This is a genomic window from Roseivirga spongicola (assembly GCF_001592965.1).
GTDB lineage: Bacteria > Bacteroidota > Bacteroidia > Cytophagales > Cyclobacteriaceae > Roseivirga > Roseivirga spongicola.
This window is the reverse complement of sequence record NZ_LRPC01000002.1, coordinates 1-43812: the sequence shown is the minus strand read 5'-3', so window position 1 is coordinate 43812 and position 43812 is coordinate 1. Positions and strand designations below refer to the sequence as shown.

Sequence of the window (43812 nt, the reverse complement as noted above, 5' to 3'; positions counted from 1 at the left end):
ACATTCATTCAAAGAACTTTTCTACTGATTATAATGGTGAGCTTATTTGATCTTGATTAAAGTTTTGATAGCTAACTCATGGTTATCAAAATCATCATCACACTCTTCAGTAAACGTTGTTTAAAACCGGATTTTAACCCCTTTTAAACTCTCAGAAACCTGCCGTTGCTGGCTCTGTTTTTCTTCTTTTTGAAACCCTTTGTTCCAAAAGCGGATGCAAAGGTAAGAAGAATATTTTTAATATCGCAAATAAAATTTCAAAGTTTTTTTTCGAAGCTTTTCTTCTTTGCTTTTTCCCTCTTCTCTTCAGAAGCGGAGGGCAAAGGTAGCAAGCTTATTTGCTTTCAGCCAAATAAAAATGAAGTTTTTTTTCATCCTTTTTTAACCTCCCAAAACTTCAATCTTTTCGCTCTTTTTGAGCACCGCTTGCGTTCAAACGGGATGCAAAAGTAGAAAACTTTCCGCCAACCGCAATGCAACACCTCAATAAAAATTAAAGTATTTTATAAGTGACTGATACTTAAGGAGTCGCTCTTCTAAGTTTTTTATAGAGTGGTACTGTACTACATGGTTCACCATACATAATGGACTTTGCATATGGCTTTAAAAGCATAGTTAATTCTACATAAGCTGAGTCTGGAACTGGCAAATCCCCACAACCTTTTATAACTATAGGCTTATCAGCAAACTCTTGGGGGTCTATTTTTCTTAAGGCATCTTGATAAATAGCATATTCTAAAGTTTCAAGAGACCCCATTATAACTTTATTCGCAATCCCTTCAAGTTTTGTAGCCACTAACATATATGCCCATGTTGGCACAATGGCATCTTCAGAACAAGTGAGCGCAATGTTCTTTCCCTCGTACTTAGACCAATCGTGTTCCTTCACGAATTCTCTTAAATCCTTTTCGCGCAAAATCATTCCTTGAAAAAGGTTTTGCGCCAAATCATAAACTTCCCTTTCGCCTTTGTGATAATAATCTTCTAAATCGATTGTGACCAAAGGGCTTGAGGCCACTCTATTTATTATTTCTTCTGCCATTACAATAATGATTTAGGCTTTGTTGCCTGAAACTCTTTCAAATAAACTGGTTCAAAGTATGCCAAGTCTTCCACCTGATTATTCTCTAACTTTTGAAAAGCCAAAACACCAACTGCCCATGCAGATGGTGATAGATCTTCGATAAATTCTGAATTTGACAAAGAGACCACCTCTTTGAACTTACCTGAACCGTTACCAAAAAATAACACAAAAGCATCTCCTAGAGTTTCTTGAAAGCTCTCTTGATTCAAGATTTTCGGATGTGGAGCCTGCAGCTCATCTAAACTCGAATTATACACCGCGGTGTAGACCTCCATCCTTCTAGCATCAATCATAGGACACAATAAAGCACTAGGTTTGGAGGTTGCTTGCACCTCATATGCCATCGCCTTCAATGTACTAATACCAATTAAGGGAACACCTAATGCGTAACAAAGTCCTTTAGCGGTAGACACTCCAATTCTCAAACCTGTATAAGACCCGGGCCCTTCTGAGATAGCTATTGCTTCTATATCGGACATAGCCCTACCCGACTCTTCAAGCACTTCTCGGATAAGAATGGTTAAGTGACTCGCATGAGACTTATCTTCTAACAGCTTCCTTGTGGCTATAACTTTTTTTCCGTCTGTAATGGACACAGAACAAACAGTGGTAGAAGTTTCTATACTTAGAATCAAAGGCATTTTAAATTAATTGAATCAGTTTATCGATAATGACAACCATTACGAATGCCACAAAGATATAACTGATTGTTTTTCCCGACAGTCTTCTGGCGACAGAAACACCAAATGGCGAGGCAATAACGACTCCGAGCGATAGAATAAGAGCTAGTGGCCAAACAATATATCCCGAGTAGTATTTGGCAGAATCAAAACTAGTGACTGCAAAAACATTCATTAACGTAAGACTGAAAGACGTAATGAATATAACTCCAAGAGAGATAGACTTGGCTTTCTGCATAGTCATTTTGAAACCTGTATTGAGCACTGGGATGATAATGGTACCACCTCCTAAGCCAGACAATGCCGCAACAGCTCCGGCTGCACTACCTATAAATGAAAAACCTAGCACACCAGCTTTCTTATCTTCACCCTCGACTCTCTCAATTTTTGCTTGCCGCAATGTTCTCCAAACGATAAGCACCATTAAGCATATAACCACTATGTTGAATTCTGTTTTTTGGTATGCAGGGGTATTGACGAAAAAATACAGAATAGCCAAACTCACCAAAGTACCGAAGAAGCCAATGCTCAAGACTTCCTTGGTATAGAACTCACCTCTTTTCCATAAGGCAACATTACCAGACAAGGCTGCGAACATGGTTCCGAAAATAGAATTAGCTATTGTGAGCTGAACTATATCTGAAGAGGGAAAGCCCATTGAATTTAAGAGATAAGGAAGCACTAAGACATACATTACCCCACCACCTATACCAATCAGACCTGCTAAAAAGCCTCCGATAAGCCCCATTAAAAACAGTAACAAATACGACTCCATTGACTACTGACCAGAAAGAGTCTGATTGTAGGTACTGGAACTTGAGAGCACCTCTATTGCCTTTTGAACATCTTTATCGAAGCTAAATGAGGCCTCAATTTTTCCCGGCTCTAAAAACTGCCTTGTTACAAACTCTTCCTTCAGCAAAAACATGATTTCTGCTTTACTTTTTTCTAAGTCTAATAGCACATCTTTAGTCAAGGCCTTTTCTAGGCCACCCAACTGAGCAGCAATTCTATTTAACTCACCTACATCTTCTGCAGCAATCCTCAATTGATCTATTTCATCTTGTAAGGGATGACTATAACTAAACTCCTTATCCACAACCCATGCCTTGAAGTCAGTGAACACCGATTCTGGCAACCTATAAGTTACTGGATTATCAATCTCACCCAGTTGGCTATTATACTCATTTGCAAATCGGAAAATTAGGTCTTCGCTTAGCAACCCGATAGCTACCGGAGAGAACTTCTGCCTTTCTACAGAAAAATCTGGGTCTACCCCTCCTCCATCATAAACCAACCTACCATTATTTGTTTTGAAACCTGTTTTAAGAGAGTCTGCAATTTTTCCGACCGAGCCATCATCATTTCTAGTGCTATAGTCTATTGCCTGAATACAGCGACCACTCGGTGTATAGTATTTAGCAATAGTCACTTTCATCTGCGAATTATAGGAGAGCGGTAGTGTTCTTTGCACGAGTCCTTTTCCAAAAGACTTTCTGCCAATTAGTACCCCACGGTCGTAATCTTGCATCACTCCAGCAACAATTTCAGAAGCAGACGCGCTAGAACTATTAATTAATACTGCCAATGGGATTTCTGTATCAGTAGCGGCATTTAAAGTTTTATAGGTAGCATTCATTTCTTCTAGCTTACCTTTTGTAGTAACCACCAACTCACCTTTGTCAATAAAAATGTTCGAGATATTAACCGCTTCATTCAACAATCCTCCGCCATTGTCTCTTAAATCTAAAATCACCTTTTTAGCCCCTTCCTTTTTCAGTTCTCGTAAAGCAGCCTTCACTTCTTTCCCTGCGGCATCTCTAAACCCTGTAAGTTTTATATATCCAACCTCCTCGTTCACCATTCCGCTATAAGGAACATTAGGCAGTTCAATTTTCTCGAAATCAACTTTGAAATCTATTTGTCCTTGTCCTGGTCGCTCCACCTTAATATTTACTGATGAAGATGCCTGACCTCGAAGGTAAGTACCCGCCTTATCATAATCATTGCTTACATCTACACCATCTATTGAGAGAATTACATCGCCTCTTTTCATCCCTGCCTTTTCCGCGGGATAGCCTTTATTCGGCAAAATGACAGTAACCTCACCTCCATTTCTCTCTCCAATAATGGCCCCAATCCCTCCAAACTGACCAGTATTCTCCGTTCGAACATCCTCAATCTGATCTTCAGAATAATAAACGGTATAAGGATCTAATGAAGTAAGCATTGCATCTATACCTGTGCGCATTAGCGTGTTCGGGTTAAGATCATCTACATAGTTGGCATTTACCTCCTTATACATGGTGGCGAAAATGTCCAGGTTCTTAAGGATTTCGAAGTATTTGTCGTTTTGACGAAGAGATGCCGCACTTAGCACCATCACTCCAAGCACTAGACAAACGATGATCTTTTTCATAATCAAAGATTTGTTTCAGGATTAGAACGGAAGATAACAGATCATGTTTTTGAATAAAATCATTTTGATGTAGATGGGTTTAAAAACAAAAAAACCTCCGAAGGTCTCTCCGAAGGTTTTTAAACTACAATTAGTTTTAGTTTAAGATATGGCCAGTTTTTCTTTTGCTTTATCTACTCCATTTTTAGTAGAATTTGCAGCCTTTTCAAGTGAGTCGTTATAAGTCTCTTTGGCAGACTTTGCTTTTACTTCAGCTTCTTCCTTAAGGTTATCTACCATGTCATTGGCTCCTTCTGCAATTTTCTTTCTAGTATTTTTTCCGCTGTCAGGCGCTAGCAAAATACCTGTGACAGCTCCTGCTGCAACTCCTGCTACTACACCTGTGATGATTTTTGCTGTATTATTCATAGTCTTTCTGAGATTTAAGTTTAGAAATATTTTACTCAGAGAAGTTGCAAAGACTATTCCACAGGAAAGAACTGCTATTAAATTGATTAAAGGTGCATTTATTTAGAAACCGGCTCTCAGAATGAAAAAAAGGCTTTCAATATGAAAACCTTAAGCTAATTCTTTGTTCAACCTATCTAGAGATTTCAAAAAGCGCTTTTGAATAAATTTAAAGTCGGGCATATCATTAGAAGTGTAAACAAATGCCAACGCAAGATGATCAGATTGAACTTGAGACTTATTCAGTCGGTAAGCCTCTTTCATTAGTCGCTTTATTCTATTGCGCGTTACTGCAGACTTGAATTTCTTTTTAGAAACAGAGAATAGCACCTGAGGCGGCTTAGAGGCATCTTCCTTGACAAGGAAAGTCACTCTAAACGGATACAAATAAAAATAGGAGCCTTCGTTAAAAAGCTCCTCAATTAATTTCTTGCTATGTAGTCTCTCCTCTTTAGGGAAAGTGAATTTCAAATCAGTTATAGCGCTTTCTGTCACGAGGTCAAGTTAACAAACCTCCGATCAAGAATTAGGCTTTGTGTCTTCTTTCGTCAGACACAGTCAACTTGTGACGGCCTTTAGCTCTTCTACTAGCCAAAACTCTTCTTCCTCCTGGAGTCTCCATCTTAGCTCTGAATCCGTGCTTGTTTCTTCTTTTTCTCTGCGAAGGTTGGAATGTTCTTTTCATTTTCTACTGCGTCTAATTGCAAAAGGACTGCAAAGATAGATAGTCTTTTTTTATTTGCCAACCTCTGCTTAAAATTGTTGAAGAAAAGATTCGCTATGCCAAAATATAAATTCAGTTACAAGAACCCTTTGAGCCATTTCTTACATGTAGAAACGGTTTTCAATAACCTTAATGGGTCAGTTACGCTACATCTGCCTTTATGGAGGCCAGGTCGTTATGAGATTCAAAACTTCCCGAAACGCATCAGAGGTTTTAAAGTAACTGACAACAAAGGTAAACAGCTTCCTTTTAAGAAAACAGCAAAAGGCACTTGGACTGTAGATTTACAAGAGAGCTATTCTCTTAATGTTCAGTATGAATATTTTGCTGGACTTATGGATGGAGGAAACACCTGGTTAGACGATGAGCAACTTTATATTAACCCTGTTAACTGCTGCATGTACGAACCCTCACTAATGAATGAGGAAATTGAGCTCGAACTTGACTTACCTTCGGACTACACTCTAGCCTCTGGACTAAAACCAAACGGCAAGCATCAACTCTTGGCTAAGTCTTACTACCAATTGGTAGACAGCCCTATTTTCGCGAGCAATAAGCTAAGAACGGTTAACTACTCGATAGAAGGGTATGAATTCTATATTCACATTCAGGGCGATGTACCACAGTCTGACCAACAGGTAATTGACGATTTTGCCCCTTTTACCAAAAAGCAGATCGAAGTAATGGGAGGCTTTCCTTGCAAGCATTACCATTTTCTAATTCAGAGCCTACCTTACAAAGCCTACCATGGAGTAGAACACTGGAACTCAACGGTTATCTGTTTAGGCCCATCGGAAGATTTGAGTAAACGAGAGCTTTACAAAGAATTACTCGGTGTAAGCTCACATGAGTTATTCCATACTTGGAATGTAATTCGAATGAGGCCAAAGGAAATGACTCCTTACAATTTTCAGGGGGAAAACTATCATGAGACTGGCTTTATTACTGAGGGGCTGACCACCTATTATGGCGACCTTTTCCTTATCAGGTCGGGCGTTTTTAGTCTTGAAGAATATTTAGGCGAAGTGAACAAATTGCTAAAACGCCACTATGAAAACGAAGGCAGAAAGAACTATTCTGTTGCTGAATCTTCTTTCGATTTATGGCTAGATGGCTACGAGGCAGGTATTCCTGCCAGGAAAGTTTCTATATATAATGAGGGCGCTCTGGCTGCCATGATTCTAGACCTAAGCATTCGCAACAAGTTTAACAATGAAAAATCGCTCGATGATGTGGTAAAGACCTTATGGATATTAAGAGGTGAAAATCTCTCGGGCTACACTTATCAGGATTATCAGCAGGTAGCTGAAGAGGTTTATGAAGGTTCTTTAGGTTCATACTTTGAGGAAATAATTTCTGGCACCACTCCTTACGAGAACTATCTCAAAGAGCTATTTGAGGAATTCGGTTTAGACTTTAAGTTGACTTCGACCCAAAAGCCTGAAGAAAGGCATTATGGCTTTAGGCTCATTGACGGAAAGATCGCCATTATTGCCCCAGACTCACCTGCTGAAGCAGTATTAAGTTTGGGAGATCAAATACTTAAGGTGAATGGCGAAGACTTGAAGAATGAGTTTCCCGGTTCTGAAAGTATAGAGCTGAAGATTATGAGAATGGGCAGAAAGAAATCTATTCGACTTGAGTCGGGTGAGAGTGAATACTTTCAGGTTTATCAGGTTCAGATGGGTCACGGACCAAATGAGCTTCTAAAAAGATGGCTAGAGCTTGAGTAAAAAAAGAAGGCTGCTCTTCTCACGAAAAGCAGCCTTCTTTTTTAATACGTTATTCAATTAATTAAATATAGAATCGTCTATACCCTCATTAATTTTAACCTCGTTGATTACAAATTCCATAGGAACTGGTAGTGCAGCAGTTTTAACGGAGAGCTTCTTAGGCAATTTGATACCATTGTACTCAGTATAATCAGAATAAGAATAGGTACCATTCTGACCTAAATCTGACTGAACCTTTAGGCCAGTTTCAACATCATAGTACTCCATAGCTGTAAACGAACCAATGGTTACATCTACTCTATGCGCATCTTTTCCGTCTATCTTTTTCAAGCCCTTATACTCGGCTGAGAATCCTTCTTTCAAGTAGAATCTTTCACCAAACATTACAGCAAAGTACTTCAATGCATCTACCTGCGGGCCTTGTACCGGAATGGTTTGTCCACCTGCTATAACCTTTGCAGAACCAGCATTATATACTTGCTTCTGCTCTCCCATCATAGGGATAGTGGTTGCGTCTACAAACTTATCTGGAGATTTTTGATAAACCGTTCTAGATATCTCTAAAGATTGCCCTCCCATATTTAAAGTGGCATTAGCAGAATACTCTAAAGTCTCAACCCCATCTAAGGCAGCTTTACCTCCTATGGCCTCAATATAGTCAGCTATGATACTCTCCACAGAAACGTCTCCGGAGATCACCACTTTAGTTGGGTCATCCACCACATTTCCAAATGCATCGTAGTAAGTGATTTCCCCGAAAGGCTCTAGCTTAGAAGCTACCTCTTCGGCCTTACCTACTACTACAATATTAGCCTTATCAGGTCTGATATATTTCTTGGCCACCTCAAGTAAATCTTCTCTGGTTACGGCATCCACTCTTTGAAGATAAGTAGCATAGTAATCATCTGGCAGATTATTCAACTCAGTATTCAGAGCAAAGCTGGCCACAGTACCTCTTCCTTCTAAAGACCTAGCAAAAGAACCTTTAGCCGAATTCTTAGCAAGGACAAACTCTTCTTCTGTTACTAATTCTGAAGTGATTTTGTTGAGTTCGTACATAAACTGAGTAAGCGCGCTATCGGTCACTTCATTTCTTACACTTGCACCAGCATTGAAAATAGCACTGTAGCGGCTAGAACCAATACTTGAGTTAGCACCGTAAGTGTAACCTTTATCTTCTCTCAAGTTCATGTTGAGACGAGTAGAAAGGCCTCCTCCTCCAAGAATAGTATTCAGTAAAGACAGCTTAACTACATCTGGTGTGCCTGGCTTATTATCTATTGGGTAACTAATGCTAATTACAGACTGCACAGAAGAAGGTCTGTCTACAAAAGAGATGTTAGTCTTAGTAACCATTTCAGGAGCTTCAAACTCTTCTTTTTGAACCTCGCCAGACTTCCATGAACCAAAGTAATCTTTGGTTAAGCTCTGAGCCTCTTTCTTAGTAATGTCTCCTACAATAACTAAGTAGGCAATATTTGGCTTGAAATACTTAGCATAATGCTGCTTAAGATCTTCAAGTGTAATATTCTTAAGACTCTCTTCAGTAACAATTTCTCCATAAGGATGATCTTTTCCGTAATTGACAATACCCCTTACGTTAGCTGCAATTGCATCTGGATTATCTAAAGACTGCTTAATACCTGTTAAAGACTGCTCAATTGCTCTGTCGAACTCATCTTCTGGAAAAGCAGGGTTATACAGCACATCCGTCATTAGTTTCAGAATGTCTTCTTTATACTTCGAAAGAGAAAACGCACTGATTGAAGAAGACCCCACATTAAGAGAAGCCCCCATAAAGTCTACTTCTTCATTGAAAACATCTTTAGGTTTCGATACAGTACCTGCTCCCATTACCTGACCGAAAATCCCCGTATATCCGGCAATGTCGCCTTCAGTGATAGGCCCTGTGTTAAAGCTCAAAGTAAAGCCCAATGTTGGCAACTTATGGTCTTCTACAAGAATTACTGTAAGCCCATTTTTCAGCTTAAATTTTTCGTAGTCACCAATTTCAATCTCTCTTGCAGGAGCTGGTTCTGGCAACTTAGTTCTATCTATTTGTGCAGTAGCTGCAAAAGAAAGGCAGCTTAGTGCGATGATGAATAACTTTTTCATTATCTATTTCCTCCTTCCTTCTTTAGTTTAGTTTCACCTGGTTGTTCTTGTTCAGACTTAGGCCTGTAGGTTAGCTCCACCTTGTTTTCAGGTACCAAATATTTCTTGGCTACTCTCATTAAATCTTCGCGAGTTACCTTTCTATATCTTTCTATTTCTGTATTAATTAAGCCAGCATTACCAAAGTACACATGGTAATTAGCCAGGCTTTCTGCAATTCCTTGTACTGATCCATAACCAGAAATAAAATTGCTTTCTATCTGATTCTTCAGTTTTTGAAACTCTCTTTCTGGCACCATTTCAGTTTTTACCTGCTCTACCATTTTATCTACTTCGGCAGCTAAATCTTCGGTAGAATACCCCTGATTAGGTAGCGCAAAGTTGATGAATAGCCCTCCATCTTCTAGCGCCAAAGGAATAGCCTGAACAGCTAAAGCCATTCTTTTTTCGTCTACCAAACTTTTTTGGAATCTCGAGCTCTGGCCACCAGACAATAATTGGGTTAAGAACTGCAGTGCATAATAATCTTCAGTTCCCTGAGGCGGCATTCTGTAGCCCTGAATTACGGCCGGTACCTGAATGTTGTCGAAAACAGTAGCCTCTACCGTACCATCTAACTTAGGCGCTTCAATTTCTGGACGAGGGATATCTTTTGTTCCTCTTTTAATTTCGCCAAAATAAGCCTCTACCAACTTCTTAGTTTCTTTAATGTCAATATCTCCAGCAATTGAAAGAGTAGCGTTATTTGGAACATAGAAAGTCTCATAGAAGTCTACAAAATCTTGATCTGTTGCAGCATCTATATCTTCAAAACTACCTATTGGCGCCCACTCGTAGTTAGTGCCCTTGTATGCGTTCGCCAACATTTTCTCTAGAATAGAACCATAAGGTTGGTTATCTACCCTCAACCTTTTTTCTTCTTTAACCACCTCTTTCTGAGTAGCAATTCCAACAGAGTCGATTACTGCATGAAGCATTCTTTCAGACTCCATATAAAGGCCTAACTCTAGTTGGTTCGAAGGCAGAGTTTGATAGTAGTAAGTTCTATCGTTAGACGTGTTTGCATTCAAGCTTCCACCAGCAGCCTGAATAATTTTGAAATACTCACCTCTTTTAATGTTAGGAGAGCCCTCAAACATAAGGTGCTCAAAGAAGTGGGCAAAACCAGTTCTGCCCGGAGGTTCGTTTTTAGAACCTACATGATACAGCACTGCGACCGTTGCAATTGGCGTGCTATTATCCTGGTATAGGATAACATGCAGGCCATTGTCTAAGTCATACTCTTCAAATTCTATGTTTTGCGCCCATGCTGAAGTAAGCATGAAACAAAACATGAGAAGAAAGCTAATTTTCCTAGTCATATTCCTATTTAAGTTTTTATGCAATGTAATTAAGCATGCAATAAAAAGCTTAAAAAAACAGGAAATGTTTAGTGGGCTAAACCACAGGTAAACGGATTATAGCTTAGATGCTATTTTAGGTCGTGAAGCAGTCTTTGAACTTCATGTGTTTTTAGCCTTGGTCCAAACTGAGAAACCACCTTAGAACTAGCTAAACTCGCCAGTTTGCCAGCAGCAGCCATAGACATTCCATTAGTGATTCCGTAAAGGAAAGCACCGGCAAACATATCTCCAGCTCCGTTGGTATCAACTGCTTTTACTGAGTAAGGCTCGATATCTATAAAGGTATCTCCGTCAAAAATAATGGCTCCATTTTTTCCTTGGGTTATTGCAAATTGCTTAGCCTCTTTTTTCAATGCCTGTCTGGCATCTTCCAAATTGTCTGTACCCGTAAAAGTCATGGCTTCATCTTCATTACAGAAAAGCAAGTCTACGGAAGCACCAATTACGTCTTCAAACTGAGGTTTGAAGGCCTGCACAATAGAAGGGTCAGAGAGTGTAATAGATGTCTTCACTCCATTTTCTTCAGCAATTTTCTTGGCGAGCTTCATAGCCTCCACTCCGTTGGTAGAAGGTGTAAGGTAACCTTCAAGATAGATGTACTTGGAGTCTTTGATAGCCCTTTCATCTACCTCTTTTACTGAAATATTGGTAGTGGCTCCCAAGAAGGTATTCATGGTTCTATCAGCATCTGGCGTAATCATTACGAGGCACTTACCAGTTACTCCGCCATCTCTATCTTTACCATCGAGGTTAGTATCTACACCAGCCTCATTCATATCCTTAAGATAGAAATCGCCATACTCATCGTTAGAAACTTTGCATGAGTAGAAAGACGAACCACCAAATTGGCTAACGGCAATAATTGAGTTAGCTGCCGAACCACCAGACTTTCTTACCAAATCATTTTGGTTAATGGCGTTAATCAACCTGAATTGAGTGTCTTCATCTACCAAGGTCATCAATCCTTTTTTCACTTTATGATCGTATAAAAACTGATCGTTTACTTGGAACTCAAGGTCTACCAAGGCATTGCCTAGGCCATAGATGTCGTACTTTTTACTCATAATTATTGGATAATAGGAGCTCTTTTAAACTCCTTGGTTTCATCGAATAGTTTTCTGTAGGTAATGTGTGTTTTGTATTTCTGGCCACCGATTTGTTCAACCACTCTTATCATTTTTGGGTTGAAATCACCGATCCAGTTCATTTCAATATCGTTATAGCGGAAGCCATCTTTCCATGCCATTTTCTTCACAAAAGAAATGACCAATCCGCCTTCTACTCCTTTTTTCTGATGCTCTGGTACTACTCCAAATACAATTCCTAAGCCTGTTTTACACTTGCCAGTTTTGAGCAAATACAAGAATTTAAGCTTGCTCCATAGATTCCATTGTCCATTAAGGTGCTTATACAACTCATTCAACTCAGGAATTGAAATAAAGAAAGCCACTGGCTCACCTTTGTAAAAAGCGAACCACAACAATTTGACATCGGCAATAGGCTTTAGGGTTTTGAAAGTTGCCTTTGCCTGCTGTTCCGTCATAGGTTTTACCCCACTATGACCACCCCAGGCCTTATTATAAACTTCTAAAAAGTATTTATGCCCATGAGCATATTCTTTTTTAGAAAGATGCCTGAATTCATAATCTGGATTATCGAGCACGGTTTGCGCTCTTTCATAGAACCTTGGGGTAAAGTCTACCGAACTTCCCATTGGCCTTCGGTAAGTATACTGCTGAAAGTATTCCTTAAAGCCGTAAGCCTCAAATAACTCCTTGTAATAAGGAAAATTGTAAGGCATTTGATAATTAGGTTTGTGGAAACCATCTACCAGCAGACCCCACCAGTTATTTCTATCGCCAAAGTTTATAGGCCCGTCCATGGCCTCCATTCCCCTTTCTTGCAACCAAGCTTTAGCTGCATCGAAAAGCACAAAGGCGGCCTTTTTATCATCAATACATTCAAAGAAGCCAACACCTCCTGTTGGTTGTTCTTGTGCTTCAGATACTTTCTTTATGTAGAATGCCGCTACTCTACCAATTACTAGCCCCGCATCGTCTTGGAGAATCCAACGAATGGCCTCTCCTTGTCTAAAATTCTTGTTTTTTTGAGGGTCGAAAACTGATTTGATGTCCTTGTCTAAAGGCCTGACCCAATTTTTATCTTCTTTATAAAGCCTTACTGGCAGTAATAGGAATTGTTTCTCTGCGGACTTATTGTTGACTTCTACCAGCTTCATATTTCAGGGCACCAAAAATAATGAGTAATCCCTTACTAAAAAATCAGTCTAGGGATGTTTTACAAGGTAGAGTATTATTACCTCAGTCCTTTGGCTCTATCAGGATAATCTGTGATAATTCCGTCTACCCCCCAATTCACTAGTTTTTCCATTCTATCTCTATCATTCACTGTCCATGGAATGACTTTCATCCCTTCTTGGTGGCAGAGTTCAATGTCTTTTCGAGATAGCAGCGCGTGATATGGGCTGTAAATCTCAGGAACAAAGCCTAATTCTTTCAGGTTCCCCTTCACTCCTTTCATGTTCTCAACTAGTGCTACCAAATCTACATCTGGATATTTTTGGTGATAATACTTCAGCACTCTAAAGTCGAAGCATTGAATTGTGTACCTATCATTAGTAAGCACCTGATCTAAAACAGTTTGCACAATATCTGCAAACTCTTCTACCTGCGGGTGGCTTATTCCGTCACCTTTGGGCGTACTTTTCAGCTCTATATTATAAGCTACCTTCGGAAGTCCCTTTTCAGCTAGATAATTCTCAACCTGTTTTATCATATCTACCAAAAGTGGCTTACTCGCGGCCATTTTCTGTTGCTCTGGAAAGCGTGAATTTCCTCTAATCCCGCAATCGAACCGAGACACTTCAGCATAAGTCATCTGATAGATATTGAATTGCTCCATTTCACTGTTGGTCACTGGCTGACCGTTTGGCTTAGAGCAAATACTAATAGACATATAGGGCTCGTGAGAAATGACCACTTGCTTGTCTTTAGTAATTACCACATCTAATTCTAGTGTAGTAACGCCTTCTTCTAAGGCACGAATAAATGCCGGAATGGTATTTTCCGGCACTAAACCTCTTGCGCCTCTATGGCCTTGAACATCTAATTCTTGAGATTTCAATGAGAGGGAAACCATCATGAAACCACAGAAGAGCAATATATTTTTCATAGTTTATCTTTTATCCCACTTAATGGTTACCTCATCTATGAGTGAACCTTCTGGGCTGAACATCTGACAATTTACACTAGTATTTTCTCCTTGCCAATCTATTTGCATTAGGCCAAAGCTCTTTTGAGTAATAAGATCGCTAATTCTGAAGGCGTTTAATTCGGTACTAGATTCAAAGCTGTGAGTCATTCCGCTAGAAGTAAAATCGAAAACTTTTCCGTAGCCAGGTACATACATACTAGCTACTTCAGAAATATGTCTGTCTCCACTTAAGAAAAGAACGTTTTTTGGCTGAGTTTTTACAACAAGGTCTAACATGCGTTGACGCTCCTTAGGGAAGTTGCCCCACTTTTCATAAGGATGTTCTTGTACTATAAACTGAATTCCACTACCAATAATGTGCATATCGGCATTACTGTCTGTTAGTTCTTTTTCTAACCAAGCCCACTGCTTTTCGCCTAAGATTTTACCATCCCAGTTTAGCTCATAGCGGCCATTCTCTCTATGGAGTTCTTCTCTAAAGTATCTAATGTCTAGAAGTATAATTTTCACTCTCTTCCCATCTACCCCGTATTCATAAGACTGAAAAGCACCTTCTCTTTTTCTGGCAGGATGGTTGGCAGGCACATCTAAAAAGTTGAACATTAACTCCTTGCTCTCCTTCTTTTTAGGGTATTCTTTTCCTCCATCATTTACACCATAATCATGGTCATCCCAAATACCAATTACAGGTATTTCTGAGGTGAATTTCTTATAAGCTGGGTTATTCTTCTGCAGCTCGTACTTCGTTTTTAGAACGTTTAAGTCTTCTGAGTCTCCGTAAATATTATCGCCTAGCCAAACCCATAACTCTGGGTTCTTATTGGCAATGTTTGGCCAAATAATTTGAGGGGCTTCTTGTCTATTACATGAGCCTATAGCTATGGTACTAAGTACTTGATTTGATGATGAATCTTGTGCCTTTGCCGCTCCGGCTAAAGCGCACAATACAGCTGTTATGGTGAGTATTTTTTTCATTCCTGCAAATTTCTAACAATTCCAGTATAGCATGTGAATGGAGAGTTAATTAACTATTAACATTTAACACCTTAAAACAAGAATTTAGAGGGGTTTTTCCTCATAATCATTTTAAATATCTTGTTTTTTAGCACCTCACTACTTTTCAGCTACTCTCAGTCACTAAAACTTGCACACAATCCGCACACGATTTCTACTTGGTAAGGGCGTGAATCACCCCTCTAAGTCTTTCAATTTCTAGCTTCGCTTCGGCCAGCTCTTTCTTCTCTTTACTTCCGCTGTTTAGACTCCTTCCTAGGATGACCTCATCGGTAGTTACTCCCATTAGTTCTGCAAACTTCGCCACTTCTTGAAGTGTCATGTTTTGCTCGCCTCTAAAAATGTAGCCAACACTTTGAGCGCTCTTACCCCAGAGAGAAGTGAGGTTCATTTGAGTGAACTTCTCAAAGTACTTGTTATTCTCCTTCTTGCAGAAGTAAGCGACCCTACTCGCCACCTTATCTTTAGAGGCCAAGGTTTCAGCAGCCTCTAAGTCTCCTGTTATTTTTCCTAACAAAGATAGGAATGCCCTCTCTTTCATATCATTATTCTTTTTGTTGACAATGCGAATATCGTTATAATTTTTTTACTAAACAACTATACATAATCTCTTTTTATTATTTACACAAGTATATTGATACTCGGATTCTATTTTTTATAAAGTATTTCTTGTTTTTCTATCCCCGAATAGATTCCTTTGTACTGTATCAAATACGCAATTGATGGCTAAAGAAATTAAAAGAGAGCCTTTTGACGGAAGGGCTGGAGAAATGAGAGATAGCCCTTGGATGGCCAGTGAAGACCTCGAAGGAATCAACTCAATAGACTTGGTTATTGCCAATGTTTACAAAAACAGGGATGTAGAATTTGAGGGAGGAAGAAGCAAAGATGTAGTGTACTCACTTGAGTTCTCAAAAGCCAAGAGACAACTAGTCCTTAATGGCTCTAACAGAAAAACACTTGTTGGACTGTACGGTGCTGATGTAAAGAACTGGATAGGCAAAACTATCACGGTCTACGTTGAAGAGGGCATTAAGGTCGGGAGAGACATCAAGAAAGGGCTTAGAGTAAGAGCCTCTAAAGAAACCAATCAAGCCAAGACTCAAGAGAAGTCTAAGGCGGCACTAGATAGTCTGAAGAAATCTTGAAAAGAAAAAAGACAGGCGAGTTAGAGCTATTCAAAGAGATTTGGAATGAGCGTCCGCATGAATCTGAGGTGTCAGGAGAACTTATCTACGAGTTTAGCGTCAGTTGCTTCGCTCATGTGCTTTCAAAAGGTGCATACCCTTCATATAGGCTAGACAAGAGAAACATTGTCTTAATGACTCCTGAAGAACATCACTTATTCGATTTCAAAACAGACAAAGCAAAACAAGACAAGCGATTCTCTTGGGTATTCAACCGAAAAGAAGAGCTAGTCAGGGAGTATTACGACTCTCAGCTATAAAAAACGCAAACGAGGGGCTAGAGAATAGACAGTGTGACCTACCCCTTGCTTATCCATTCACTTGCAGACCCTTCCCTAACGGCCTTATTCAAGGTGAGAATTAAAGGGTTGCAAGCATTCGGTTCTCTAGCGGAAACAATTTTTGCCGAGAATGATAAGCAGGGGTTTCTGAAAAAGTAAAACAATGAGAGAGATTAAGTTCAGGGTATGGGACAATGTTGATTACATGTCAAGTCCTTTTTCAATCAAGGACGTTCAGCTTAAAGTAATTCAATTTGATAGTGACCTGCCGATAATGCAATTCACTGGCTTGAAAGATAAGAACGACCAAGAGATTTATGAGGGCGATATTTTAGATACAGGTGAAACAAGACATAGGCCGTCATGGCGAAAAGGTCATAATTATCATGTGGTATGTTTTTCTAGCGGATGTTTTACTGCAAAAGGATGGAATGGAGAAATAGAAGTATCGCCTAGCCTATCAGTTCTTAACCACAAATCAACAGTCATCGGCAACATCTACGAAAACCCTGAACTCCTTAACCAAACAGCCTAATGCTATCAAGAAAACTCCAAAAGTTCCCATACAAGAACTACAAAAACTTCATCAAGCTAAGACACAAGCTCCAGGGCTTTGGAAATCCTGAAGTAGCAAGGCTTGGCGGCTCAGATATTGGCGTACTCATGGGCTTCGACCAATACAGAAGCAAGTTAGAGCTGTTTCACCAGATGATTAGAGAAACACCGCCTGTTCACTTCGACAACATATTCACTTGGAAGGGCAAAGTGTTAGAAAGAATCAGTGTAAAAGAATGGTGGCGCTACATAGATCCGCTAAACCAGTCGCAAGAAGTCTTTGAAGAGAATATCAACAAGGGCAATAAACTGCGCTCATACAGACCTGCAAACTTCACTTACATCAACCCTGAGTACCCACAGTTTGCTATAAACATGGACTTTATGTGCCGAAGGTATAAGACCGTTCCCGAAGGCTGCGTAGAAGTTAAAAACACCTCTTCTCAGGCAACCGATAAATGGGAGTCGGGCGTATCTCCTGCCCACATTTATCAACTGATTACTCAGATACACACTTCTGGACACCAATACGGTGAGATTTTTCAGCTGAAAGACTCTACCTACCCAGAAATCATTCCTTTCTATAAAGAAGACACTAACACTATTTTTCAAAGTGTTGTACAGGCAGCAGACGACTTCCTGAACAATGTAATCTTCGTAAAGAAAGAACTCGCTAAAGGGCTTCAGGGCGAAGAAAAAGAAGCGCTAATAACCGAATACGAGCCAATGGCCGAAAGTGGAGAGGCTACCGAGAAATTCCTCAAAGAGAAATACCGAAACCTACCAGAGAATTTACCAATGGAAGGCGACATGGAAACCTTCGGTCTAGCTAAACAATACCTGGAGTTCGGCCAAACCAAAAAAGAAGCTACCGCAGAGCAAAGCGGAATCAAGAATAGGCTAATCCAAATCATGGGCAACAATAAAGTTAAGTGCATAGACTTTGGGGCGGCTGGCAAGGTTTCTAACTATTCAAAATTCACTGTATCACCTAAAATACTAAAGAGCTAAGATGAAATTCGAGAAGATGGTGAGGCTAATTGTTAAGACCGTTTTGGAGGGGCATTCAAACTTCGATCCAGACGAATTTATAACAAGAAAAGAGTTGGCTAAAAGGTGGAATGTACACACCAATACCATTGCCAGTTATCACGACCGAAAGAAATACAGCCCTAGCATTTCTTACTACCAATTTGGCAAGAGTATAAGCTACAAGTGGAGCGAGTGCCTAGAGTTTGCCAATCAAAACTTCAAAACAAGAGACTAAATGAAGATATGGGCATACATAGACCTTATCCATAGGCTTGAAACAATAGACGAGGATAGGCTTGAAATACGCAGGCTTTACTTCAGAAAAAGAAGAAGGCTAACCGAGCAACAGGCTCAGTCAATGCTAACCAAGCTCTACCCTGTCCTTGGTCGTTGCGCAGCTATTGTAGACTATCTAAGGAACGATTTTCCTAATAACGATAGAGACGAGCAACAATTGGAAATATGGGCTATTGCAGAAAGGCAGCTAAGGCTAATCAGATGGTTGGAAGACAGGCTAGAAGAAGAATGCACCGACCATGACTTTGTGCCCGAAATAGTCTTCACTCCAAAAGGAAGAGAAAAAACCATTCTAGCCTGTACCAAGTGCGGTAAAGAGGTGAGAATACTAACTCAAGCATTGATAGAGAAGTATAACATAAAACCCGAAAATTAATGGAAGTAACAGGAAGAGTAGAGAGGATCTACGACACACAGAATGTAACATCATCATTCAAGAAGAGAGAGTTTGTACTTGAATATGCCGACAACCCTCAGTACCCAGAGTTCATCAAAATGGAGTTTGTTCAAGACAAGTGCGGACTGCTAGACGATGTAAAGGAAGGTCAAGAAGTAACAGTCGGAATTAACCTGAGAGGAAGAAAGTACGAGAAAGATGGAGAAACCAGATTCTTCAACACCATCAATGCCTGGAAAATCGACAAAGGCGAGAGCACTCAAAGAGACACAGACATCCAAAACTTTGAAGAGAGAAAAGCCCCGGTAAGCACAGGAGAAGATTCTGACGACTTGCCTTTTTGATAACTAACTGATAATCAATTATTTATGAACAAAGTAAAAGTAATAGAAGACAAAGAGGTTAATTTTCTTGCTGTTGACGCAGGTGTTAGGTATTGGGAAGATGCTACTGTCAATGGAGTTGAAGATGTTGATGGGACTTTAATACCACTCCGAAGGGGAGACAGATGGCGCCCCATTATTGATCTCAGTACTGGCATTATTAAGGACTGGGAAATTGGCAAAAAAGCTTCTGTTCACTATAAAGTTTGTGACGATGGAAGCTACTATCTCCTAGATAAAGATGAGAAAGTAGTGACCTCAATAAAGAACAACTACGTTCCTTCACTCCTTTGCCCTCATGAAAACGGCTATGGAGATTATATCATTATGGATATTAATGAGAACGGCTCTATAGAAGGTTTTTCTGTCGATTTGGAGGGGTTTAACGAAACGCCCGAACTAGAATAACCCATGCTATACACCAACCCTAAATTCATTAACGCTTCGGTAGAAATGAAGCTGTTTATCCATTACCTAATGGAGCATTGCAGCAAGGTTGGTTTATGGACTAAGGAACACGAAGAATACCCAGTGAAGACTGGAATCAACCCTAAACAACTAAAGGGATTACAGGAGCAGCTAGGAGAAGAAATAATCCTAGACTTCGGAAGCCACCTGCTCCTGCCCTTTTTTATGGAGTATAACCAACACCGAAAAAACGTGAGCCTTAGCAAAACAGCCTTGAAAGAACTCAATACCGTTTGTCCTCAGTGGTGGAAAGAACAACTAGCCTCTGGCCGATACATACTGTCCGACCAAGACCTAGAGAAACGGAAAGAAGCCTTCAGAAAGAAGATAATCGGGGTCATGAAGGAGTACGAAGAAGAAAAAGCCCAAGGCAAACGAGAATGGGTCCCTACTGCCGAAGATGCTAATTTGTTCTTTAAACACTGGTCTACTGTGGCTGATAATGGACATCTAATGAAATGTGAACTCAAGCAATTCAAGCCCTGGAATACCAAAGGGAGGTTCGGAGCATGGATGCGAAGAAAAAACGAATGGAGTAAGAAGTGAAAGTAACCTTTGAAACCGAAGACGAAAAAGAGGCCAAGCGACTAGCCAAAGCAAACGACATGGCTTTTATGCTGTGGGATCTGGTACACAACGGATGGAGGGACTTCAAGCACACTGACTACGACTATAAAAAGTCCTGGAAGAAAATACACGAACTGCTTGACCAGTACAAGATAGATGTAGATGAACTAGCGCAATGACCTTCAAAGTAATTATAGCAGGAGGAAGAACCTTCAATGATTACGAGATGCTTAAGGCCGTTTGTAAAGCCGCACTCCAACACAAGAAAGACATCGAAGTAGTTAGCGGAACCGCTAATGGAGCTGATAAACTTGGAGAGAGATATGCGAAAGAAAACGGACTTAAGCTTACTCAATTCCCTGCCGATTGGAATAGGTACGGCAAAAGCGCTGGCTACAAAAGAAACCGAGAGATGGCGCTTTATGCAGATGCACTCATAGCCTTCTGGGACGGAAAAAGCAAAGGCACAAAACACATGATAGACCTAGCCAAAAAGTCGGCACTTCAAATTCGGGTAAAGCACTACTAGCAAACAAAACAAATTAATGTCAGTAATAGACGAGTTTAAGGCCGTTGGCATAGATATTCCTGCCAATATCAACTCTGGGCAGCACAAAATCATGTGCCCTAGAGCTAAAGATGTTTGTGGAAGAAAGAACTGGAAGGAGAAATGCCTAAGCGTATCTATTGACGAAAAGCTATACAATTGTCAGCATTGTCCAGACTTTAAAGGCAAAGTTGGCGACACTAAGCTTTCTACCTCCTACACCGAGCGCAAGCAGTATGAGCTACCCAAACGGCCTAACATCACCAAGCTATCTCAGAAGGGCTTAGACTACTTCACAGGGAGAAAAATTACCCAAGAGGTTGTTAACGCAAACAAGATAGCAGAAGAGAACGGGTGGCTTGTTTACCCCTATCACAAAGACGGGGTACTTACCAACTACCAAAAACGTAAGATCGACTCAAAAGACTTCAGACAAGCACCTGGAGCCATGCCTATTGTCTTCAACTACGACAGATGCTGGCAGAATGTAACCGAAGGCAATAAGGAGATAATCATTACTGAAGGCGTTGAAGATGGCCTCAGCTTTGAGGTAGCGGGCTTTCCTTTCCATACAAGCGTAAACCAAGGAGCGCCAAACGTTCAAGACAAAGATGCTTCTAATAAGATAGCCTGTATAGACAACTGCTATGACCTATTTGAGAAGGCCGAAATAATTTACATAGCAGTAGACAACGACCCCAACGGTAAGAGGTTAGAGCAAGAGCTTGTCAGAAGATTTGGAGAAGAGAAGTGTAAGACCGTTGACTTTGGCGAATACAAAGATGCTAATGAGGTGCTCAAATGGGAAGGCAAAGAAAAGCTTATAGAACTCAAAGAGAACGCCAAGTTTGTTCGAATAGCTGAGGTATACACAGCCAAAGACGCCAAAGATGAACTAGTTAGACAGCTGAAAGAAGGGCGAGTAAAAGGGTCTACCACATACTTCACAGACATCGACCAAGCTTGGACATGGAGGAAAAAGGAACTCAATCTATGGTCGGGATACGCAAACGAGGGCAAGTCTCTCATCTTAAATCAACTCGCTCTATTAAAGGCCGTTCATGACGGATGGAAATTTGCTGTACTATCTCCTGAAAACTTCCCAGTTGAAGAGTATTTCGATGATTTTGTTCAGATGTACGTAGGGAAGCCAACAGACAATTCTCTGCCAAATTGCATTACAGAAAACGAATTGAAGGAAGCTTTAGACTTTCTAGAGAACCATTTTTTCGTTGTTTACCCAGATAAAGACTTCACCATAGAGCACATTCACGCTAAGTTCAAAGCATTAGTGAGAAGGCATGGCATAGATGGGGTTATAGTAGATCCGTTCAATTGGCTTGCAAACAGGCAGAAAGGCAACGAAAACAGAGACCAATACATAACCAGTATGCTGTCTGACATGAAGCGGTTTTGCAATGAACAAGATGTCTCTTACAATCTAGTAGCCCACCAGCTTAAGCCAGAGAAAGATGGGTCTGGAAACTATAAAGCCCCAGACGCTTACAAAGTAAAGGGAGCCAGTGACTTTATGGATAAAGTGGATAATATGATACTTATTCAGCGCCCATTTGTGGCAACAGATTATCGAAACCCATTGGTGGAGTTTACTACAGCAAAGATTAAAAAGCCAAAGCTAGTCGGGAAAAGAGGTATTGTGGTTCCGTTAGAGTACGACTATAAAACAATGAGATACCATCAAGAGTCGGATAAATTTTGCCCTCTAGCAGGTAGAAGTTTAGGCGCAATAGAAAGGATAAGCCCCGAACAATCCTACTCCCGAAACGACATCTTCAAGAGCCAATCAAGCGCTTTTGACGAGCCTGCAATTAAAGAGTCAGACTGGAAAACCGACAACGAAGAACCTCTCTTTTGAAAAAACAAGACGACTATGTAATAAGCTTATGGCTATGGAACAAATCAGGGAAGATAGAGGAAAGACATACAGTGTTTGTAGGTCATAAGGTAGAAGCAGATGATATGGTGGCTTATTGTAAGGCCGTGGCCAATGAATTATGGGTCGAATACCCTTCTAAACTTTTCAACAAAGAGGTGACAATCAAGAAAAACAGAAAAGTACTAATCACAAAAGACAATTTTAGAGAATGAAACGACCTAACGAAAAAGACTTCTTTGAGTATCGAGGTAAGCAAAGAATCATAGACTATGGGAGTGCCGACAACTATATAGACGCACTTGAAGAGTACATAGATTTTCTAGAAGGAAAACACCAATGTAAGTACATCAGAAAGATAGGAGAAAGCTGTACTGCGAACAACAACTGTAAATACCCTGATTGTCCTTAGTAAAACTTACCGCAAAGCACCAAAAAACGGTACTGTTCTCGAACAAGTCCTCCAAGCCCTATTTTCACCCCCATTAGGGCTATTTTTGTTTTATAAATCGAGCATTAATGGCTAATCAGTTCACAAATACAGGGTTTGCAACAATCCTTCCAAGACAAACCCAAGGCGTTTATAACACCCTCTTATGGGGTAAGAGACAGGCACAAGAAAACAAAGAGTTTCAGGTCAAGCAAAGAGCAGCCGTAGACGACTTTAACTACAAAGTGTTCAAAGACTATTCTAACCTAGATTTCAAAGGAATGGACGGCAATCATAAGGCCGTTTTGAAAGACATGGCTAGTGGTTATATGTCAACTGCATTAGAAGCCTACAAACAAGCAAGACAACAAGGCGTAAAGCTTGACCCAACGGCCTTAGAGAAGATTAAATCCGACACCTATGCTGCCAGAGACATCATGCTTTCTCACCAACAAGGAATGCAAGAACTAAACCAACTTTACAAGCAAAATCCCGATTTGTACAGTGAAGACATGCTCAAAGATGCCTTTTCTCAAATGTACAAAACAGATGAAGAAGGAAAGATAGATGTCAACTCCCCTAACTTAGATTATAGCGCTCAAGATTTAAAGAAACTTGCTTCCGACCCCAAATACGTGAACTATGGATATGGAGTAAACAAGTTTGTGGAAGACATGGGCAAGACCATCTCCTCGAAGTTCTCAACATTCAAAGACCCAAATTCAGGCGAGTTTTTCGATAGAGAGGAAGACTTTGAGTCATACAAGCGATTAGTTGAGATGGGCGAAAACGGTAGGCCAAAAATAAGCGAGAAAACAGGCTTGCCAATATTCAAAGACTCTCAGGCCGTACTAGCTGAAATGGCTATTTCTCCCGACCCTGAAATTCAAGCATCTTACAAGGCGTTGCTACACAATGCAGAACAGCAAGGAATTAGCGCAGTAGATTTGCTAGACAAGGAACTGGCTCCAATGAGAACTTCAGACCTCAAGAAACAAGACAACACAAGGATAGCCAGAACAACAGGTAGCAAAAAGAAAGAAGAAGCACCTAATACATTCAACCTAGTTCAAGGTGGTTCAGGTGAGTTTGAATCTAATGGCAGAAGGTTTACATCGGACTCCATGCCAATGCCAGGCACGCTTAAAAACGTTCCTATTGAAGATAAAGTTTCAGGTAAAACAGAAACGAAGAAAGGAACTCTAGAAGGCTTAGAGTACGACCCAGATACACTTGAGAAATCATTCGTATTTACCATCCCAGGGTTGTCTCAAGGCGAATATAAAAAGGTCTACATTCCGCTCTCTGACGAGAAGACTATGGCAACTGTTTTAAACATGCTTGATGATGATTCTCCAGAAGAAAGAGAAATTCTGAATGCAATAGACACCTTTAAAGAAAAGGGCGAGTTGAAAAGCTTAGGCTATAAGGAAGACCTCCCTATGGAAGCCTTAAAAATGGTAGACCAAATCAGATATGCAGGGAATTACGAGAAACAAGAAAAAGGCAGCAATGAGCAAACTCTTGAGGTAATTAAAAGCATCGGTGAAGAATATGGATTTGATGTTTCTGACATTGTGCCTGAGCGCTCCGTTTGGGCAAAGAGCATAAAGATTGGCGATAAGTCATATTCAACAGAAAATGATGCTCAAGAAATAGCCAACATTCTTCTTGAAAGAATTAAACAGGCCAACCCTATTCAGGGCGAAATACCAACCACAGCAGACAACCTATGATAAACAACACTGATCCTAAAAAGAAGCTTTGGAATTTCCTTAGCCAAAAAGGACTGTATTCAAAAGACTACAACGCATTTCAAGAGCAGTTCAGCACGCCAGAGAGTCAGGGTAAGCTACATAGGTTTATGACCGAAAAGCAGGTTTACTCTAAATCAGCCGAAGACTTTTCGTCACAATTCTTCCCTCCTACAGAAAAACCACTTTCAACAGAAGAGCAAAGACAGTCTATCATAGACAAGTACGACCAACAGGCCGAAGAGCAAATTGGCAGCGACCCTGTTATTTCTCAAAAAAGAGACTCTTTACAGTCGATTTACCAACAGAGATTCAGCCAAGTAGAAGAAGGTATTGCCAAGGAGGTAGATAGCTACTTGCAAGACAAGCAAGACTCTTTACAACAGCTATTAAATGCCGAACAAATAACTGAAGAACAGGCGAATAAGCAGTTAGATGAAGCCCGTTTGCAAAAGAGTGATGAGTATAAGCAAGCACTAGAAGAGCAGGCCAAATCATTCGATAGCGAATACGCAAAAGAACTCAACTCCTTACCCGAAGTAACCGAACGGATCCAGAAAATTGAGGCAGAAAGGTACAAGAACCTACAAGAAACCCTTGGTGCATTCGACCAGATTGAGCACGAGAAAGGACTGAAGATTCAAGAAGAGGCCAAAAAGATAGGTAGGAAAGTAGCTACTGAAACTCAAGGGTACGGATATGTGCTGGCCAACGACCTTGTTAATGCCGCGCTCACAAAAGCTAAGTATGGCGTTCCTCAGTCAATCAAGCAAATAGACCTACTATCTACCTCTAACAAAATGGAGGAAGAGCGTAAGTTTCTGGCCTCTTTGGAGGGCAAGGCCGATGATGAAGTAGTTACAAGAACACTATCAGCTCCAAAGGGATTCAGCCCAGGGAGTTTAGAGCAAGGAACGGTTGCAGAACTTAGGGCTAAGTCAGAAGCAAAACTAGCCAAGGAAACGCAAAAAATTGGCGAGTTAATTAAGCCAATAAAAGAACTCGAGGCCAAGATTGCAGGCGAGGGAATTAAAACCGACCTACTTGATGTAAAGTCTTGGGACGAATTTTTCCAAACGGCCTCAAACATTGCTGGAGAGCAAGCAGTAATTATGCCTCTAGCCTTACTTGGAGGCTCTTACGCAATGGAAACAGCAGAGGCTTACTACTCACAAGTATCTTCTCTAGCCAAGGCCAAGGGCATAACCATTCAAGAGGTGATAGAGCAAGGCTTAGACAATCCCGATGCAGCAGCAACAGCAGGGGTGATTTCTGGCTCCTTAGATGTACTCGGTACAGGTAAAGTAGTGAATGCTATGCGTAAGGCCGTTACAGGAACCGTTAAAAAGAGGCTTGCCGAGTTTGGGGGCACAACCGCTACAGAGTTCTTAACAGAGTTTGCTCAATCCCTAACCCTTCAAACACAAAACAACCTTGTGTCTGGAGAGAAAATCAATCTGAGAGATGCCGTTTCAGAAGGTTTAGCAGGGGCTTTAATGGGCGGCTTATTAGGTTCTAGTGTATTCCTGAGTAACCCAGAAAAAACACAAATAGTCAAGAATGTAGAAAAAGAACTCGAAGCAACCACTGGAGACTTAGGGGTTCAAAACGGCCTTGATAACAGTACCGACAGTACAATTACAGAAGACAATTTAAACCATGAGAGAGGACAAGAACCCACTACTGCCAGAGCAGAGGAAGAAGTTGATACAGATGGACAGCGAGATACAGCAGAACAAGAGCCAGTTAACGGAGACCAACCACAAGCTACTGATGCTGTCGAAGAGAATGGAGTTGATGGACAGACAGAACAGCCAACTATTGCAGAAAGTGAAACAGTTGGAGAACCTATTAACACAACTGAGCAAGGACAGCCTATTAATGAGGGTGAGTTAGAGGTGTCCAAAAACCCCACTTATTCAATTGAACAAAACGAATCTCAGGGACTCACGTATACAGGCAAGTCAATACCCCTACAAAAAAACAAGGCAGGGGAAGAAACTATTCCAAGCGTTAATCTTCAGGATGAAATTGCACAAGAGTTAGATGTAAAAAGATCTGACCTAGTTTTTTCGAACCTAGATAGCGGGGGTATTGGAGTATTCATCAAAGAAGGTGGCGAAAAGGGATACAAGAGCGAGTCTGTTCTTCCTCCCGTGGGGCAATCAGAAGTATTCACAAAACTTGGGCAGTCTGATGACGTGAATGCGAAATCGCCTAGCAACAAACTGGCAATGGAAGCCAAAAAAACGCCAGCACCCCCAAAGCCTGCCCAATCTTTGGCACAAACTGAAAATAGTGCCGTTAATTTGCCCACAAAGGGCGCAGCTATCACTGCAAAGCCGAGCGTAAAAGTTCAGCCTGAACAGCTAAAAGCAGCAAGCGAAAAAATATCAGCCGCTTCTCAGAAAATTCAGGAAATTCTGAAGAAGCAAAGAGGGCAATTAAGCGCTAACCCCTTTACCGACCCTGAATTACTTAAGGCCGTTGGCGAATTAGCAGTAGGGCTTGTTGAAATGGGTTACTTGAAAACTAAAGAGTTCACCCAAGCATTATCTGAATCACTTGGTTTCGAGGTAGAAGAACAGCAAGCTAAAGACTTCTTAAGGCAAGCAAGAATTACAACAGGGATAGATGAAGACAATAGCTCCGACACTAATGACGGAGTAAACGGTGGCACAATAGACGACACTGCCAACTCTAAAACAGGCAGAGAAAGGTCTGGCTCTAAAACAATCAGAGACAACACCACTCCTGAAGCTAGAAAGACACTCAACAAGAACAAGCCATTCTTTAGAACAGTAGGCCGAGAAGAAACCCTTGAAGAGTCGGCTAAGTTTATTGACGATAACGGAGGCTTAGAGGCTACGAAAGACCTCCTTATGAGTAAGGATGCCAAGATTGATGATGAAGTCCGTTTCGGTTCGCTATTCTTGGTGTACAAGCACTATGCAGACAAACTCAAGCAAGCCATAGAAGAAGGGAGTCCTTCAGATGCAATTGCAGAAACGCTCCAGTCTATCAGAGACTATTTAGCAAAAGAAGGAACCCACGCAGGTAGGAGAATAGACTTGTTTAACCTCTTCAAGATGGATGGTGCTGAGGGTGTGATTCACATGCAGAACAAAAAGGCCAAAAAGCACAATAGCAAGCCCAAGAACAAAAAGAAATCAGACGGGCTAGACAAGGCTTCGGAAGAGGTGGTTTCGGAGTACCAAGAGGCTATAAACAAGGCTGTAGATGAAGTGTTTAAAAAGTCGAGTGTAGCGAAAGCCACTAAGGTCGCTTCCAAACGGTCTCAAACCAAAGACAAGCTCGCTAAAATAAAGGCCAAAAGAGACAAGATTCACAAAGACTACAAAGAGTCTGACTTGTTTTATTCTTCGGTGGTTCCCTTCAAACCAGAGTTTATCACTTACGTATCTAAGCTTGCAGCAACCTATGTTGAAGAAGGCTATGTTCGTGCTTCAGATATTGCTGCCAGAATAGCCGAGGACATCAAAGAGAAGTTCAATAAAGACATAGACCTTGAGACTATTTCTGGCATTGTACAAGATTCACTAGAAGCCCTAAACGAGTCGCAAAGAAAGGCCATTGACGAGGCCATTAAATCAGGCAACTTCGACCCTAAGCCGTTAATAAACAAAGCTGCCAAAGATTTAGAAACCTCTTTAAGAAAAATAGCAGGGTACGATAGCAACGCCTTGTCCGAATCTAAAGACAAGTTAATTGAAAAGATAATGTCAGGGCTTGGTGATAGCCAAAACACTGAGCTAAAGAGCCTATTGTCAGAAGCTTTCGATCAAGCAATCAAGGAGAACCAAAACAAAGAGATAGAATCTTTCTTTAGGAGTAGAATATTTAATCCTAAAACTAAGGAAGAAGTGCTTAATTCTTTCTTTGAGAAAATTCAAAGGGTAATTAACGCAGGTGCTCTCCCTCAGTTTACTGAATCTATATCTGAGAAATCACTACAAAAAGTAATAGACTATCTTCCAGAGACTTTACGTGCAATAGCCAAGAAAACCAAGGGAGACAGACTTAAGCATGGGGTGGCAATTGTAAACGAAGCCCTTTCTAGGCTAGGATTAACACCAGAGCAAGTCAACCTTCTTTCGGGAGAAATAACAAGACAGTATGAGAAGCAAATAAAAGAAGAGCAGACTAAAATACTAGAGCAGTACTTTAAAGAAAGGATTGCCCCTCACCCAGACAATGTGTTGAAGAATTTCTACGCACGTATGAGTGGGCTAATTAACTCAGGGGCTACAAAAAGAAGCGATAGACTTACCAACATCTCCAATAAGATTTTAAGCAAGGCGTTAAAACATGCCGAACAAAAAATCAGAGACATTGTAAGGAACAATCAAACAGATAAGATAGATATAGACTCAATTATCGAAGAGGCTGTTGCTAATTTGGACATTGATGAAAACCAAAGGCCAATAATTTCAGAAGCTTTAAAACAAACTTACAATGCGCTAATTCAGCAAGAAAAAAGTAAGTTTGTAGAAGATTACTTCAGGGAGAGAAAGGTTAAAGAGCAAACTAAAGAAGAAAAAGCCAATAGCTTCTACGGCAAAATAAGCTCACTTATCAATGCAGGAGCCTTAAATAAATTCAAGTCTAAGCTATCAGAAAAAGTATTAAAGCAAGCCCTATCAAACCTAGAAACAAGCGTTTCTAAATTGGTCAATAAACAATCTGAAGGGATTGATTTAGAGGCTGTGTCAGAAGAGTCCGTTTCTAACCTAGACATCACAAAAGAGCAAAAGGCCGAATTAAAAGAAGAGGTGAAGAAAACACTTTCTACCGCTATGCAAGAATATAGGGTAGAAATGGTTAATCGAGAGATAGAAAGACTAGAGAAAGAACCAGAAGAGAGGTCAGAAAAATCAATCGAGGACAGGTTCTTCAATAAAGCTGCAAACCTTATTAAAGGAGGTGCGGAGAAGAACTCAGAGCTAATGTCTAAAATAGCTAGGCGCTTAATAGAAAAGACCGCCAAAGACTTAGAGATAGACCTTCAGCAAGTAATCAGGTCTCACTTCTTGGGGCAATTCAAAACTAGAGATACACTGGTTAACAGAATAGTTTCTCAGCTAGACCTAGACCCTGAAACGGCTAAGAGAGTTGCCGCCATTGTTGAAAAAGAACTGGCGAGTACTATCTCTAGTATGCAAGATAAGGCGCTTCAAAAGCTACTCGGACTAGACGAAAACAATCAGAAGAAAGAGGTTAAGCCAAAGGAGAAAAAGCAATACCTAGACAAAATGATTGAACTCATTAATCTTGGGGTGTTCTCCAGAGAAGAGTTCAAAAATGCCTTTGCAGAAAAGTTTGGCCTTCTTCCTGAAATAACCAACTCAGACGCTATCAAGATTGAAAACCTCATTAAGCTAATTGAAGAAACAGAATCAGGTTCAAAAGCCTCTACCCTAGCTAAACTAGAGTTTGTAAGGCTGTTGCAAAAGTATGAAATGGCTCAAAATTGGGCAGATGTTTCGCATGAGGTAATCATTACCAACCTACTTTCAGGTTGGACTACCGATGTGCAAAACACCAAGTTCAACATGTACTCTATTTTCTTCAAGTACGCAGTCTTGCCAATATTCCAAGGTAAGGCATGGAAGAAATCATACATGGCTTCGGTTAAGAATGGCAGCATTAAAGGATTCTTGAAAACCAATCCTATTATACAAGCGGCCTTAATGGAAAGAGCTGCTTTTAAGGCCGTTACTAACATGGGAGTGTTCAGTAAAAACCCTTCTAAAGCATGGGCTGGCTTTATGGACACAATCATTAATGGCGGTGTAGATTCTAAGTTCTTCGATGAACACACAGACCCTAGAGGCTTCCATTTGCCGAACATTGATAAAGATCCAAAAGCGCAACACCCTATTTACAAAAACTGGAAGATTCCTGTAACCAAAAACTTCTCCATCCCTATCAACCCAATCAGGGCTTTCCAGTTCAGAACAAGAACATTGCCTGCTATGGATATTTTCTCTAGGTCGGTGGCTGAGGAAATGATGTTCACTCAGTACTTTTTAGAAGAACAGCAGAACAGTAAAAATCCGTCTATAAGAAAGGCTTGGAGTAAGGCCGTTCGAGAAGGGGTAGACATGGATCAGGTAGAAGCGGAAACAAAAGAACAGGTCGGCTTACTAACTAAGTACGGTGTAAAGGTTTCCAAATATGCTGAAAAGGTAATCAGAGATGAAATTATTGAATCCAAGCTAGGTATTCCACAAGACGAGATCCAAGAATTAAAGGAAGTATCAAGAGACATTACGGCCACAATGGAAAGAACTGGCTTCTTCCCTAAATTGGCAAACAAGGCCATTCAAGCTTCCAATTATGGTAGCCAAATGAATCATCCAATGGCTCAGTTTGGCAGTAAGCTGTTGATTAACGTGTTCTTCCCGTTCAAAAAGATTATAGGACAGATTGGCGATATTATGCTAGACTCGGTTCCAGTTTACAATTATGCTAGAACTTACGGGTACGGGGTTACGGGTCTAAAGAGAAGGCTAGAGCTGCAATCTGAATTAGGCAGAAGACAAGCTTGGAGTAGAAAAACCTTTGCCGAAAACACCTCTCAAATGGGTGAGGTTGGCTCCAGGAAGTTCAACAATCAAATGGCGTTGGCTCACCTCCATAATACAATGATGGTAGGTTTGGCGGCCTTATTTCTAGGTACAGACGAAGAAGATTATTTCTACATTTCTGGCGGCTACCACAACCTGTCTTTTAGCGAAAGAGAACTCCAAAACAAAAATGGAGTGCCTGCTAACACTATCAAAATAGGTGGACTCCAATTCAATTACTTAAACACACCATTACATATTGCAGCCTCGGTAATAGGCAACTGGAATGACGGCATGAAGTCGCCAGATTGGGATGAAGACGGCTTTATAAAGAGATCGGCATTGGTGGGGCTGTACTCCATGAACTCCATAAAAGATGTGTCCATATTTTCAGGTATTCAGGACTTCACAGACTTTACCGCAACAGCCTTAGAGCTACTAGATTCTGACTCTAGGATTCCTGAAAATGCTCTGGAAGAAAAAAGCTCTGCGGCCACTAAAGTTGTTAAGCCAATTGTGTCTTATCTTTCTAAAACATTGCCTTGGAATAACAACGGTATTCTTCAAGTGAAGAAAATGTTCGACCCTACCTCGTATTCTCAAAAGGATATTGATGAAATGCTTGCTTACCATGCAGGGCTTCACTTCTTCCCAGACGCTTCAGGGAGTATCAAGGCTAGGTTCGATATTTTCGGGAATGAAATCACTACCTACCCTGGTGAATCACTGTTCCCGTTAAGGCACTACTTAGACAAAGGCAAAGACAACAAAGACTTTATGTTTCTGAAAGAGATAGACGCCCTACCTTCTGCCCTAACCGACTGGAAGCTAAAAGACGATGAAGGCATTTATGTAGACGACCAAGACATCCCTGTTTCATTCCAGAGAAAGTATAAAGTATTAGCTTCTAAAAACTTCCAAAAGCTAGTTGCTGAAATAAGAACTGACTATGAATCAATGTCTGAGAAAGACAAACGGGCTTACGCAAAAGAAGACTATCGAGCGTATTATGGTAAAAAAGTGTCTAGGGCGCAGTTTGAAATAAAACTAGCAATGACAAGGGCTAAACTACTCGCTAAAGAAGAGCTTGAAGATGAGGTAGAGCGTTTTATTAAGAGGTAAGAGACAGGCTTTCTTGTGATTAGTTAAATTTGTACCTTGCCAAAAAATATAAACATGCTTAGGGTTTTGTTCATTTCTTTATTCTTCTTCTCTCTTATTTCTCAATCCCTTGCTCAAAAATATGATTCTATTTTAGACGCGTGGAAGTTGAATGCATTTAATCAAACAATTCAGATACTTGAAGAAGGCGGTGAGAGCTTAAATGAAGAACAGCAAGGCGGAATTAGGTTGTACGTAAACTGTATTTACTCAAAACTAACGAAGGAGGATATATCATTAGTTATCAGCAAAGACAAAACCCTTCCCTACCTGTTGAATGTAAAATATGCATCTAAGCAAAATGAATGTTATGAGACTGCCTTTAACCTTCCTTACGAACCAGAACCATATTCTAAAGCATGGCACGAGACCTTTTATCTATCAAGGGTGGTCACATATTACAGCAAGATAAACGAAATTAGAGTAAATAATATAAACCGCTCCGTATCTTGCCTCAAAGCTAGAATGTCTGAAAGTCAGCTAAAATCAATAGAAAACTGGCATTTTAGCCAAATGAACTCTACTCAGATTCTTATACAGGAGGATTACTTAGAAAGTATGATTAGGGCATGTATAAAGTAACACATGCCCCTACTGTTGTTAATTAATAAACCTCTCCAAAACATGCTTAGGGTAGACATTTACATACCCATATCTCTCATGTTCAGTCGTGCTAATCGGTATTCCATTGCTTTTGCAATACCGAGTCACTTCCTTTCCAAGCCTAATAGCTTCTACCCTGCTAATATGTCGCTTAATCTGACTTCCAAATCCTGCGATGCTCAGGTAGTCAAGGCCGTTCTCTAGTTTTTCAAGCTTAGACAGTCGGACATCAAAAGTGTCCATCCTATTCTCCATACTAACCAAATACTCGGCTTGCATCAATAATTGTTTGGCTGTTGATGGACTGCTCAAAGACTTTTCCATTTGATTGAACGCTCTAATGAAATCCTCCTTAAACTTTGCCGCTTTCTCTCCACGAAAACCCATTACCAAAAACGTGAATCCGTCCTTAGTCATGTAGTAAAAGGGCAAAGAACGGCCTGTAGAGTCGTTATAGCTACTGAGCCCATAATTGGACTCAGTAAATTCGGCACTACAATCAAGGTTTTGAACCGATCTTAATACATGCTTGTGCTGCTTCCCAAAAGTCTCAGCAACCATTAAACTAGTGGTCACATTCTTCCCGTCATGTTGCGTTACTAACTCCTTCATGACAGTGACTTTAATAAGGAACGAATAGACTGGTGAGTAAAACAAATGCTATCTCTGACTTCTTCTGGTATCTCTCCAGAGAATCTTGCTAAGACCGCAAGTTGTTCGTTTAAGTTTTCGAGATGCCAATCAATGTCGGCAGTAGAAAGGAATAATTGAATTGCCTGCTCGTTACGTGAGCTACACGTGTTAAGTGAATCATCCTTGATGCCTTCATTAACAATTTGATTCTGGTGAGACACGAATCTTATAGTTAAATAAAACAGGGGCGTGTCTCACCATCACAAGTACACCGCGAACGATATGAAATGCTAATCCCCGAAGGGACACCCCTGTAAAATCTTCCTGTAAGAATTAGCTAGAGGCGGTGATTATGATAATGAGACACCGCAACATAGCTAATAAAAGTCAAAACACAAAAATCAACCTCTTTTTATTATTAAGAGAGCCTCTTCCATATCAATCAGATTAAACTTCCTCTTTTCCATTTGTGGATTTTTCAATATCAACATTTGATTCTTCTTCTTGCTCAACTATCTTTGAGGTAATATCAAAGAGATTCAACAGTAATAACTTAGCAATATTGCAATCAGGCTTACTCATTTTGTGAAACTGAGTGTTTAATGCGACAACAAATAGAGTTCTTTGTAACTCTTCTGGTTCACATATATCCAAAATTTCGTTCAAGGTGTTGTTCGTCTCTTTCATAATTCAATATTAGTTGTTATCTTTACTGTCATAAATGTACACAAAATTACTCAGTCTGACAAAAAATAGTTGGATGAATTGATAAAAAAATGCCAAAGACCGAAGACACAGCGTTAGCCAGAGAAATTAGCGGTAAGAATATTAAGTTCTTAATAGACCTAGACGGAAGCAAGCAAGATGCTTGGGGGGATAGGTTTGGATTAGGGCGTAATTCCGTTAATAACTACATCAACAAAAAAACGCTAATGCAAATCCCTACGGCTCAAAAGGTTTGTGCGCATTACAAGCTAGACTTAGGGAAGTTTTATGGGCAAATAATAAGTAAAGAAGATGTTGGCCTTTATGCGAATAACACTCCTAGTGAATTACTAGAGCCAGAAGCATCATATTCAAATCCTTCTCTTGATTCCATTTCTAAAGAAGATCTTTACAAACAACTACAAAAAGAAAAGGCTAAGGTGAAATATCTCACCGAAGCCCTTAGAAACCTTTAGTCTAGACAGTTATTCTACCAACCGTCTATCTCTTTTATCTTACTTAAGGCCGTTTCCACAATTTGTTTAGACCTCTCCTTTCGGTTCACCATCTTCCTAATCAATACGCTTATCAATACCAGGGAGATTAACAATAGCCCTCCAATAACCATTCTTTCTATAAGGAGCTTCTTGTACCGAACAGATTGCAATGCCATAAGTCTAATGCTCTCAGCCTGAAACTCCGCAGCTCTTACCGATTCAACCTTTCTAATCCTGTCCACGTTTTCTTGGTGCTCTGCTGTTAGGTTCCAGAACTCACTTTTATAAGCACTGGCTTTGTTGTCTTCTCCAATTCTTGAGTAAGCGGTTGATATGTAGTCATACACTAGTAGGTATTTTGCATTGTCTTCAAACTTCCAATGATTCTCGACAGCCTCTAACAAATACCCCAATGACTTATCTTCTTTTCCTTGGTCTAGCCACATCTTGCCTTGATCCATAAGTACGTGGAATTTGCCGTAAGTGGACTTCATCTTAGGTTTAGCCATTTCGAAGTATCGCTGCGCCTTTTCCGTGTCTCCTATTGCTGCGAACGTCTTGGCAATATTGTGATGTCCGCTTCCCTCTAGCACCCCCCATTTATCGGCAATAACCGCTTCATGAAAATAAGAAAGCGCCTTTTCATTTTCTCCAATTGAATAGTTATTAAGGCCGATTTCACTAGCTACCCTTGGGAACACCTTTTCATGAATAGCCCCTTTTTTATAAAGAGCGGCTAATTCAAGATTTCCTTCCTCATACATGCTTCTACTCTGTGACTTAGAGACAGCAATATAAAATCTTGTTAAGTCTTGTTGAATCAAATCTAGCTCTTTCTGCTTGCTAGTATATCCGCTCTTGTCCCTCAATGAATCTATGGAAAGCCCATCTGAATAAGCCTTGGCTGCGCTCTCGTAATTACCAATGTTATAGCTTATTGCGGCTAGGTTTCTGGTGATTTGATAGATAAGGGAAATATCATCGGACTCAATTGACTTTAGCAGTTCTAAAGACTGAGTGTATCGCGTGTGTGCAGAATTACTATGCCCCTTCCTAGATTCAATCATGGCTAAGAATGCGTCATACTTAGCGTACCAATAAGTGTCTGCTTGTTTTTTAGCCTCTTGAAATAAAGAAATAACAGAGTCTTCTTGACTCCTGAAGTTATCCCTACCCCAATTAAACTTTTCTTCATCTGTTTGAGACTGTAGGTTTGCTGAAATCAGAATAGCAACCGCAATAAATAACCATTTTTTCATAGTGTCCATTGATTTAATAATATTTTGGCTATAGGCTGAGGAACCGATTTCAAGTAAACAAAAAAAAGCGTACAGTCAAACAACCATACGCTCTTTTTTGTTTTTTTGAGTAAATTAATTGTCGACTCAGCCATTCCCGCCAATTATAACCCCTGTGTCTCCTGGGTCAGGCAGGTTTCCATCATAGTCTCCATTTAGCTCAACCTCTTGTGGAACAACGTCTTCGCTGTCAGTGCAGGCCAAAACACCAAAAAATGATACAATTGCGATTAGGGCTACGTTCAAAATAGTCTTTTTCATAATGATTTGTTTTAAAATGGTTGTTTTATGTTACTACAATATAGTGTTAATTGGGGTTCATTTGGCCTAGCAAGTCAATAGAAGTCGCATCTTCTGCACCGCCTATCATATTGTTTAACCCTGCATTAATCAATGCATCTCTTCTATCTCTTTTCTCGATGTACTTCTGGCCTTGGTTCCAGTCCCATGCTTTGTCTTGGTATCTACCTAATGTTTGTAAGGATCTTATGTTGTCTTGAAAGCTTTGGTATCTGAAGGCTTCGTTTTTAGCCTGTTCGCCTAGCATTGCCCTGTTTTGCTGAGACTGTGCATTCATAAGCCCTTGCATAACGTTTGATGCTGAGCCTCCAACGTTTTGAATGGTGTCTACAGTATTAGCTGCATTGGTTTGGATAACAGATTCGGCAGCACTAGCCCCTGGTCTCTGGGTTAAATTAGCCTGCTGCCTTGTAGCATCTGTGGCTTGTGTTACTGCGGTTGGTATTGAATATGTGGGGCGTTTGGGTTTCCTGGTAAACAACCCTGCCCCTGTTTGAATTATCCCTAAGCCTGTTTTAGCTAGAGAAGGAATCATTGCTAATGCTGGTGCTGCCATATCCCAAAGGTAGCTTGGTCGGGGTAGAAAATAGGGCTTGCTCTACTCTCTGGCCGCCAATAAATGTCCTGTCAATGGAGAATATCCTACATAGATAGCGTTTATCTTTTGCAGGTCTGAGGCCGTTTTCCTTAATGTAATTTCAACATATTTAGACTGAATTGGGTCTCCTGCCAAAATTGCTGGCTGCCCTCCTAGTAAGTCCGAGGCTGTGTTTTTGTCTCGCTTCAAGTACGCGTAATATTGGTTGTCTACCAAATCGAACTCAGCTTCCAATAAGTCGGTGTCTTGGCCTTGAGGGTTGGTAATGCTTAATACATCCCAAGCCTCGTCTGCGTCTAATGAAAGGTTATCGAACGACTTGTCTAAGGCCACATCAGGGTTGCTTACGAACGTAATTCGAGAGTCATACTGAGTGTTGTAGAAGTTGTTGTAAACACTATTGCTATGATGCTTCCAGATGTTCTGAGATTTGAATGTTGCAAAATTATTGCCTAAGCTTATTGACTGCTCAAAACAAAAGCTAAATCGGCCTATCCAGTAGCCTTTTTTAATATCCCACGCCCAAGTTTCTGGCGAAAGACCGTCTTGGTCTGGAAAAGTAACGAGATAGAGTCCAAGGTAAACGTCTATTGCCCCAAACACTTTGTAGCCTGAACTGTAAGTTTCTGCTTTGGTTCTGAAATAATCTTTCAACCCTTGATCGCTAATTGAATCAAGGCCATTTGCAGAATATCTAACAACACACCCATTGTTGGCATCCCACCAAAAACATTGCCCTAAATACTTCTTTACCGACTCAGGGTTAATGGTTCCATAGCCGCCTTTTAGTAGCCTTTCATCTCCAAAGAATGAATCGGTTGTAGTTACAGTGTCTTGTCCTGAAGCTTGCTTTAAGAACTTAGAGCCAATGTACACTGAGGTTGCATTTCTTTCGTGTAGAGCAAGCAGTACATCATTGACCACTTCTAAGTGAGTAATTGGGGTTCTCTCATTTGGCAAGTTAAACTCGTCCTCGAAATCAAATCTGTTAAGGCCGTTTATCTTAGTGTTTTCTACATAGCTGTTAGAAGCTATAAGTGTGTTGTATAGGTTTTTTTCACTATACTCAGTGTTTTCTATGTTTGCAACACCAATATCGGCTACTTTTTTAGAGTAATCTAAGGTAAGCGTTCTCTTTCCTTCTGACACGTTGAATCCTCCTGAATTAGTTAGCTCAGGATTTCTTATATCTACCAAGTCATTCTCGCTTACACATGGTGTTGGCGACTCTAATATACAGCCTTGTTCTGTTAGGTATGAATCGAACAGAGTGGAGCTTGGCTTGTTTGTTACTTCCTTGTAGACGAATCTAAACTCTGGGTCTGTCAAGTCTACATAAGCGGTGTCTCCATCAATAGTTATACCACCTCCGTCTGTAAATGTACTTCCTCCTACATCGTAAAACTGATTGTATTCAACTGTGTTTGGCTTGTAAAACTCAACAAAAAAATACGGACTCTTGCTAGACCAGTCTTCAAAGTCAAATCCTTCTACACGAACCACATTGGTGAATACATCGCTAACATATAAGTCACCTCCAGATATGTCAGAAGCGTTATTGTCTCCAGACTCTATTACGCGAACTCTCCATCCTATTTCTGGCTTAACAGGGATGTTGACTGGCAACTGAAAGTCTATCGCTGTGTAGCCCTGAAATTCATCTTGCCCACTGTTGTATGTACCGTCACCTGCTGAAAGTCTTACATCTGCCTCAGATTGTTCGTTCACATATAGGTTGCCGTCTAAAAAGGCGAAATTAGGATCCCCCTCTCCGAAGTTGACCGCAGCCGCTTCTGGCGCAGAGTAAAACAGTACATTGACGGGCACTTGTATGTACTCTTCATAGTTCTGCTCCTTAGTTGATACTACAACAACACTGTCAACCCATGAGGGCGCTGTTCCTGAAAACTCCACGCTAATTCTTGGTCTAGTAGAATGTACTTTCCCGAAGCCTGCATAGGTTCCATCTGGATCTTTGTAAGGAACGGTGATTTGCTTCTTTTTCAGTACTGAAGTCCTTCGGCCTTTCGCGTCTAAAAAAACCAATCCTATTTCGTATGTGCCTCCTTCTTTTGCGTACAAACCGCTAGAACTTCCTGAGTAATAGTCCACAGAAAGAGAAAAGTCATAGTTGCCACTAAGATCATATTCATCTAAGCCCTTAACCGCAACCATTCTATTTTCTGGGTAGGCAATAGAAACTGGTTGTCTAGAAATGTTTTCATACGGCTTCAACGCCTCCGATTCCGATAAGGTCTTACTGTTGTTGGCATTAGTAAAGTTGAATGTACCGCTTCCATCTGTCCCATAGTCTACTTCTCCCAAAAACTTGTGTACTCCTTCGTTGTTCTTGATTCCGTATACTTCTATTTTGTCAACAAACTTAGCTAGAATGTCTCCCTCTATTGCTGTAAAAGATATTGCAATCTTGTTTTTAGCGGAATTGTCGTAAGGATTCTTATTTGCCAGTGTCAGCCCTTGGTATTTCGTTAATGGTGACTTTGCTCCATTCTTAAACCTATACCTGAACCTAAATTGCCAGCTATCTTTGCCTACTGTATTGTTGAGTATAGTTGAGTCATAAGACTTGCTGAATGAAGCTACAAGTCTTGGCGCGAGTATGTAGAGACTAAAAGGGTCTAAGGAGAAGCTTACTCCTAAAAAATCTCCAGACAAAGAATCATAATCACCCGCCTTAGCTTGGGCAATATTTAGCTGTTTTAATTCGTCTCCGTCATTATAATATATCCACCCAGACTCAATGAATCCCTTTACGAAATCAACTGAGTCGCTTAGGAATATCCCTTCGTCTAGGATAAGTATTTCGGTGAGGCTGTTTGCGGAGAAGTCATATTCTAGCAATGCCGAACTATTTACCCCTTCAAAAGCACACGTACAAAACAGGTAAGCTAAAGAATTTTCTTCGTCTACCACCACCCCTTTGCAAGAGTAGTTTGTACCCGTCATTCCTGTTTGAGTAGCGGCTGTATTCCCTTTCAAGTTCTGTCTTTCACCTGAGTTACTAGCCCCGTTAGATACAGGGATAAGGTTAAGCATATCCCTGACCATTCCATTCTCTAAGGCTCTGGCGCTAGTGTCTTTGTCTATTGCTATGAATTGGTGTTGAGAAATCATCTAAGTTGGTTTTCTCCGTAGGCTTGTTTGTATGCGTCAATAATTCCCGTGAGAGTTAAGTTTGATTCTCTTGCGAACAACTTACTTCTCTCTCTTTCAAAGCTTTGCTTTAAAGATTGTGTCTCGTAAGAAGATTCTCCGTTCTTGTGTCTAGAATCTCGGTAGTGGATGTATTCATTGAGACAATTAGCCGCTAATGGGGTTAAGGCCGTTTCGCTTCCAGGTGTTTCTGGGGTGGCTAAGTACTCTACAAATATCTTTCGGCTAGTTACTCCACTATCGAATTGTAATTCTCTTGGGAACGTTCCTTTATTCTCTCTGAAATAGCCCTTGTTATTGTGCCCTTTTCCTTTGCTAGAGATTTCTAGTCCATTCAATGGGTTTCTAGTGGTCGTACTATTGCCAAGGGTGAACAAACTCCTTCTTTGGTAGAAAGCCTCATTAGGGGTTTTAGTTCCCTCATGGTGAAAAGTAATAGATCCGTCTTCCGACATTTCTGAAATTCGATCTCCCACCTTTGCAAACACCCTGACTAGCTTAACATAGTCAGTAGGTAGTTTTGCAACGTATATCTCATTCAGGGTCAGCTCAGTAGTTTTAACCTCAGCGATTACATCGAAAGACAATTCCTGAAACCCCCTTAATGCATAATGCAATCGGGAAACATACCCATGTAGTGTTGGGTTTTGGGTGTCGCCCATGTTCGACCTTACAACAGAATCAATAGTTATCATCTCGGAACGCTTGAGTTATCGTTTACTTCATCGGGCATTATACCCATTAATGATGCGTACTTTTGAAGAGTAGCATCTACAATTGTTTTTCTCTGCTCTGGGCTAATCGGCAATACATCGGTAATGCCGATATTCTCGTTTGCCACCGTAACTAGGGTTACTAGCACATTCTTTACCCCTTCATCTAACAAGGTCTTACCCCATCTTTTGGTGAAGTATATTCTATCGTCTAAAGCAAACCATGAGAACTGCCCTTCCAAAGCTTTTGTGATAGTTCCGTGATACACGTCCATCTCTTGCGGACGGGTGGGTATCATCGCTTTATTAATAGCCGACTTGGTAGTTACTGGTCTAACACTCCAAATTCCTGTGCCGTCTGGCAAGTGTATGTAAGGAACTCCAACCGATACATAGTTGGCTTTCTCAGAAGTATCAATACTTACTGGAAGAGTGAAGGTGCTTAATAGCCTTGGGTTTATTGTTTCCCATTTGTTCTTTTTGGCCTCATACCATTTGTCGTAAACAGAAGAGGCCAGTTCTTGCCTCAAAGACTCTGCTATCTCTCTTTCGTCTAGCCTAGAGTCTTTGCTTGGAGTGCCTTTTGATAGCATCCGAATGACCTGTTGAGCCAAATACTTTAAGGTAACTCTATCTGTCATTTGTCGGTCTGGTTTTTAAGTAGTTCAAATTGGGTTAAGTCCGTTTGCTTAAGGCTAACACCGAGGTATTTCAGAGTCTTAGCAAGTAGTTCTGGCGCTCTATGGGCAGGAATTTCTACGTCTGTACTACCTGCTTCGCTAAAGATGTAGTCTCTGCCATTCTCAGATAATGTTTTTCCGTACACTGCCTTCGTAGGCTTCTTTAGATAGTTAATGTCTACTTCAGTAATTGTATTTGGGAGTACCCTGACTTTTGCGCCATAGATATTCAATACAGGGTAGTCTGAATCAGCAGGACAAATAACATCGTTCTTTACTTCCCCCCAACGTTCGTCAGTCACCACATCAATATTATCTTCAAACCCTGTTAATGAGGCATAGTCGGCAGGTAAGTCGCCTTCTCCTTCAGTAAGCGCTATTGTGGATTTGGCTTTGAAAACTCTGAGCAAGTCGTTGACTACTTGTGTTTTCTCGAACTCCGAACGGCCTTCATTAAACATGTCTAACACGGCATCATTAATGGCCTCCGTTATTTCATCTACACTGAAGTACCTAGATTGCCTTCTGTTCGAAAGCTTATTGACTGCTTTTACTATGTCTTGGATAATCATTGACTATTGATTGTAATTTTCTCAGGCACTTGATTGAATCCTATTATTTGCCGTCTGATAAGCTCAACACAAACGCCTAGCCTATCTCCTTCTGGAACATCATTGAATGACTCCCAACCTTCTTCAACGACCTTGTCGTAAAATACAGCTGCACCATGCTTTGTGAATGTTGAAATATAACTGCTAATTTTTCCGTTGTTCCTAGCTATTATAATTTCATTCACCGTGTTATCTACCAACAAATAAGCATCTACTGCTTTATTAAACGCTTCATTATCCTCATACTTGCAATCCTGTGGCACTCCGTAGGCATCTAAATACTTATTTGCATTGCCCTCTACATTGCCATTACCTTCAATCATTTTCTGCAATGGTATGTCTCGCTTATGCTGTTGACAAAAGACTACTAAAGCTAAATCAATAGATTCTATAAACTCGGAGTTTGTTATTGTTTCTTTTATCATATTAAAACTTGTTTAAATATCTTGACAATACAATGTCATTAGGTATTGATGATTGGCCACCTATTACCGCCACTGAGGAGGCACTACGGGGTATCATATATATATTCCCATTAGGGGCAAGAACTCCTCCTTGATACCCCGTAGCACTGCCAAATGTTGATATAGTATTTGTTGATGTATCTATTACTGCCACTGAGGAGGCACTAGACGGCATCATGTAAATATTACCATTAGGTGCGAGGACTCCTCCAAAATACCCCGTAGCACTACCAAATGTTGATATAGTATTTGTTGATGTATCTATTACCGCCACTGACGAGGCATTAAACGGAATCATATATATATTGCCGTTGGGAGCAAGAACTCCTCCAACATATCCCGTAGCACTGCCAAATGTTGATATAGTGTTTGTTGATGTGTCTATTACTGCCACTGAGGAGGCACTAAGGGGCATCATGTAAATATTACCATTAGGTGCAAGAACTCCTCCAGCATATCCCGTAGCACTGCCAAATGTTGATATAGTATTTGTTGATGTATCTATTACCGCCACTGACGAGGCGGCAGTGGGTATCATATATATATTCCCATTAGGGGCAAGAACTCCTCCATGATACCCCGTAGCACTGCCAAATGTTGATATAGTATTTGTTGATGTATCTATTACCGCCACTGAGGAGGCACTACGGGGTATCATATATATATTCCCATTAGGGGCAAGAACTCCTCCAACATATCCCGTAGCACTGCCAAATGTTGATATAGTATTTGTTGATGTATCTATTACCGACACTGACGAAGCATTAAACGGAATCATATATATATTCCCATTAGGGGCAAGAACTCCTCCAATATACCCCGTAGCACTGCCAAATGTTGGATTTAATATGCTTTGATACCGTTTGTTTTCAGATGTTAAAAGTGATAGAGCTGTTTTAGTTTCGTTCCAATTATTTTGGTTCTCTTCCCACTCTGGGAAGTCACTAACAATTTTAAAAATATTCCCTGATGAATCTTTATAAACGCTGCCAGATAAATCTTTTCCTATTACCATATTAAACTTTCTTAACGTTGAACTCGTACACCTCGCCTCCGTATGTTATTCTGAAAACAGTATCTGGTGTCACAGAGCCTGCGGAAACTTCTGTAAAACCTATTTCTACCGTTGGTGATGTTTCA

Annotated in this window: 44 protein-coding genes; 19 read left to right on the top strand and 25 right to left on the bottom strand. The window is 40.5% G+C overall.

Annotation, left to right across the window (positions count from 1 at the left end):
- Positions 1 to 520: 520 nt before the first annotated feature.
- The 7 genes from AWW68_RS07135 to rpmH all read right to left on the bottom strand — a co-directional run bounded on the left by AWW68_RS07135 (position 521) and on the right by rpmH (position 5315).
- Entirely contained in the window at positions 521 to 1042 is a 522-nt protein-coding gene (locus AWW68_RS07135; protein WP_068218665.1) for a DUF2480 family protein, read from the bottom strand.
- Complete coding sequence (gene tsaB, locus AWW68_RS07130; RefSeq protein ID WP_068218662.1) at positions 1042 to 1725, bottom strand: tRNA (adenosine(37)-N6)-threonylcarbamoyltransferase complex dimerization subunit type 1 TsaB; 684 nt, start codon at positions 1723 to 1725, stop codon at positions 1042 to 1044. Before tsaB ends, AWW68_RS07135 begins: the two co-directional genes overlap by 1 nt.
- Before the next feature lies 1 nt (position 1726).
- Positions 1727 to 2539, bottom strand: a complete 813-nt coding sequence (locus AWW68_RS07125; RefSeq protein WP_084375614.1) for a sulfite exporter TauE/SafE family protein — start codon at positions 2537 to 2539, stop codon at positions 1727 to 1729.
- A 3-nt stretch (positions 2540 to 2542) separates the two neighbouring features.
- A complete protein-coding gene (locus AWW68_RS07120) occupies positions 2543 to 4183 on the bottom strand; it encodes a S41 family peptidase (RefSeq protein WP_068218655.1) in 1641 nt (546 codons plus the stop codon).
- A 141-nt stretch (positions 4184 to 4324) separates the two neighbouring features.
- On the bottom strand, positions 4325 to 4591 hold the full coding sequence (locus AWW68_RS07115) for a YtxH domain-containing protein (protein ID WP_068218652.1): 267 nt from the start codon (positions 4589 to 4591) through the stop codon (positions 4325 to 4327).
- A gap of 150 nt (positions 4592 to 4741) precedes the next feature.
- Positions 4742 to 5125, bottom strand: a complete 384-nt coding sequence (gene rnpA, locus AWW68_RS07110) for a ribonuclease P protein component (RefSeq protein WP_245660221.1) — start codon at positions 5123 to 5125, stop codon at positions 4742 to 4744.
- A gap of 31 nt (positions 5126 to 5156) precedes the next feature.
- Entirely contained in the window at positions 5157 to 5315 is a 159-nt protein-coding gene (rpmH, locus tag AWW68_RS07105; RefSeq protein ID WP_068218650.1) for a 50S ribosomal protein L34, read from the bottom strand.
- A gap of 95 nt (positions 5316 to 5410) precedes the next feature.
- Between rpmH and AWW68_RS07100 the strand changes: the two genes are divergently transcribed.
- Positions 5411 to 7087, top strand: a complete 1677-nt coding sequence (locus tag AWW68_RS07100) for a M61 family metallopeptidase (RefSeq protein WP_157717557.1) — start codon at positions 5411 to 5413, stop codon at positions 7085 to 7087.
- Positions 7088 to 7144: 57 nt separating this feature from the next.
- Here the strand turns inward: AWW68_RS07100 and AWW68_RS07095 are convergent, their stop codons facing one another.
- The 7 genes from AWW68_RS07095 to AWW68_RS07065 all read right to left on the bottom strand — a co-directional run bounded on the left by AWW68_RS07095 (position 7145) and on the right by AWW68_RS07065 (position 15394).
- Complete coding sequence (locus AWW68_RS07095; RefSeq protein ID WP_068218644.1) at positions 7145 to 9202, bottom strand: M16 family metallopeptidase; 2058 nt, start codon at positions 9200 to 9202, stop codon at positions 7145 to 7147.
- Complete coding sequence (locus tag AWW68_RS07090) at positions 9202 to 10563, bottom strand: M16 family metallopeptidase (protein WP_068218640.1); 1362 nt, start codon at positions 10561 to 10563, stop codon at positions 9202 to 9204. The genes AWW68_RS07095 and AWW68_RS07090 overlap by 1 nt, the downstream gene beginning before the upstream one ends.
- Positions 10564 to 10673: 110 nt before the next feature.
- Positions 10674 to 11669, bottom strand: coding sequence for an adenosine kinase (locus AWW68_RS07085; RefSeq protein ID WP_068218636.1), 996 nt, complete (start codon positions 11667 to 11669; stop codon positions 10674 to 10676).
- A 2-nt stretch (positions 11670 to 11671) separates the two neighbouring features.
- The gene (locus tag AWW68_RS07080; protein WP_068218633.1) at positions 11672 to 12844 is read right to left on the bottom strand and encodes a hypothetical protein; all 1173 of its coding nucleotides are present in this window, start codon (positions 12842 to 12844) and stop codon (positions 11672 to 11674) included.
- A 77-nt stretch (positions 12845 to 12921) separates the two neighbouring features.
- Positions 12922 to 13797 (bottom strand): glycerophosphodiester phosphodiesterase family protein, encoded by an 876-nt coding sequence (locus tag AWW68_RS07075; protein ID WP_089082279.1) that lies wholly within the window; start codon positions 13795 to 13797, stop codon positions 12922 to 12924.
- Between the two features lie 3 nt (positions 13798 to 13800).
- Complete coding sequence (locus AWW68_RS07070) at positions 13801 to 14814, bottom strand: alkaline phosphatase D family protein (RefSeq protein WP_068218630.1); 1014 nt, start codon at positions 14812 to 14814, stop codon at positions 13801 to 13803.
- Positions 14815 to 15007: 193 nt separating this feature from the next.
- Positions 15008 to 15394 carry a hypothetical protein gene (locus AWW68_RS07065; RefSeq protein ID WP_068218627.1) on the bottom strand — a complete coding sequence of 129 codons (387 nt, stop codon included), beginning with the start codon at positions 15392 to 15394 and terminating at the stop codon, positions 15008 to 15010.
- Positions 15395 to 15575: 181 nt separating this feature from the next.
- Here AWW68_RS07065 and AWW68_RS07060 point away from each other — a divergent pair, with 181 nt between their 5' ends.
- From AWW68_RS07060 to AWW68_RS06980, 17 genes are all read left to right on the top strand, one after another.
- The gene (locus AWW68_RS07060; RefSeq protein WP_068218624.1) at positions 15576 to 16001 is read left to right on the top strand and encodes a hypothetical protein; all 426 of its coding nucleotides are present in this window, start codon (positions 15576 to 15578) and stop codon (positions 15999 to 16001) included.
- Positions 15998 to 16300: a hypothetical protein gene (locus AWW68_RS07055; RefSeq protein ID WP_068218621.1), complete on the top strand. Its 303-nt coding sequence runs from the start codon at positions 15998 to 16000 to the stop codon at positions 16298 to 16300. The genes AWW68_RS07060 and AWW68_RS07055 overlap by 4 nt, the downstream gene beginning before the upstream one ends.
- A 184-nt stretch (positions 16301 to 16484) precedes the next feature.
- Positions 16485 to 16856: a YopX family protein gene (locus AWW68_RS07050; RefSeq protein ID WP_068218620.1), complete on the top strand. Its 372-nt coding sequence runs from the start codon at positions 16485 to 16487 to the stop codon at positions 16854 to 16856.
- A complete protein-coding gene (locus tag AWW68_RS07045) occupies positions 16856 to 17887 on the top strand; it encodes a YqaJ viral recombinase family protein (protein ID WP_068218607.1) in 1032 nt (343 codons plus the stop codon). The genes AWW68_RS07050 and AWW68_RS07045 overlap by 1 nt, the downstream gene beginning before the upstream one ends.
- A gap of 1 nt (position 17888) precedes the next feature.
- Positions 17889 to 18143, top strand: coding sequence for a hypothetical protein (locus AWW68_RS07040; RefSeq protein WP_068218604.1), 255 nt, complete (start codon positions 17889 to 17891; stop codon positions 18141 to 18143).
- Complete coding sequence (locus AWW68_RS07035) at positions 18144 to 18581, top strand: hypothetical protein (protein ID WP_068218601.1); 438 nt, start codon at positions 18144 to 18146, stop codon at positions 18579 to 18581.
- The gene (locus AWW68_RS07030; protein WP_068218598.1) at positions 18581 to 18946 is read left to right on the top strand and encodes a DUF3127 domain-containing protein; all 366 of its coding nucleotides are present in this window, start codon (positions 18581 to 18583) and stop codon (positions 18944 to 18946) included. The genes AWW68_RS07035 and AWW68_RS07030 overlap by 1 nt, the downstream gene beginning before the upstream one ends.
- 24 nt (positions 18947 to 18970) lie before the next feature.
- Positions 18971 to 19393 (top strand): hypothetical protein, encoded by a 423-nt coding sequence (locus AWW68_RS07025; protein WP_068218595.1) that lies wholly within the window; start codon positions 18971 to 18973, stop codon positions 19391 to 19393.
- 3 nt (positions 19394 to 19396) lie between these two features.
- The gene (locus AWW68_RS07020) at positions 19397 to 19999 is read left to right on the top strand and encodes a hypothetical protein (RefSeq protein WP_068218591.1); all 603 of its coding nucleotides are present in this window, start codon (positions 19397 to 19399) and stop codon (positions 19997 to 19999) included.
- Complete coding sequence (locus AWW68_RS07015) at positions 19996 to 20199, top strand: hypothetical protein (RefSeq protein WP_068218588.1); 204 nt, start codon at positions 19996 to 19998, stop codon at positions 20197 to 20199. The genes AWW68_RS07020 and AWW68_RS07015 overlap by 4 nt, the downstream gene beginning before the upstream one ends.
- Positions 20196 to 20549, top strand: a complete 354-nt coding sequence (locus AWW68_RS07010) for a DUF2493 domain-containing protein (protein ID WP_068218584.1) — start codon at positions 20196 to 20198, stop codon at positions 20547 to 20549. Before AWW68_RS07015 ends, AWW68_RS07010 begins: the two co-directional genes overlap by 4 nt.
- 16 nt (positions 20550 to 20565) lie before the next feature.
- Positions 20566 to 22443, top strand: coding sequence for a bifunctional DNA primase/helicase (locus AWW68_RS07005; RefSeq protein ID WP_068218580.1), 1878 nt, complete (start codon positions 20566 to 20568; stop codon positions 22441 to 22443).
- Complete coding sequence (locus tag AWW68_RS07000; protein ID WP_068218577.1) at positions 22440 to 22676, top strand: hypothetical protein; 237 nt, start codon at positions 22440 to 22442, stop codon at positions 22674 to 22676. The genes AWW68_RS07005 and AWW68_RS07000 overlap by 4 nt, the downstream gene beginning before the upstream one ends.
- Positions 22673 to 22873: a hypothetical protein gene (locus AWW68_RS06995; protein WP_068218574.1), complete on the top strand. Its 201-nt coding sequence runs from the start codon at positions 22673 to 22675 to the stop codon at positions 22871 to 22873. The genes AWW68_RS07000 and AWW68_RS06995 overlap by 4 nt, the downstream gene beginning before the upstream one ends.
- A gap of 107 nt (positions 22874 to 22980) precedes the next feature.
- Complete coding sequence (locus tag AWW68_RS06990) at positions 22981 to 24627, top strand: hypothetical protein (RefSeq protein WP_068218571.1); 1647 nt, start codon at positions 22981 to 22983, stop codon at positions 24625 to 24627.
- Positions 24624 to 32357 (top strand): hypothetical protein, encoded by a 7734-nt coding sequence (locus AWW68_RS06985; RefSeq protein WP_068218568.1) that lies wholly within the window; start codon positions 24624 to 24626, stop codon positions 32355 to 32357. The genes AWW68_RS06990 and AWW68_RS06985 overlap by 4 nt, the downstream gene beginning before the upstream one ends.
- Before the next feature lie 36 nt (positions 32358 to 32393).
- Entirely contained in the window at positions 32394 to 32978 is a 585-nt protein-coding gene (locus AWW68_RS06980; RefSeq protein ID WP_157717556.1) for a hypothetical protein, read from the top strand.
- Between the two features lie 18 nt (positions 32979 to 32996).
- Here the strand turns inward: AWW68_RS06980 and AWW68_RS06975 are convergent, their stop codons facing one another.
- Both AWW68_RS06975 and AWW68_RS06965 read right to left on the bottom strand, forming a co-directional pair.
- Positions 32997 to 33611, bottom strand: coding sequence for a Rha family transcriptional regulator (locus AWW68_RS06975; RefSeq protein ID WP_068218561.1), 615 nt, complete (start codon positions 33609 to 33611; stop codon positions 32997 to 32999).
- 468 nt (positions 33612 to 34079) lie between these two features.
- Positions 34080 to 34319, bottom strand: coding sequence for a hypothetical protein (locus AWW68_RS06965; RefSeq protein WP_068218555.1), 240 nt, complete (start codon positions 34317 to 34319; stop codon positions 34080 to 34082).
- An 89-nt stretch (positions 34320 to 34408) separates the two neighbouring features.
- On the opposite strand from AWW68_RS06965, the gene AWW68_RS06960 reads away from it, so the two are divergent.
- Positions 34409 to 34813: a hypothetical protein gene (locus AWW68_RS06960; protein ID WP_068218551.1), complete on the top strand. Its 405-nt coding sequence runs from the start codon at positions 34409 to 34411 to the stop codon at positions 34811 to 34813.
- 14 nt (positions 34814 to 34827) lie between these two features.
- On the opposite strand, the gene AWW68_RS06955 is transcribed toward AWW68_RS06960, so the two are convergent.
- The 9 genes from AWW68_RS06955 to AWW68_RS06920 all read right to left on the bottom strand — a co-directional run bounded on the left by AWW68_RS06955 (position 34828) and on the right by AWW68_RS06920 (position 43687).
- Positions 34828 to 36093: a hypothetical protein gene (locus tag AWW68_RS06955; protein WP_157717555.1), complete on the bottom strand. Its 1266-nt coding sequence runs from the start codon at positions 36091 to 36093 to the stop codon at positions 34828 to 34830.
- 126 nt (positions 36094 to 36219) lie between these two features.
- Positions 36220 to 36393 carry a hypothetical protein gene (locus AWW68_RS20060; protein ID WP_157717554.1) on the bottom strand — a complete coding sequence of 58 codons (174 nt, stop codon included), beginning with the start codon at positions 36391 to 36393 and terminating at the stop codon, positions 36220 to 36222.
- Between the two features lie 46 nt (positions 36394 to 36439).
- A complete protein-coding gene (locus AWW68_RS06950; RefSeq protein WP_068218545.1) occupies positions 36440 to 36988 on the bottom strand; it encodes a hypothetical protein in 549 nt (182 codons plus the stop codon).
- Positions 36989 to 37030: 42 nt separating this feature from the next.
- Complete coding sequence (locus tag AWW68_RS06945; protein ID WP_068218542.1) at positions 37031 to 40165, bottom strand: hypothetical protein; 3135 nt, start codon at positions 40163 to 40165, stop codon at positions 37031 to 37033.
- The gene (locus tag AWW68_RS06940) at positions 40162 to 40899 is read right to left on the bottom strand and encodes a hypothetical protein (protein WP_157717553.1); all 738 of its coding nucleotides are present in this window, start codon (positions 40897 to 40899) and stop codon (positions 40162 to 40164) included. The genes AWW68_RS06945 and AWW68_RS06940 overlap by 4 nt, the downstream gene beginning before the upstream one ends.
- Positions 40896 to 41558, bottom strand: a complete 663-nt coding sequence (locus AWW68_RS06935; protein WP_068218537.1) for a hypothetical protein — start codon at positions 41556 to 41558, stop codon at positions 40896 to 40898. Before AWW68_RS06935 ends, AWW68_RS06940 begins: the two co-directional genes overlap by 4 nt.
- The gene (locus tag AWW68_RS06930) at positions 41555 to 42169 is read right to left on the bottom strand and encodes a hypothetical protein (protein ID WP_068218534.1); all 615 of its coding nucleotides are present in this window, start codon (positions 42167 to 42169) and stop codon (positions 41555 to 41557) included. Before AWW68_RS06930 ends, AWW68_RS06935 begins: the two co-directional genes overlap by 4 nt.
- On the bottom strand, positions 42166 to 42633 hold the full coding sequence (locus tag AWW68_RS06925; protein WP_068218532.1) for a hypothetical protein: 468 nt from the start codon (positions 42631 to 42633) through the stop codon (positions 42166 to 42168). The genes AWW68_RS06930 and AWW68_RS06925 overlap by 4 nt, the downstream gene beginning before the upstream one ends.
- 1 nt (position 42634) lies before the next feature.
- Positions 42635 to 43687: a Vgb family protein gene (locus tag AWW68_RS06920; RefSeq protein ID WP_068218528.1), complete on the bottom strand. Its 1053-nt coding sequence runs from the start codon at positions 43685 to 43687 to the stop codon at positions 42635 to 42637.
- Between the last annotated feature and the right edge of the window lie 125 nt (positions 43688 to 43812).

Excerpts from the sequence above, each read along its gene's own strand:
- AWW68_RS06965 (WP_068218555.1), bottom strand. The coding sequence starts at position 34,319 with ATGAAAGAGACGAACAACACCTTGAACGAAATTTTGGATATATGTGAA.
- AWW68_RS07135 (WP_068218665.1), bottom strand. The coding sequence starts at position 1,042 with ATGGCAGAAGAAATAATAAATAGAGTGGCCTCAAGCCCTTTGGTCACA.
- AWW68_RS07035 (WP_068218601.1), top strand. The coding sequence starts at position 18,144 with ATGAAGATATGGGCATACATAGACCTTATCCATAGGCTTGAAACAATA.
- AWW68_RS07020 (WP_068218591.1), top strand. The coding sequence starts at position 19,397 with ATGCTATACACCAACCCTAAATTCATTAACGCTTCGGTAGAAATGAAG.
- AWW68_RS06940 (WP_157717553.1), bottom strand. The coding sequence starts at position 40,899 with ATGATAACTATTGATTCTGTTGTAAGGTCGAACATGGGCGACACCCAA.
- AWW68_RS07100 (WP_157717557.1), top strand. The coding sequence starts at position 5,411 with ATGCCAAAATATAAATTCAGTTACAAGAACCCTTTGAGCCATTTCTTA.
- AWW68_RS06990 (WP_068218571.1), top strand. The coding sequence starts at position 22,981 with ATGGCTAATCAGTTCACAAATACAGGGTTTGCAACAATCCTTCCAAGA.
- AWW68_RS06925 (WP_068218532.1), bottom strand. The coding sequence starts at position 42,633 with ATGATAAAAGAAACAATAACAAACTCCGAGTTTATAGAATCTATTGAT.
- AWW68_RS07065 (WP_068218627.1), bottom strand. The coding sequence starts at position 15,394 with ATGAAAGAGAGGGCATTCCTATCTTTGTTAGGAAAAATAACAGGAGAC.
- tsaB (WP_068218662.1), bottom strand. The coding sequence starts at position 1,725 with ATGCCTTTGATTCTAAGTATAGAAACTTCTACCACTGTTTGTTCTGTG.
- AWW68_RS20060 (WP_157717554.1), bottom strand. The coding sequence starts at position 36,393 with ATGAAAAAGACTATTTTGAACGTAGCCCTAATCGCAATTGTATCATTT.
- AWW68_RS07030 (WP_068218598.1), top strand. The coding sequence starts at position 18,581 with ATGGAAGTAACAGGAAGAGTAGAGAGGATCTACGACACACAGAATGTA.
- AWW68_RS06920 (WP_068218528.1), bottom strand. The coding sequence starts at position 43,687 with ATGGTAATAGGAAAAGATTTATCTGGCAGCGTTTATAAAGATTCATCA.
- AWW68_RS07025 (WP_068218595.1), top strand. The coding sequence starts at position 18,971 with ATGAACAAAGTAAAAGTAATAGAAGACAAAGAGGTTAATTTTCTTGCT.
- AWW68_RS07010 (WP_068218584.1), top strand. The coding sequence starts at position 20,196 with ATGACCTTCAAAGTAATTATAGCAGGAGGAAGAACCTTCAATGATTAC.
- AWW68_RS07005 (WP_068218580.1), top strand. The coding sequence starts at position 20,566 with ATGTCAGTAATAGACGAGTTTAAGGCCGTTGGCATAGATATTCCTGCC.
- AWW68_RS06945 (WP_068218542.1), bottom strand. The coding sequence starts at position 40,165 with ATGATTTCTCAACACCAATTCATAGCAATAGACAAAGACACTAGCGCC.
- AWW68_RS06985 (WP_068218568.1), top strand. The coding sequence starts at position 24,624 with ATGATAAACAACACTGATCCTAAAAAGAAGCTTTGGAATTTCCTTAGC.
- AWW68_RS06930 (WP_068218534.1), bottom strand. The coding sequence starts at position 42,169 with ATGATTATCCAAGACATAGTAAAAGCAGTCAATAAGCTTTCGAACAGA.
- AWW68_RS07080 (WP_068218633.1), bottom strand. The coding sequence starts at position 12,844 with ATGAAGCTGGTAGAAGTCAACAATAAGTCCGCAGAGAAACAATTCCTA.
- rpmH (WP_068218650.1), bottom strand. The coding sequence starts at position 5,315 with ATGAAAAGAACATTCCAACCTTCGCAGAGAAAAAGAAGAAACAAGCAC.
- AWW68_RS06960 (WP_068218551.1), top strand. The coding sequence starts at position 34,409 with ATGCCAAAGACCGAAGACACAGCGTTAGCCAGAGAAATTAGCGGTAAG.
- AWW68_RS07085 (WP_068218636.1), bottom strand. The coding sequence starts at position 11,669 with ATGAGTAAAAAGTACGACATCTATGGCCTAGGCAATGCCTTGGTAGAC.
- AWW68_RS07040 (WP_068218604.1), top strand. The coding sequence starts at position 17,889 with ATGAAATTCGAGAAGATGGTGAGGCTAATTGTTAAGACCGTTTTGGAG.
- AWW68_RS06975 (WP_068218561.1), bottom strand. The coding sequence starts at position 33,611 with ATGAAGGAGTTAGTAACGCAACATGACGGGAAGAATGTGACCACTAGT.
- AWW68_RS07075 (WP_089082279.1), bottom strand. The coding sequence starts at position 13,797 with ATGAAAAATATATTGCTCTTCTGTGGTTTCATGATGGTTTCCCTCTCA.
- AWW68_RS07045 (WP_068218607.1), top strand. The coding sequence starts at position 16,856 with ATGCTATCAAGAAAACTCCAAAAGTTCCCATACAAGAACTACAAAAAC.
- AWW68_RS06995 (WP_068218574.1), top strand. The coding sequence starts at position 22,673 with ATGAAACGACCTAACGAAAAAGACTTCTTTGAGTATCGAGGTAAGCAA.
- AWW68_RS07070 (WP_068218630.1), bottom strand. The coding sequence starts at position 14,814 with ATGAAAAAAATACTCACCATAACAGCTGTATTGTGCGCTTTAGCCGGA.
- AWW68_RS06935 (WP_068218537.1), bottom strand. The coding sequence starts at position 41,558 with ATGACAGATAGAGTTACCTTAAAGTATTTGGCTCAACAGGTCATTCGG.
- AWW68_RS07115 (WP_068218652.1), bottom strand. The coding sequence starts at position 4,591 with ATGAATAATACAGCAAAAATCATCACAGGTGTAGTAGCAGGAGTTGCA.
- AWW68_RS07060 (WP_068218624.1), top strand. The coding sequence starts at position 15,576 with ATGGCTAAAGAAATTAAAAGAGAGCCTTTTGACGGAAGGGCTGGAGAA.
- AWW68_RS06950 (WP_068218545.1), bottom strand. The coding sequence starts at position 36,988 with ATGGCAGCACCAGCATTAGCAATGATTCCTTCTCTAGCTAAAACAGGC.
- AWW68_RS07050 (WP_068218620.1), top strand. The coding sequence starts at position 16,485 with ATGAGAGAGATTAAGTTCAGGGTATGGGACAATGTTGATTACATGTCA.
- AWW68_RS07125 (WP_084375614.1), bottom strand. The coding sequence starts at position 2,539 with ATGGAGTCGTATTTGTTACTGTTTTTAATGGGGCTTATCGGAGGCTTT.
- AWW68_RS07120 (WP_068218655.1), bottom strand. The coding sequence starts at position 4,183 with ATGAAAAAGATCATCGTTTGTCTAGTGCTTGGAGTGATGGTGCTAAGT.
- AWW68_RS07095 (WP_068218644.1), bottom strand. The coding sequence starts at position 9,202 with ATGAAAAAGTTATTCATCATCGCACTAAGCTGCCTTTCTTTTGCAGCT.
- AWW68_RS07090 (WP_068218640.1), bottom strand. The coding sequence starts at position 10,563 with ATGACTAGGAAAATTAGCTTTCTTCTCATGTTTTGTTTCATGCTTACT.
- AWW68_RS06955 (WP_157717555.1), bottom strand. The coding sequence starts at position 36,093 with ATGAAAAAATGGTTATTTATTGCGGTTGCTATTCTGATTTCAGCAAAC.